General features: G+C 36.9%; 49 protein-coding genes and 2 pseudogenes (1 of these 51 running past the window's edge). 47 read left to right on the top strand and 4 right to left on the bottom strand.

The features are described from left to right. Window positions 1-165, top strand: partial view of an efflux RND transporter permease subunit gene (locus CWS31_RS10885; RefSeq protein WP_101345363.1) — the 3' portion only. The gene continues 3,012 nt to the left of window position 1, outside the view; the window shows 165 of its 3,177 coding nt (coding positions 3,013-3,177); its start codon lies off the left edge, out of view; it ends in the stop codon at window positions 163-165. 148 nt (window positions 166-313) lie between these two features. Here CWS31_RS10885 and CWS31_RS10880 read toward each other — a convergent pair whose 3' ends face one another. Beyond that, on the bottom strand, window positions 314-1,228 hold the full coding sequence (locus CWS31_RS10880; RefSeq protein WP_101345364.1) for a glucosaminidase domain-containing protein: 915 nt from the start codon (window positions 1,226-1,228) through the stop codon (window positions 314-316). Between the two features lie 369 nt (window positions 1,229-1,597). On the opposite strand from CWS31_RS10880, the gene CWS31_RS10875 reads away from it, so the two are divergent. The 3 genes from CWS31_RS10875 (at window position 1,598) to CWS31_RS10865 (ending at window position 6,692) form a co-directional block, all read left to right on the top strand. Next, window positions 1,598-4,468 carry an ATP-binding protein gene (locus CWS31_RS10875; RefSeq protein WP_246143483.1) on the top strand — a complete coding sequence of 957 codons (2,871 nt, stop codon included), beginning with the start codon at window positions 1,598-1,600 and terminating at the stop codon, window positions 4,466-4,468. A gap of 31 nt (window positions 4,469-4,499) precedes the next feature. Then, a complete protein-coding gene (locus CWS31_RS10870; RefSeq protein ID WP_101345366.1) occupies window positions 4,500-5,420 on the top strand; it encodes a hypothetical protein in 921 nt (306 codons plus the stop codon). 333 nt (window positions 5,421-5,753) lie between these two features. Beyond that, a complete protein-coding gene (locus tag CWS31_RS10865; RefSeq protein ID WP_101345367.1) occupies window positions 5,754-6,692 on the top strand; it encodes a Dyp-type peroxidase in 939 nt (312 codons plus the stop codon). Window position 6,693: 1 nt separating this feature from the next. On the opposite strand, the gene CWS31_RS10860 is transcribed toward CWS31_RS10865, so the two are convergent. Continuing rightward, a complete protein-coding gene (locus CWS31_RS10860; RefSeq protein ID WP_246143481.1) occupies window positions 6,694-7,731 on the bottom strand; it encodes a hypothetical protein in 1,038 nt (345 codons plus the stop codon). 227 nt (window positions 7,732-7,958) lie between these two features. On the opposite strand from CWS31_RS10860, the gene CWS31_RS10855 reads away from it, so the two are divergent. The 17 genes from CWS31_RS10855 (at window position 7,959) to lpxC (ending at window position 29,952) form a co-directional block, all read left to right on the top strand. Beyond that, window positions 7,959-9,824: an acyl-CoA dehydrogenase C-terminal domain-containing protein gene (locus CWS31_RS10855; protein ID WP_101345368.1), complete on the top strand. Its 1,866-nt coding sequence runs from the start codon at window positions 7,959-7,961 to the stop codon at window positions 9,822-9,824. Window positions 9,825-10,467: 643 nt separating this feature from the next. Beyond that, window positions 10,468-10,926 carry a division/cell wall cluster transcriptional repressor MraZ gene (gene mraZ, locus CWS31_RS10850; RefSeq protein WP_101345369.1) on the top strand — a complete coding sequence of 153 codons (459 nt, stop codon included), beginning with the start codon at window positions 10,468-10,470 and terminating at the stop codon, window positions 10,924-10,926. Window positions 10,927-10,994: 68 nt separating this feature from the next. Then, a complete protein-coding gene (gene rsmH / locus CWS31_RS10845) occupies window positions 10,995-11,942 on the top strand; it encodes a 16S rRNA (cytosine(1402)-N(4))-methyltransferase RsmH (RefSeq protein WP_101345370.1) in 948 nt (315 codons plus the stop codon). 2 nt (window positions 11,943-11,944) lie between these two features. Beyond that, on the top strand, window positions 11,945-12,253 hold the full coding sequence (ftsL, locus tag CWS31_RS10840) for a cell division protein FtsL (protein WP_101345371.1): 309 nt from the start codon (window positions 11,945-11,947) through the stop codon (window positions 12,251-12,253). 28 nt (window positions 12,254-12,281) lie between these two features. Continuing rightward, on the top strand, window positions 12,282-14,051 hold the full coding sequence (locus tag CWS31_RS10835) for a peptidoglycan D,D-transpeptidase FtsI family protein (RefSeq protein ID WP_101345372.1): 1,770 nt from the start codon (window positions 12,282-12,284) through the stop codon (window positions 14,049-14,051). After that, on the top strand, window positions 14,044-15,753 hold the full coding sequence (locus tag CWS31_RS10830) for a UDP-N-acetylmuramoyl-L-alanyl-D-glutamate--2,6-diaminopimelate ligase (RefSeq protein WP_101345373.1): 1,710 nt from the start codon (window positions 14,044-14,046) through the stop codon (window positions 15,751-15,753). Before CWS31_RS10835 ends, CWS31_RS10830 begins: the two co-directional genes overlap by 8 nt. Then, a complete protein-coding gene (locus CWS31_RS10825; RefSeq protein WP_101345374.1) occupies window positions 15,750-17,363 on the top strand; it encodes a UDP-N-acetylmuramoyl-tripeptide--D-alanyl-D-alanine ligase in 1,614 nt (537 codons plus the stop codon). Before CWS31_RS10830 ends, CWS31_RS10825 begins: the two co-directional genes overlap by 4 nt. Continuing rightward, complete coding sequence (gene mraY / locus CWS31_RS10820; protein ID WP_101345375.1) at window positions 17,363-18,445, top strand: phospho-N-acetylmuramoyl-pentapeptide-transferase; 1,083 nt, start codon at window positions 17,363-17,365, stop codon at window positions 18,443-18,445. The genes CWS31_RS10825 and mraY overlap by 1 nt, the downstream gene beginning before the upstream one ends. 64 nt (window positions 18,446-18,509) lie before the next feature. After that, complete coding sequence (murD, locus tag CWS31_RS10815; RefSeq protein ID WP_101345376.1) at window positions 18,510-20,021, top strand: UDP-N-acetylmuramoyl-L-alanine--D-glutamate ligase; 1,512 nt, start codon at window positions 18,510-18,512, stop codon at window positions 20,019-20,021. Between the two features lie 128 nt (window positions 20,022-20,149). Next, entirely contained in the window at window positions 20,150-21,340 is a 1,191-nt protein-coding gene (gene ftsW / locus CWS31_RS10810; RefSeq protein WP_425457526.1) for a cell division protein FtsW, read from the top strand. After that, complete coding sequence (murG, locus tag CWS31_RS10805) at window positions 21,340-22,488, top strand: undecaprenyldiphospho-muramoylpentapeptide beta-N-acetylglucosaminyltransferase (RefSeq protein WP_101345378.1); 1,149 nt, start codon at window positions 21,340-21,342, stop codon at window positions 22,486-22,488. Before ftsW ends, murG begins: the two co-directional genes overlap by 1 nt. A gap of 109 nt (window positions 22,489-22,597) precedes the next feature. Beyond that, window positions 22,598-24,085, top strand: a complete 1,488-nt coding sequence (murC, locus tag CWS31_RS10800; protein ID WP_101345379.1) for a UDP-N-acetylmuramate--L-alanine ligase — start codon at window positions 22,598-22,600, stop codon at window positions 24,083-24,085. Further along, on the top strand, window positions 24,085-25,038 hold the full coding sequence (locus CWS31_RS10795; protein ID WP_101345380.1) for a D-alanine--D-alanine ligase: 954 nt from the start codon (window positions 24,085-24,087) through the stop codon (window positions 25,036-25,038). Before murC ends, CWS31_RS10795 begins: the two co-directional genes overlap by 1 nt. Before the next feature lie 6 nt (window positions 25,039-25,044). Continuing rightward, window positions 25,045-26,064: a cell division protein FtsQ/DivIB gene (locus tag CWS31_RS10790; RefSeq protein ID WP_246143479.1), complete on the top strand. Its 1,020-nt coding sequence runs from the start codon at window positions 25,045-25,047 to the stop codon at window positions 26,062-26,064. Further along, window positions 26,065-27,300 carry a cell division protein FtsA gene (gene ftsA, locus CWS31_RS10785; RefSeq protein ID WP_101345381.1) on the top strand — a complete coding sequence of 412 codons (1,236 nt, stop codon included), beginning with the start codon at window positions 26,065-26,067 and terminating at the stop codon, window positions 27,298-27,300. Between the two features lie 219 nt (window positions 27,301-27,519). After that, entirely contained in the window at window positions 27,520-28,680 is a 1,161-nt protein-coding gene (gene ftsZ / locus CWS31_RS10780; protein ID WP_101345382.1) for a cell division protein FtsZ, read from the top strand. A 351-nt stretch (window positions 28,681-29,031) separates the two neighbouring features. Next, the gene (gene lpxC, locus CWS31_RS10775; RefSeq protein WP_101345383.1) at window positions 29,032-29,952 is read left to right on the top strand and encodes a UDP-3-O-acyl-N-acetylglucosamine deacetylase; all 921 of its coding nucleotides are present in this window, start codon (window positions 29,032-29,034) and stop codon (window positions 29,950-29,952) included. A gap of 214 nt (window positions 29,953-30,166) precedes the next feature. Here the strand turns inward: lpxC and CWS31_RS10770 are convergent, their stop codons facing one another. Further along, a complete protein-coding gene (locus tag CWS31_RS10770; protein ID WP_101345384.1) occupies window positions 30,167-30,718 on the bottom strand; it encodes a DUF721 domain-containing protein in 552 nt (183 codons plus the stop codon). Window positions 30,719-30,917: 199 nt separating this feature from the next. Between CWS31_RS10770 and CWS31_RS10765 the strand changes: the two genes are divergently transcribed. The 25 genes from CWS31_RS10765 (at window position 30,918) to CWS31_RS10645 (ending at window position 56,053) form a co-directional block, all read left to right on the top strand. Beyond that, entirely contained in the window at window positions 30,918-31,769 is an 852-nt protein-coding gene (locus CWS31_RS10765) for a M23 family metallopeptidase (protein WP_342780236.1), read from the top strand. 119 nt (window positions 31,770-31,888) lie between these two features. Continuing rightward, window positions 31,889-34,573 (top strand): preprotein translocase subunit SecA, encoded by a 2,685-nt coding sequence (gene secA / locus CWS31_RS10760; RefSeq protein WP_101345386.1) that lies wholly within the window; start codon window positions 31,889-31,891, stop codon window positions 34,571-34,573. 86 nt (window positions 34,574-34,659) lie between these two features. Further along, the gene (gene mutT, locus CWS31_RS10755) at window positions 34,660-35,094 is read left to right on the top strand and encodes an 8-oxo-dGTP diphosphatase MutT (RefSeq protein ID WP_101345387.1); all 435 of its coding nucleotides are present in this window, start codon (window positions 34,660-34,662) and stop codon (window positions 35,092-35,094) included. Between the two features lie 335 nt (window positions 35,095-35,429). Beyond that, the gene (locus CWS31_RS10750; protein WP_101345388.1) at window positions 35,430-36,557 is read left to right on the top strand and encodes a polysaccharide export protein; all 1,128 of its coding nucleotides are present in this window, start codon (window positions 35,430-35,432) and stop codon (window positions 36,555-36,557) included. Between the two features lie 5 nt (window positions 36,558-36,562). Further along, complete coding sequence (locus CWS31_RS10745) at window positions 36,563-37,009, top strand: low molecular weight protein-tyrosine-phosphatase (RefSeq protein WP_170252857.1); 447 nt, start codon at window positions 36,563-36,565, stop codon at window positions 37,007-37,009. A gap of 116 nt (window positions 37,010-37,125) precedes the next feature. After that, window positions 37,126-39,432 (top strand): polysaccharide biosynthesis tyrosine autokinase, encoded by a 2,307-nt coding sequence (locus CWS31_RS10740; protein WP_101345390.1) that lies wholly within the window; start codon window positions 37,126-37,128, stop codon window positions 39,430-39,432. 434 nt (window positions 39,433-39,866) lie between these two features. Next, window positions 39,867-40,259, top strand: coding sequence for a type VII toxin-antitoxin system MntA family adenylyltransferase antitoxin (mntA, locus tag CWS31_RS10735; RefSeq protein WP_101345391.1), 393 nt, complete (start codon window positions 39,867-39,869; stop codon window positions 40,257-40,259). Window positions 40,260-40,271: 12 nt separating this feature from the next. Then, entirely contained in the window at window positions 40,272-40,691 is a 420-nt protein-coding gene (gene hepT / locus CWS31_RS10730; RefSeq protein ID WP_101345392.1) for a type VII toxin-antitoxin system HepT family RNase toxin, read from the top strand. A 234-nt stretch (window positions 40,692-40,925) separates the two neighbouring features. Then, a complete protein-coding gene (tviB, locus tag CWS31_RS10725; protein ID WP_101345393.1) occupies window positions 40,926-42,206 on the top strand; it encodes a Vi polysaccharide biosynthesis UDP-N-acetylglucosamine C-6 dehydrogenase TviB in 1,281 nt (426 codons plus the stop codon). 154 nt (window positions 42,207-42,360) lie between these two features. Further along, window positions 42,361-42,747: a four helix bundle protein gene (locus CWS31_RS17750; RefSeq protein WP_101345394.1), complete on the top strand. Its 387-nt coding sequence runs from the start codon at window positions 42,361-42,363 to the stop codon at window positions 42,745-42,747. A 65-nt stretch (window positions 42,748-42,812) separates the two neighbouring features. Further along, on the top strand, window positions 42,813-43,862 hold the full coding sequence (locus CWS31_RS10715; protein ID WP_101345395.1) for an NAD-dependent epimerase/dehydratase family protein: 1,050 nt from the start codon (window positions 42,813-42,815) through the stop codon (window positions 43,860-43,862). A 19-nt stretch (window positions 43,863-43,881) separates the two neighbouring features. Further along, window positions 43,882-44,262 carry an HAD hydrolase family protein gene (locus tag CWS31_RS10710; RefSeq protein WP_101345396.1) on the top strand — a complete coding sequence of 127 codons (381 nt, stop codon included), beginning with the start codon at window positions 43,882-43,884 and terminating at the stop codon, window positions 44,260-44,262. Further along, window positions 44,253-45,833, top strand: coding sequence for a capsular biosynthesis protein (locus CWS31_RS10705; RefSeq protein WP_101345397.1), 1,581 nt, complete (start codon window positions 44,253-44,255; stop codon window positions 45,831-45,833). Before CWS31_RS10710 ends, CWS31_RS10705 begins: the two co-directional genes overlap by 10 nt. Then, window positions 45,830-46,555, top strand: coding sequence for a glycosyltransferase family 2 protein (locus CWS31_RS10700; protein ID WP_101345398.1), 726 nt, complete (start codon window positions 45,830-45,832; stop codon window positions 46,553-46,555). The genes CWS31_RS10705 and CWS31_RS10700 overlap by 4 nt, the downstream gene beginning before the upstream one ends. Window positions 46,556-46,621: 66 nt before the next feature. Beyond that, a complete protein-coding gene (locus CWS31_RS10695; RefSeq protein WP_101345399.1) occupies window positions 46,622-47,605 on the top strand; it encodes a hypothetical protein in 984 nt (327 codons plus the stop codon). Between the two features lie 141 nt (window positions 47,606-47,746). Next, entirely contained in the window at window positions 47,747-48,490 is a 744-nt protein-coding gene (locus CWS31_RS10690; RefSeq protein ID WP_101345400.1) for a glycosyltransferase family 2 protein, read from the top strand. After that, the gene (locus CWS31_RS10685; RefSeq protein WP_101345401.1) at window positions 48,462-49,550 is read left to right on the top strand and encodes a glycosyltransferase family protein; all 1,089 of its coding nucleotides are present in this window, start codon (window positions 48,462-48,464) and stop codon (window positions 49,548-49,550) included. Before CWS31_RS10690 ends, CWS31_RS10685 begins: the two co-directional genes overlap by 29 nt. A gap of 68 nt (window positions 49,551-49,618) precedes the next feature. Further along, window positions 49,619-50,860, top strand: coding sequence for an MATE family efflux transporter (locus tag CWS31_RS10680; RefSeq protein WP_101345402.1), 1,242 nt, complete (start codon window positions 49,619-49,621; stop codon window positions 50,858-50,860). Then, complete coding sequence (locus tag CWS31_RS10675; protein WP_101345403.1) at window positions 50,854-51,552, top strand: sulfotransferase family 2 domain-containing protein; 699 nt, start codon at window positions 50,854-50,856, stop codon at window positions 51,550-51,552. Before CWS31_RS10680 ends, CWS31_RS10675 begins: the two co-directional genes overlap by 7 nt. 107 nt (window positions 51,553-51,659) lie before the next feature. Next, on the top strand, window positions 51,660-52,772 hold the full coding sequence (locus CWS31_RS10670) for a glycosyltransferase family 4 protein (protein ID WP_101345404.1): 1,113 nt from the start codon (window positions 51,660-51,662) through the stop codon (window positions 52,770-52,772). After that, entirely contained in the window at window positions 52,772-53,368 is a 597-nt protein-coding gene (locus CWS31_RS10665; protein WP_101345405.1) for a sugar transferase, read from the top strand. Before CWS31_RS10670 ends, CWS31_RS10665 begins: the two co-directional genes overlap by 1 nt. Continuing rightward, the gene (locus tag CWS31_RS10660; RefSeq protein ID WP_101345406.1) at window positions 53,361-53,987 is read left to right on the top strand and encodes an acetyltransferase; all 627 of its coding nucleotides are present in this window, start codon (window positions 53,361-53,363) and stop codon (window positions 53,985-53,987) included. Before CWS31_RS10665 ends, CWS31_RS10660 begins: the two co-directional genes overlap by 8 nt. A 173-nt stretch (window positions 53,988-54,160) precedes the next feature. After that, window positions 54,161-54,388 (top strand): FitA-like ribbon-helix-helix domain-containing protein, encoded by a 228-nt coding sequence (locus CWS31_RS10655; RefSeq protein WP_101345407.1) that lies wholly within the window; start codon window positions 54,161-54,163, stop codon window positions 54,386-54,388. Window positions 54,389-54,401: 13 nt separating this feature from the next. After that, complete coding sequence (locus tag CWS31_RS10650) at window positions 54,402-54,830, top strand: type II toxin-antitoxin system VapC family toxin (protein ID WP_101345408.1); 429 nt, start codon at window positions 54,402-54,404, stop codon at window positions 54,828-54,830. Window positions 54,831-54,877: 47 nt separating this feature from the next. Then, a complete protein-coding gene (locus tag CWS31_RS10645) occupies window positions 54,878-56,053 on the top strand; it encodes a DegT/DnrJ/EryC1/StrS family aminotransferase (protein WP_101345409.1) in 1,176 nt (391 codons plus the stop codon). 581 nt (window positions 56,054-56,634) lie between these two features. On the opposite strand, the pseudogene CWS31_RS17995 reads toward CWS31_RS10645, so the two are convergent. Next, a pseudogene (locus CWS31_RS17995) lies at window positions 56,635-56,850 on the bottom strand (Fic family protein); the annotation flags it as partial. Window positions 56,851-56,996: 146 nt separating this feature from the next. Between CWS31_RS17995 and CWS31_RS10640 the strand changes: the two are divergent. Next, window positions 56,997-57,332, top strand: a pseudogene (locus CWS31_RS10640) (aminotransferase); the annotation flags it as partial. Between the last annotated feature and the right edge of the window lie 339 nt (window positions 57,333-57,671).

The raw sequence follows: 57,671 nt of genomic DNA, 5'->3' as shown, positions 1-57,671 counted from the left end.
CAGGCGCTAATTGTTATTCCTATGGCAGTATCATTGTCTTTTGGGGTTTTATTTGCAACTGTGGTTACCTTAGTTTTAATTCCAAGCCTGTATATTATTATAGAAGATATTAAAGGTGTTTTTTCAACAAATAAAACTAAAAAATACCAAGCGAAAGTATCGTAACTCCGCCGTAAAAATAAAAAGGCAATGCTATTTAACATTGCCTTTTTAGACCATTTGAAGATGATTTATTATTTCAACTGGTATTATTTCAACTGGTATTATTTGTATTTTGATTGTCGTAACCAGTACTATATAACCTGAATTCAGGCTACATAGCATTACTTTCTTTGGGAATAATTAAATTAATTAACACGGTATCAGACAAATAAGCATCATTGAACGTAGCTAGTTTATTGTAGGTTATCATTGAGCGTATATCATCAACATAAGCTTGTCCTCGTTCAGAATATTTAGTCAAGGTGCCTGCTAACACTAAACCGGTAATAGGTTTGTTTTGTTGACGTAAATTTTCTCTTAACACGCGAAAGCCATGGTATGCGCCAGTAGTATTAATGTTAAACATATAACCCTCAACTGCGTCTAACGGATTATCAAATCGTGCTAAACCATAATTACCTAAACTTTTACGCTGGTGCTTTGGTTTCATCCCTTTACCTGAAAAATCCCATTGCCCAAAAAATGAATTACCTTCTTCTGTAAAGCGTGATGTTGCCCATGCGCTTTCATTGGCAGCTTGCGCCATAGCAAGTGAAGGCGGAATAATATCAACTTGTTGTAATAACTGCTGGCGTTGTTGGCTAGTTAAACTTGTTAGTTGTTCAGTTTCGTCAATCACACCATATTTTATCGCCAATGTTAATAACTCAGAAGAGGACAACTCAGCCGATTTTATAGTGCTACGTTCAGCAAGAATATTCTCATTTGCCAATAGCACTAATGGCGCCATTAAGCGGAAAAACACCTGCTTTTTCTCTTGTACAGGAATATGATCAGCGTTTTTATGCCATTTATCACCAACCCCATCAAAAGTAATACGAGGCACTTCTCTTACTCCTTCTTGCCAATCTGTAATGGTGTAATGGTGTTTTTTGAATAAAGCGATTAGCTGATCTAAAGAGGTAATTTTAATGTCAACCGACTGTTTATTGGTGTTATCTGCGAAGGTGGGAATACTGCTTATACTTGTTATGAGCAGTAATAAAATTGTGGTGGCTTTAATCATCGGGCTACCCTTAAAATGCAGTGAAATAAAAGAGGGAGTAGAATTGATTTTTTGCAGTATAAATTTCAAACAAATGCTGCCTTTAAATTGAATAAATTTTAACCCTGAAAGATCAACAGGCCCTAATCAATGTAAGTCGAATTGTAGGGAATGACTTCGCGGATGTAAATGTTTATTGTCGAATGCAAATGGTAAATAAATAAGCGATTAAGTGCTTGTGTTTATATACATATTTTATATTTTTTAAAGGAAATTAGTGGTATAAATAATAGCTGTTATTACTGTGAATTATCGCAGCTCCCCTAGAGGTCTTATAAATGGCCATAAAAGCAGTGAAGCAAACGCTAAAATAGAGCCATAAATAACGACATGATGGAACGTTTTACTTTAATAATATCGCTATTATTTTTATTAACTCTTGGTGGGCTAGGAGCGAGCAATAATGCGTGGGCTGAAGAAAGTGATTTACAGCAACAACTTAACAAAATTCAGCAACAAGAAGATAAAGCACAAGTACTTACCGATTTAACCAAACTTCTTCAATCGAATCTATTTCAAGGCAGTGATAAAGCAAAAATATTACTGCAAAAAAGTAAAGTACTGTTTTCAAACTATCAATATATGCAATCTCTCGATCTTGCTTTTCAAGCACGAGATTTAGCTGAAAAAAATAACAACACTTTTCTTGCCGCTAAATGTAGCCACATGATCGGGGTTTTATTCTATTACCAAGGTGAGCTAAAAAAATCGTTAAAAGCATATCAAACAGCACTGGCCTACTACGTTACTAATCAATCCAAAAACATTAATAATTTTGCTGTTGAACGCGCCAACTTGTTAAATAATATCGCGCTGGTTTATACCTCGTTAGGGCAGTCTAGTTTAGCGTTGGTTAATTATGAACAGGCAGAGCCGCTATATGCTCAATATGGTAGTGAAATCGACCAAATAGATGTGCGCTATAATATTGCCGCTTTGCATATTAGTTTACGTCGCTTTGATAGTGCTATCGATATCCTTAAAGTGGTGATCAACAAACGCCAACTCAACAACAATGCCCATGGTGTAGCCACGGCAAGAGCTGATTTAGGTATTGCTTATAAGCATTCAGGTCAATTTGAGTTGGCAGAAGAAAACATTTTAGCGGCGCTCGCCTACTTTAAAGAGCACGGTTATAAGCATGATATCGCTTCACAATTACATAATATGTCTGAATTATCTAACGATCAGTTTGATGTTGAGCAAGCGGCACTTTATGGTAATCAAGCCTTAATTATGAGTAAGGAAGTAGGCCACCAAAAAGCGCATGCCGGTAGCTTACAAAGTTTAGCCAAAGCCGCTTTTTATTCAGGTGACTTAGCGCAAGCTGAGCAATATATTCAAGACTCAATGGCAATAGGGAAAAAGATAGATTACCAAACATTGTTAACAGAAAATTTAGCTATTTCTGCCTTGATCAGCGCAGGAAATCACCAATTCGTTAGAGCTTTAACTGAGCAACAACAATATGAAAAGCATCATTTACTTACTACTAATAGTACGTTAAATGACAAATTAGCTGAATTTGAATCAGAGCAGCTCAACCAAAAAATAGTTGATTTAGAGCAACGTAGAGAATTAGAAAAATTACAAACCGTTAAAGTTGAACAACAACGAAATGTTATCATTTTAACCTTAGTGCTTATTCTCGGTATTGTATTTTATATCTATCGCAGGCATCTTGAAAAACGTTTAACACAAGAATTAGAGCTAAGAGTAAAACAACGCACCCAAGAGCTTGAAAATTTAGCTAAAGAATTAGAAAAAGCCGATCAAGTTAAAAACCAATTTTTGGCGAATATGAGCCATGAAATTCGTACCCCACTTACTGCTATTGTTGGTCATGCAGAAGCCTTGATTCATGATGATATAGATAAAAATAAAGTAAAAGAAGATGTGCAAGTAATACATGGTAATAGCTTGCATTTACTGGAACTTATTAATGATATTTTAGATTTAAGTCGTATTGAAGCGAATAAATTTGAATTAGAAATACAAGCATTAGATCTAGGCGAATTGATTCAAGACTTATCATCTACCTTCAAAGCGCAAGCACAGCAAAAGCAACTCAGCTTTACAGTCGAACACCAATTAAACCTACCTTTTATCATTAAAATGGACTTTTTGCGTTTAAAGCAAATATTACTCAACCTGTGTAGTAATGCGATAAAATTTACTGAGAAAGGCGAAGTTACTTTAGCGATTGCTTGGCAAAATGAACAATTAATTTTCACCGTCACCGATACTGGTATTGGTTTGAGCCAGTCACAATTAGCTCAAGTATTTGAAATATTTACTCAGGCAGATAATAGTATTAGTCGTCGCTTTGGAGGCTCAGGGCTTGGGCTATCCTTATCAAAGCAGTTAGCTAAGTTAATGTTGGGTAATATTGTTGTCACTAGTAAATTAGGTGAAGGTAGTATCTTCACTTTAACTTTGCCTTGTAAGCGCTGTATTACTGATCAAGCTCTAGCAAAGGCAGGGCCAATAAAACAATTAACTAACGATAAATTATTCACGGGTAAAGTACTGTTAGCAGAAGATCATGATGATAACCGACGTTTAATTGCCCGTTTGTTAGTTAACTTAGGATTAGAGGTTATTGTTGCTAAAAATGGTAAAGAAGCCGTGCAACTTTGTGTTGAACAGCAACCAAACCTTGTACTGTTAGATATTCAAATGCCAGAAATGGATGGTGTAGAGGCATTTAAAGCGTTACGTGAATTAGGTTGTGATAAGCCTATTTATGCCTTAACAGCGAATGCTATGTCCCATGAAGTGAGTAAGTATTTAGATTTAGGATTTACAGGGCACTTAAAAAAGCCGATTGAGCGAAAGAAATTTATTGCTGCAATTGCTAAGTGTTTCAGTGTTAATGGCAATCAAGAACACAAAGCAGAGCAAAGTCTAGCAAGTGTCGATTTAAGTGATTTAATTACTGAATTTAAAAGTAATATTAGTCATGATAAACAACAAATTTCTCGCTGCAGCATCGAAGGTGATATAAAATCATTGGCTCATTATGCTCATCAATTAGCGGGGGCAGCACAAATGTTTGGTTTTTCTGAGCTTAATCAGGCAGCAAAAGAGCTAGAGCAATTAATTAAAAAAGAATTATCAGTAACTTCTCCAAATTATCTATTAATTAACGAGCTTACTCATTGTTTAATAGATGAGATTAGCTTAGTTGAGCAACAGTAATACCGCGTAGACAAACCTTGGATAAATAAACATGGACAAAAAATTATCTTTTTCACAAACATTATTAGCCTTAGCTATCGCTTTTTTAGCTTTTTCATTATTTAAATTCACCTTACAAGTGCCACCTTTTATCGAAGCAATGAATAAAACTACAGACTTTGTAGATTCTGTTAGCCCGCAAATAGATAAAATTGTTGATGAAGTTGCACTTGTCAGAGTTGAAGTAGGTAAAGTGAGAGAATTAATAGCTAAGCAAACCCCTGATATTTTAACCCAAGTACAAGCCACAATGCCTGTAGTACAAGAAGTTATAACGGAAAGTAAAGTTTACTCAAAACAAATACCACAATTATTAGCACAACTGACTAAAATAGAACAACAGATCGATGTTATGCAATCGAGCTTACCATCAGTTTTGCAACGAGTTGATGCGGTGGTTAAAACGACTAATAACACCACAGCAGAAATTGCCCTGTGGCGCCCGCAGTCAATTGAGTATTTGAAAGAAATAAAACTCTCGAGAATCTATATTCCAGAATACCTTACCCGTGTACAAAACACAGTGAATGACGCAAAAACTATTGGCTCAGAAGCCAGTAGTGGCATAGTCTCAGGTTTTTTTAAAGGTGTTATTAAGCTTCCTATGGATGTAGTTTCGGGTGTAAAAGGTATTGTTAAGCCAAACTCTAAATCGGCTAAAAACTTAACTGCTAACGATGTAGTTTTAATGCAGGCAAAAATTGCTGATTTACTCAGTAATGATGATGAAACAGAGTCAGTTTGGCAAAATTCAGATAGCGGCAACAGTGGCACTATCGTTAAAGGTAAAACATCTATTCATGATAAAAAACAGTGTATAGAACTTACTTTAAATAACTATTTCCAAAGCAGCGAAGAAACATTACATCAGCTAATGTGTTTAAATGAAAAAGGAATATGGCAAGTTAATTAGGGCTTGTTGAACTTTCAGTAATGAAGTTTAAATGAAGCAAAAGTAGTACTTGTTTGAAATGTGGAAACGTTATCGCATCTATGCTTTTCATTTGACACAATGAAATTCAAACAAGTTGCTGTATAAATAATTTTGAAAAGATCAACAAACCCATAATAAATGTAATTTAGTAGTGCAATTTAATAATATAACATTAGTAATGTAACTCAGGTTACTTAGAAGTTATGCGTTAGAGCATGGTTTTTAACGCTCACATCATGGTAAGACCGCGTTTATTGTGTACAATACAAACAATATAAATTGTAACAATAAATATGTTAACAGGAACGTAAAATGGCTAGAGAACAATTTGGTATCTGTGCAGAACCGAATTTACATGGTAATTATTTATTATTCAACGTGTTAGATGATAAGAATGCTTTTATTCGTGCGGCTATTTCTCGCTTACCTCAGTTGTTTGAAAATTATTCAGAGCAATTTTCTGAAGCTAATTTAATTGGTGTTGTTGCTATTGGTGAAGCCTACTGGGATGAATTTTATCCTATTGCTCGCCCTGCATTATTATCGCCTTTTCCAGCGATGAATCGCGATGATCGTGTTGCCCCAACTAATAATTACGATATTTATATTGAAATTCGTAGTGATCGTGCTGATGTGAATCATATTGTTAGCTCTAAAGTGTGTCAGTTATTAGGCGATAGCGTAGAGTTAATTGAGCAAGTACAGGCATTTAGGTTTTTAGATGGCCGAGATTTAACAGGCTTTGTTGATGGTACTGAAAATCCACAAGGTCGTCATCGTCGTGAAGTCGCATTAGTTAAAGAGCAAGATGATAGTTTTTTTGCTGCAGGTAGTTATTTACATACGCAACGGTACCAACATAATTTAACCTTATGGAATTCACTTGCTGAGCATGAACAGGAAGATGTTTATGGTCGTACGAAATTAGATAATATTGAATTTCCTAGTGATGAAAAAGCGTTAACAGCTCATACTAAACGTACTAGTTTAAAAGATGAACAAGGTAATAGCCTTGAAATCGTCAGACAAAGTATGCCGTACGGCGATATGAAACGTAAAGGTTTGTTTTTTGTTTCTTATTGCGCTTCACCAAAGCCATTTGAAACTATTTTAAAAAGTATGGTACATGGCGATGCACATGGTAATTCAGATCATTTACTTAAATATACGCAAGCAGAAACGGGCAGTGCTTTCTTTGCACCAAGCTTAAACTTTTTATCTAAAGTAGCCGATATCGATAATCCAGAGTAACTTACTGCTCAACAATAATTTCATGGTACGTTTGTACCGTATAATGCCCTTGGTTTATAGCTAACTCCGATGTTGGAGCTAGCACCCCTAAGGGCAATGTAGCAGGTCCAGTTGGTTCACCTAATACATAATTAATACCATCATGGTTAATGGTGAGTTCACCTGCTTTGGCGGGAATATTAATGCCAATAAAAGCATGATCATCAACAAATATTAACGCCATTTTAATTCGTGGCATTAAAGCTCTAAGTAAAGCGGCGGTTAAAGTCATTTTGCTATCACAATCTCCTTGGTTCTCCCACAATAATTGCAATGGTGTATTAAACCCAGCACCAGAAGAGGTGAGTCGAGATTCTAATTTGCTATACGGAATACTCTGTACAAATCCCAAAACATAATTAGTGACTTTTCTAATATTTCTAATTGATACGCGATCCAAAATGAGTGGTTTCAATGGTTTTAAATCGGCTACCGAATTATTAGCAATATTGCCATGATTTACTTTCATACCGCTATTTTGTAAATGATCGGTAAATGCTTGATAGTACGACTCACTCAAGTATTGTTCGGTAACTTCTTGTTCTATTTCAGCTATGGTTTGATAAGCCTTAGCGACTTTATTTTTATCAATACCTCTTGCTTCAATATAAAAATGATCATTATCCTTTTTATACAGTATTTGCACACCAGGAATAGGCTTACGTCGGAGCTTTTTTTTAATCGCTCTAAAAATAGATTTTTGTGCATAATTTTTTTGATAACTTTTAAAGTCACGAAAGCGTTCAAACAAGCCTTCGTTACTTAAAGTAAAATTCATTGATTGTATTTCTGAATTAAAATCAAGCCACTGGTAATGAAAGCTATAACCTTGTTCTATTTTCTTTTTACTAAAGCTTAACTGTTCGGCTTGACTGTTACTTATAAATAATAAAAGTAACAGTACTTTAGCAATAACTATAGTTATAGATGTGCTAATCAATCTTACTTGATTTTTGTCTCTGCTATAAAAGGAAGCTGAAGTCACGTAATCAATGCTCATCTACTTTTAGTGAACCAGATGTTTAGCGAGTTTTCTCATCTATCACATCAGGTTAATTTATACTCTAGGTAAGTGACAAGCATAGCATATAGAGAAAATATGCTAATAGGCCTTTACATTATTGCAATTTATATTATATTCAAACGGGTGTTTTAATTTGTGTGTGCTACTTGAGTTCAGATATTCAGTGAGCCATCAGTGATTTAATATTAATTAAGGAGATCCTCATGGCTGACTATAAAGCGCCATTAACCGATATGAATTTTTTGCTCTATCAAGTATTCAATGCCGATACAATGTGGCAACAATTACCGCAACTAAATGAGCAAGTTGATCAAGAAACTGCGGTGGCAATATTACAAGAATGCGCCAAAATTGCTGAGCAAGAAATAGCTCCCATTGCACGTCAAGGTGATGAAATAGGCGTGAGTTTTACCCTCAATGAAACAGGAATTGGCGGACAAGTAACAACGGCACCCGGCTATAAAGAGGCATTTAATACTTTTGCACAAGGAGGATGGTGTGCTCTGGGTGGTGATACTAATTATGGCGGCATGGGCATGCCCAAAATAGTCAGTGCTTTTGTTGAAGAAATGCTATGTAGTGCTGATATATCTTTTGCTTTGTACCCTATACTCACCGCAGGCGCAGCTTTATCGTTAGCAAAACACGGTAGTGAAGAGTTAAAACAACGTTATTTAACTAAACTATATAGTGGCGAATGGGCTGCATCAATGTGTTTAACTGAAGCGCATGCGGGTTCAGATCTTGGCATTATAAAAACCAAAGCTCTACCGCAAACGGACGGCAGTTATCAAATCACGGGTAGCAAAATATTTATTACAGGCGGTGAGCATGACCTTACCGATAATATTATTCATCTTGTATTAGCCAAATTACCTGATGCGCCTGACGGCCCCAAAGGCATATCACTATTTTTAGTACCTAAATTCTCGGTTAAAAACAATGACGAGTTAGGTGCAAACAACAATGTTAGTTGCGGCGCTATTGAGCATAAAATGGGTATTCATGCCTCAGCCACATGTGTAATCAATTTTGACGGCGCACAAGGCTTTCTTATCGGTGAATTAAACAAAGGTTTAGCCTGTATGTTCACCATGATGAATTTTGAACGAATTGGTGTTGGTATTCAAGGTATGTCAGCAGGAGAGCGCTCTTATCAAAATGCATTGGAGTACGCCAAAGAAAGGCGACAAGGTAAGTCGTTAAATCCAACAGCGGTTAAAAATAGTGATGGCGGGAAAAAGCAACCAGATTCAATAATGGTGCATGGCGATGTGCGTCGCATGTTATTGTCAATGAAAGCCTTTAACGAAGGCTCGCGCGCATTAAGTTGTTATATTGCCCAACAGTTAGATTATGCAACCTTTGCTACTGATGAATTACAACAAAAAGGCGAGACTTTATCTGCGTTAATGACGCCACTAGCAAAAGCTTTTTTCACTGACTTAGGCTTTGAAAGTACCGTAGCAGGCCAGCAAGTATTAGGCGGGCATGGTTATATTCGCGAATGGGGACAAGAGCAGCTTGTTCGAGATGCACGTATTGCTCAAATATATGAGGGCACTAATGGTATTCAAGCCATGGATTTGTTATTGCGTAAAGTGATTGGCTCAAAAGGTAAAATGATAAACGTTTTTATCACAGAAGTTAGCGACTATATAAAAACACAACAAGATAGCGCGTTAGCTATGAATGAATTTATTGAGCCATTACAAAGTGCACTAACTGATTTAGATGACATTTCACAATTACTATTAGCTAAATCGAGTGATGATCTCAATGAAATTGGCGCCGCAGCTAATGACTATCTGCATGTATTTGGTTATACCGCCATGGCTTTTGTATGGGCGAAAATGGCGCAAGTATCACTAGAAAAACTTAACTCTAGTGATAGCAGCGTTGAGAATAATGATACAGAGCAAGGGGAATATGGTAATGACTTTTACAATAGTAAATTACAGACTGCTCAATATTATTACGCCCGATTATTACCACGACGTTTATCATTGTTAGCAACCATTAAAGCAGGTTGCCAGACCTTGTTTGCAATTGATGATGAGCTATTTTAGTTGTTTACTTGCTTTAGTTACCTAGTTACCTAGTTACCTAATTAACTATTTATCTAATTTCATATACCAATAGTGAGCTACAAACTAGCTTATTTCAGGTGTTGTTTTTTCTTTCTGGGGGAAACAACACCTCATACCTCACTTTGATCACAACCTCTATTTAATATTACATCAAACAGCACTTAAAAATATTATTTTTATAGTCATTTTAGGGATTGTCTCCCACAAAACTCCACAATTTCATCCACTTCCTTACACCCCTTATTTTTACTGGTTTTATAGCCAGTATTTAGTGCCGCTATTTTCAATTTAGTTACTTGACAGCCTATTGCTTTTTTCTCTAAACTGTATCAATGTGGAAAAAAGTGGGGAATTGTGGATCTTAGTGTCACATTCGTAAATTTCTACTTAACCTGAGTTCGGGATAATGAAAGTGAGTAGAATAATAATATCAATCACTTAGAATTTTACCTTTACAATAGTTTTAATTATTCGTAGTACAAGGCAGGAAAGCGAAGCCAATAACGGGTTATTGGGAGCTTTCATAACGAAGTAATACGGGTAATTAAGGCTGTTGTAGCATTTTGCTTATCCCGAACTCAGGTTACTTAACTAATCAATAAAGAGTGACGAAAAAACAAACATGTTCAGAGGCACCAGCGCAATTACGCTCGACAATAAAAATAGGATCACGATACCAACTAAGTATCGCGAAGAACTATTGCGTGATTGCGAAGGTAAAATGGTCTGTACAGTTGATATTCAACAAGCTTGTTTATTGCTTTATCCCTTACCTGAATGGGAAGAAATAGAATTATCATTAGCACGTTTGTCGAGCACAAACCCACAAGAGCGTTTGTTTAAACAAATAATTTTGGGTAATGCGAGCGACTGTGAAATGGATAAAAATGGCCGTTTATTAATTAATGGACCATTAAGAGAACATGCCAACCTTGAAAAAAATATCATGTTGGTTGGTCAATTAAATAAATTTGAAATTTGGCATGACACTGCATGGCAAGAGCAAATGCAGCAAGGTATTAGCCAAATACAATCGGGTGAAATTGAACTAACAGAACGCTTACTCGACTTATCACTGTAGTTTATAAAAAGTCACTTTTAAATTAAAGCACTGTCAAAGGTGCAAACTAGGTAATAAAAATTAATACCATGGAACTAGATACCACACATATTTCAGTGTTGCTCAATGAAGCCGTGGATGGCTTAGCTATCACTGATAATGGTTGCTATATCGATTGTACTTTTGGTCGAGGCGGACACTCGTTCTTAATACTTTCTAAGTTATCCGCTAATGGTCGCTTGATTGCTATTGATCGTGATCCTAGTGCCATTATTGCCGCAGAAAAGTTTAAAGATGATGCTCGTTTTAATATTGAACATGAAGGCTTTGCCGCATTAGCTGATATAGCTGAAAAACATGATTTAATGGGTAAAGTTGACGGTATTTTACTTGACCTTGGCGTATCGTCACCACAACTTGATGAAGCTGAGCGTGGCTTTAGTTTTATGAAAGACGGCCCTCTTGATATGCGCATGGATACGAGTAAAGGGCAAACTGCGGCACAATGGCTAGCGGTTGCTGATGTTGAAGATATTACTTGGGTATTGCGCACCTTTGGTGAAGAGAAACATGCATGGCGCATTGCTAATGCGATAGTTGATAGCCGTGACGAGTCACCATTAACTAGAACCAGTGAACTAGCAAAGTTAATTAAAACCACTGCACCACAACGTGAAATTAAAAAACACCCAGCTACACGAAGCTTTCAAGCGATTCGTATGTATATCAACAGCGAGTTAGATCAAATCGAAAAAGCGCTAGCAGCATCACTTGATGTGTTAGCAGTTGGTGGACGTTTAGTGGTGATTAGTTTTCATTCGTTGGAAGACCGATTAGTAAAACAGTTTATGAAAAAGCATTCGCAAGGTCGAGTAGTACCACGTGGAATGCCGATCAGCGAAGCTGAATTAAACAAAGGTAAAAAGTTTGCATTAATTGGTCGACAAAAACCAAGTAAAACGGAAGTAGAAGAAAATGTACGTTCTCGCAGCTCGGTATTACGTATTGCTGAGCGTTTAGAAAGAAATACCGACTAGTTATGGCTGCGCGCCCGTTAGTTTTCGATATTTGGCAAGATCTTGTCCGTTATGTCGTAACTTACTTGTTGTTACTGTTTGTGGTGTTATCAGCGTTTGCAGTGGTTTATTACAGTCATGTTAATCGGCAAACTACTAGTGAACTTGAAATACTACGGGCACAAAAAGACGAATTAAATATTGAATGGCGCAATTTGTTGTTAGAGCAAAATAGTTTAGCAGAGCATAGCGCCATTGAAAGTAAAGCAAAGCATTTGTTAGACATGAAGCGGCCGAATAGTAATTCAGAAGTGATTGTGACCCTGGATTAAAAATTACCTTAGATTAAAAGAGAACGGTGTGAATAAAAAAGTAACCCCAAAAAATAACCCACTAAATACCGCCCCTTGGCGATATTATTTAGTGTTGGCTATTATTGGGCTTATTTATCTGTGTTTAATGGCGCGCACTGCTTATATTCAAGTTGTTGAACCTGAAATGCTACAAAAGCAAGGCGATTTACGTTCATTACGTGTTGCCGCAAATACCGTACAGCGCGGCAATATTGTTGATCGTAATGGTGCTGAGCTTGCCATTAGTGTACCAGTACAAACGGTTTGGGCAGATCCTAAAATCATCATGGATAATAATGCGCTTGCCATGACCAAACATTGGCAAGCATTAGCCGACGTGCTTGATCAAGATATTAATCAACTCACTACCCGAGTAGTGAGAAACCCTAGCAAGCGTTTCATTTATCTTGAGCGTAAAATATCGCCAGCCATGGCAAATTACATCAAAGAATTGAAAATACCGGGTATCCATTTACGTAAAGAATCAAAACGTTTTTACCCTACTGGCGAAATTAGTGCCCATCTGCTTGGTTTTACAAATGTTGATGATAAAGGCATTGAAGGTATCGAACGAATGTACGACGAGTTACTTACCGGTACGGGTGGTGCAAAACGTTTTAGAAAAGATGCTAAAGGTCGAAAAATAGAAATTATTTCGGTCAAAGAAGCAGAGCAAGCGCAAGACATTACCTTAAGTATTGATCAACGAATTCAAGCTATTGCTTATAAAGAATTAAAAGGTGCGGTTCAAGCATTTAAAGCAACCTCAGGCTCAGTTGTTGTTGCTAATATTCATACTGGTGAGATATTAGCCATGACTAATAGCCCATCGTATAACCCAAATAATCGTCGTAATACTGCTATTCATCGTTTTCGAAATAGAGCGATCACCGATATTTACGAGCCAGGCTCAACTATGAAGCCGTTAACGGCATTAACAGCATTAGAATTTGGCTCGGCAAAAGCCAATACAGTAATTAACACTAGCCCTGGTTGGATGCGTTTAGGTGGTAGACGTGTTAGCGATCCTATCAATCGCGGTAAGTTATCTATTGAAGATATATTAGTCACCTCATCAAATATGGGCACCACTAAATTAGCCTTGTCTGTACCGAAAGATTATTTATTAACTAAGTTTTTTGACGCAGGTTTTGCTGATGATACTGGCACTAACCTAGTGGGTGAAAGCTCGGGCATGATGCATGACAGAAGTCGTTGGTCTGAGTTTGAATTAGCTACATTATCTTGGGGCGCAGGGCTAGCAATTACACCAGTCCAGTTAGCTCGACTTTATGTGGCGTTAGCTAACGGTGGTATAAAGCGCAGGTTAACTATTGTTAAATCCAATGGTGAGCCAATTGATCCTGCTGATGAAGTGAGAATATTTTCTGAAAAAAACAGCCTAGCGGTTACTCATATGCTTGAAGCGGTAGTTGATCAGCATGTACCGAAAGCTAAAGTTGATGGTTATCGTGTTGGCGGTAAAACAGGTACTTCAATAAAAGCTGTTGCTGGTGGTTATGGCAATGATTATGTAGGTTTATTTGCAGGCATTGCGCCAATTTCAAATCCTGCGATTGTGGTTGTGGTTGTTATTAACGAGCCAAGTGGTGATCTTTATCATGGCGGTGAAGTAGCGGCGCCGGTATTTTCTCGGGTAATGAAAGGGGCATTACGAGTGCTTAATATTGCCCCTGATGCACAAGAATCTCGAACAGCCAGTAAGCAAATAGAAGCAACGGAAAAAACTATTGTTGCAGGAGAGCATCATGCTTAAACCTGCCACACAACAAATAATCAATTGCTTAAAGCTTTTCAATATTGATCTTGATGAACAACCTAATCTTACCGATTTATATGGCGATCTTCATAACGACAGCCGTCTTGTAAGTGAAAATGATATTTTTTGCGCCGTGATTGGTCATGCTCAAGATGGACGTAAATACATTGATAAAGCTATAAAACAAGGCGCTAAGTTAGTTATTGCAGAGTGTGAAAGCAGTGCTGAACATGGTGAACTTGAGCTTGAAAATGGCGTATATATCGTTAAGTTTTATCAACTTAATCAGCATTTATTTCTCCTAGCAAAAGCTTATTACCAAGCACCACAAAATAATATGACTATGGTTGGTATTACTGGTACTAACGGTAAAACAACAACGAGTCAGTTACTTGCGCAAATGTTAAATGCTTGCAATAAGCCGTGTGCGGTTATTGGTACTAATGGCGCTGGCGCATTAAATGACTTACAGCCGATAGAAAATACCACACCAGGTGCCTGTGAATTACATCAATTATTATATCGTTTTAACACTAAGCCAGTAAGTGAATCAACTAGTTCAACACAATTGAATGAAACACCATTTAGCTATGTTGCTATGGAAGTTTCATCACACGCATTAGCGCAAAATCGCGTGCAAGCCGATTTATTTGATATCGCGATATTTACTAATTTAACCAGAGATCACCTTGATTATCACGGCTCAATGGCAAGTTATGGTGAAGCAAAAAAACAAATTTTCACCGGTGATAATAGTCAAGTGGCGGTTATTAATATTGATGACCAGCAAGGCAAACAATGGTTAGAAAATTGGACTGATTTTTGTAGCAAAAAAGTCACGGTAAAAGAGTCAATAAATCAAACTGCTTGGGTTTACAGCCGTCGAATAACAGCAGAAGCATTAGTTAACTATCCATATTTTGTTATTGCTAAAAATATTAATCACCACGGCCAGGGTGTTTCATTCGTTTTAGTAACTCATTTGGGCGAGGTGAAAATCACCAGTCCATTATTGGGCGATTTTAATATCGATAACTTATTAGCGGCAATTAGCGTATTACTCATTCAAGGTTTCCCTTTAGATAATATTCCTAATTTAGTAGCTAAGGTAACTGCTATTGCCGGTCGAATGGAAGCAACAAGTGCGACAGGTTTTGCCACTGCAGTGGTTGATTATGCTCATACACCTGATGCTTTAGAAAAAGCATTACAAGCTTGTCGTCAACATTGTCAAGGTCAGCTTTACGTAGTGTTTGGTTGTGGCGGTGATCGAGATAAAGGTAAACGTCCATTAATGGCAAAAGCTGCAGAGCAATATGCAGACGTAATTGTGGTCACTAATGACAACCCTCGAACTGAAAATGAACAGTCAATTGCTGATGATATTGTTGCTGGTTTTGTTACAGGTTTTGTTGCTGGCTTTGTTGAACCTAAAGCTAAAAAAATCAGCATTGTTTTAGATAGAAAGCAAGCCGTATTACAAACATTAAACATAGCAAAAGCGGGTGATATTGTCTTGTTAGCTGGTAAGGGGCATGAAGATTACGTGGTAATGCCTAAGTATAATGCTAAAGGTGAAGTGGTAGGCACAGAAAAATTATCTTATAACGAACGATTAGTGGTACGCGATTTTTATCAGCAACAAGCAAGTGCAGCTACACCATTTAATTCAGAAACAATACATGAGGCTAAAGTATGATCTCCTTAACTCTCTCTACTTTAGCGAAAATTACTGGCGGTGAATTGATCGCCTGTGCGGATAATTCACATACCATTGACGAACTTGTTATTGATAGTCGCGCTATCGACGAAAAATCTAATAAGAGTACTGCATTTCTTGCTCTTAAAGGCCCTAATTTTGATGGTCATCGTTTTGCTGAGCAAGTGGTTGAACAGGGCTGTAAATTATTAATAGTTACACACTCTTTAGCAATAACAAATAGCTTAGCAAATACGCCACAATTAATAGTTAACGATACGCGTATTGCATTAGGGCAAATTGCCGCGTTTGTTAAACAGCAAGTAGCACCAAAAACTGTTGGTATAACTGGTAGTAGCGGTAAAACTACCGTTAAAGAAATGGTTGCCGCAATTTTATCTCGTTTAGGTAACGTATTAGCAACCAACGGAAATTTCAATAATGATATTGGCGTACCGCTAACCTTACTGCGTTTAAAGCCTGTACATGATTTTGCTGTAATTGAAATGGGTGCAAATCACATGGGTGAAATTGCTTATACCACGGCATTGGCTAAACCCGATGTTGCCGTTATTAATAATATTGCCGCAGCACATTTAGAAGGCTTTGGTGATTTATGTGGTGTAGCACGCGCTAAAGGTGAAATATTTTCAGGACTTGGCGAAAACGGTGTAGCGCTTTATAACCAAGACACTAAATACACCAGTCAATGGCAGTGGCGCTTAACGGATAAAATCGTGCGCACTTTTTCATGTGCCAGTCCTTGTGATGGCTCTGTTGATATTAAACCTGATTCAAGTAGCAAGAAAGCGGATTGTTACAGTGAAAATGTTGTTTTAGATGTTAATGGTTGTGCAAGTTTTACTTTACATAGTGAACGTGGCAATTGTGAAGTTAACCTTACAGTACCCGGAAAACACAATGTTTGTAACGCAGTTGCTGCGGCCAGTATTGCTTTAGAGTTTGGTGCTAGCCTTGACGATATTCGTTTAGGACTTGCGCAAATGCAACCGGTAAAAGGCCGACTTAATTTACATCAATTACGTGATGATGAAAGTGGTTGCTCTATTAAACTTATTGATGACACTTATAACGCCAACCTTGAGTCGGCTAAAGCTGCTGCGTCATTATTAGCTTCCTATCCGGGTAAAAACATTCTTATCTTAGGTGATATGGGTGAATTAGGTAGTGAGGCAAGAAGTTATCATCAAGAGTTGGGTGAGTTTGCTAAACAGCTTGAGATAAGTACTTTATTGTCAAAAGGTGTGTTAAGCCAAAGTACTAGCGACGCTTTTGCCAAAGACAATGAAAAAAATGAACAAAGCCAACATTTTAATCAAAGAGTTGAGTTGTTTAATCATCTCGTTAATTTACTCAATAAACAATTATTAGCAGGACAAAAAGATATCGCCATTTTAGTCAAAGGCTCTCGTAGTGCTCATATGGAACATGTAGTCGCCGACATAGTTAACTGGTTAGCAGATAAAAACCAGTGCTTTACGCAATTAGTGAAGCAAACACTTAAGCAAGAAGCAAAACAAAATAATACTCAACAAAGTGCTGGTGAAAACAAAACCAGTAACACTAAAAATAAAGAAGGTATGGCGTAATGTTACTTTGGTTAGGTGAGTATTTAACTCAATTTTATTCGGGCTTTAATGTTTTTTCATATTTAACATTTCGCGCCATTATTAGCACTTTAACAGCGCTATTTCTCGCTCTATATTTTGGTCCTAAATTAATCCGTTATTTGCAAAAAATGCAAATTGGTCAAACAGTACGAGACGACGGCCCAGAAAGTCATTTATCAAAATCAGGTACGCCGACAATGGGCGGCATACTGATACTGGGCTCAATTGTGATGAGTGTTTTACTCTGGGCTGATTTAAATAATATCTATGTTTGGGTAGTGCTGTTTGTCGTAGTTAGCTTTGGCATTATTGGTTTTGTTGATGATTATCGCAAAGTTATTCGTAAAGACTCTAACGGTCTAATTGCCCGTTGGAAATACTTTTGGCAAACCATTATTGGATTCAGTACCGCATTGTTTTTGTTTTATATCTCAAAAGATCCAAATGAAACTGCGTTATTAATTCCGTTTGTTAAAGAAGTCTTGCCGCAATTAGGCATTTTTTATGTGGTGATGACTTACTTCGTTATTGTGGGTACTTCTAATGCGGTTAACCTAACTGATGGTCTTGATGGTTTAGCTATTGTGCCAACCATTATGGTTGCAGGGGCTTTTGCATTATTTGCTTACGTTACAGGGCACGTTAACTTTTCAGCTTATTTACATATTCCGCATATTGCTTTGGCCAGTGAATTAGTGATTGTTTGTACTGCTATTGTGGGTGCTGGTTTAGGCTTTTTATGGTTTAACACTTACCCAGCACAAGTATTTATGGGCGATGTAGGTTCGTTAGCGTTAGGGGCTGCACTTGGCGTTATTGCGGTATTGGTTCGTCAAGAGTTGGTATTATTTATTATGGGCGGTGTTTTTGTAATAGAAACTCTGTCAGTTATTTTACAAGTAGGCTCATATAAAATGCGTGGTCAGCGTATTTTCCGTATGGCACCTATTCATCATCATTATGAATTGAAAGGTTGGCCAGAGCCGCGAGTCATTGTACGTTTTTGGATTATTTCATTGATGCTTGTCCTGGTTGGTTTAGCAACATTAAAACTTCGCTAAAGTTACGTTAAAGCCGTATTAAAGTTAAAAGAAAAGTTAAAAGAAAAGGGAACGAATATAACAGATGTCTTGGTTAACAGCGTTTACAGATAAAAAAATTGTCGTGCTAGGAGTAGGGGTGACGGGTTTGTCATGCCTACGTTTTTTGCATGCGCAAAATTTATCATTTGCTGTTAACGACTCTCGCGCTATGCCATTCGCTTCTGAGTCTGAACTCGTTCAATATCAAATCGACTTTCCCAACGCCACTTTCGTTTTCGGGCAATGGCAGCAAGCGCTTATCGCAAATGCCGATATTATTATTGCTAGCCCAGGCATTGATTTAGTCAAAGAAGGTATTAGTACCTTGGTCGGCGAAAATTGCCGAGTTATTGGCGACATTGAATTATTTTGCCTTGTGAATAATACCTTGGCTAACCCTATGAAAATGTTGGCCGTAACAGGCTCAAACGGTAAGTCTACCGTAGTATCATTACTTGCTTATTTAGCCAACAGCCTTGGTTTTAATGTTGCGTTAGCGGGCAATATTGGTGAGCCTATTCTTGATTTGCTATTGGATAATGATAGTAGTGGCACTCAAAATGAACAAGTAGACATCGTGGTTGTTGAATTATCTAGTTTTCAATTAGAAACCTTAACAAGCATGCGCGCTATTGCCGCAAGTGTACTCAATTTAAGTGATGATCATTTAGATCGCCATAAAACCATGGCGGTTTATCAAGGGTTAAAACAAGCTATTTACTCACAAGCAAATATTGCTGTAGTTAATAGAGAAGACAGTGCTACAAAAACCTTAGTAAAAGATCAAACGGTTATCTCTTTCGGTTTAAATAAACCAGATACCGATCAATTTGGCTTAAGCATAGTTGATGCTAAACCAACCTTAGTATTTGGTGAACAAGTACTTATCGCATTAGATGAATTACCATTAGCGGGTATGCATAATGCCTTAAATTATATGGCCGCTTTAGCTTTGGGTTATGCCGCGGGTTGGTCGTTAGAAGCTATGACCAATAACCTTCCAGGATTCATTGGTTTAGCACATCGTTGCCAACGTGTAGCAAGTAATGATGGTATTCAATGGATAAACGATTCAAAAGCCACCAATGTCGGAGCAACACTCGCGGCTATCAGTGGTTTATCGCCAACAATTCATCTTAATAATAAATTAATTTTGATTGCTGGTGGTGATGGTAAAGGTGCTGATTTCTCGCCATTAACAACAATGTTAAATGCTGAAGTAAACCAGTTAATTACCTTAGGTAAAGACGGCGGCGAAATAGCTTCTTTAGTTAATGCTTCAAGTAATTCGCCTATTCAAGTAAATACCCTCGCTGAAGCTGTTGAACAAGCCAATGCATTAGCTTGCCACGGTGATATGGTTCTACTTTCACCTGCTTGTGCCAGTATCGACATGTTTAAAAATTACATGGTTAGAGGCGAGCAATTTATGACGAGTGTTACCCAGTTACAAACTGCGGCTAATGTTCATAAAGATGCTAATGCTCAGACAGACTCTAGTGCTCATAAAGGTTTTAGTGCTAAGAAAGATACTAAGGAGGCTTCATGTCGTTAGATAAAACCATGACCTTCGCCAAGAGTTTAACTTTGGCAAAAACAGTGTCGTTAGAAACAACACAAGCGATCAGTAAAACTATTGCTCAAGTACCGGTACCGCCATTACCAGAATGGATAAACCGTATTATGACAAGCTCAAATCAATATGGCACAACCGCCTTTGATCGTAGCTTCGTTGTCTTAGGGCTGACCATGTATATGCTCGGGTTAGTTATGGTTGCATCTTCTTCTATTCCTGTCGCTGAACGATTATTTAATAATCCTTTTCATTTTGTTATTCGCCACGGTATTTATATTGGTTTAAGCCTTGCTATCGCGGGAGTTGCTTTGCAAGTCCCTATGTCGTGGTGGCATAAAAATAGTAGTTACTTGTTAGGTTTCGCGTTAGTGCTCTTGATCACTGTGCTGCTCATTGGGCGCTCGGTAAATGGCTCTACTCGTTGGATTGTATTAGGACCGATAACTTTGCAAGCCGCCGAGCCCGCAAAATTATTTTTCTTTTGTTACTTATCCGCTTACCTCGTTCGTAGACGCGAGCAAGTGATGGAAAATCTAAAAGGCTTTATTAAACCGCTGATTGTGTTCGGTGTTATGGCTTTGTTATTACTGCTACAGCCTGATTTAGGTACTGTTATTGTTATGTTTGTTACTACTTTTGGCTTGTTATTTTTAGCGGGCGCTAAGTTATGGCAATTCATAGCTATATCGTTAGTTGGCGGAGCATCTTTAGCAGCACTTGCCTACTTTGAACCATATCGCTGGCGTCGGGTAACAAGCTTTTTAGATCCGTGGCAAGACCCTTTTGGCAGTGGTTATCAATTAACGCAATCATTAATGGCTTACGGTCGTGGTGAAGTATTAGGGCAAGGCTTAGGTAATAGCATACAAAAACTTGAATATTTACCTGAAGCGCATACCGATTTTGTAATGGCAGTATTAGCCGAAGAGTTTGGCTTTGTTGGCATTAGTGTAGTGTTGTTACTGAGTATGACTTTAGTTTATAAAGCACTGATTTTGGGGCGTTATGCACTAGCAAAAGAAAAATACTTTGAAGGTTTCTTAGCTTACGCTATTGGTATTTGGATGTGTTTCCAGGCTGCTGTAAATATTGGCGCTAGCGCGGGCATGGTACCAACTAAAGGGTTAACAATGCCATTGATCAGTTATGGCGGTAGTTCAATGATAGTGATGACTTTGGCTTTGGTTATTTTAATACGTATAGACCATGAAATTCGTTTACAAAGTATTCAAGCAACTAGCTCGAAAAGAACAGATAAAAGTTCCAGCAAAAAAGCTAGCAAAAGTGAGGCTAAATAATGACCATCACTTCTAACACTACTTCAAGCATTAATAACACTGCCACTAAGTCACCTACTTTACTGGTTATGGCCGGTGGTACTGGAGGTCATATATTTCCAGGTATTGCGGTAGCAGATGAGTTAAAAGCACAAGGTTGGAAAATACACTGGCTTGGCACTGCAGATCGAATGGAAGCTAAAATTGTCCCTGCTCATGGTTATGATATTTCATTTCTTAATATCAGTGGCTTACGCGGAAAAAAATTGCTCACCATGTTAACTACGCCATTTAAATTGTTACGTTCAGTGTTACAAGCAAGGCGCGTAATTAAAACCGTAAAACCAGATGTGGTGTTAGGTATGGGAGGTTATGCAAGTGCTCCCGGTGGTTTAGCTGCATGGTTAGCGGGCGTGCCGTTAATAGTACATGAGCAAAATGCCGCCGCAGGACTAAGTAATCGTTTATTGGCGCGAATAGCCAATAAAGTGTGCTGTGCTTTTCCAAACGCTTTTACAGCTAATGTTGATGCGCAAGTGGTTGGTAATCCTTTACGTGCCAGTATTGGTAAAAAGCTTAAGGTTGAACAAAGTGTGGAATCCTTAAACTTACCAACTACTAAAAACATACTTGTTGTGGGCGGTAGTTTAGGCGCACAAGTTTTAAATACAATTATACCGCAAAGTTTTAATGCTTTGCAGGTTCAGAATAAAAGTTACTGCATTTGGCATCAAACAGGCGCTGGTAACCAAGAAGAAGTAATCGCCTCATATCAAGAAGTGGATATAACTCAAGGTAAAGTTAAGGTGAGTGAGTTTATAGCAGATATGGCAGCGGCTTATGAATGGGCAGACATTGTAATTTGTCGTGCTGGCGCGTTAACCGTTTCTGAATTAGCTATGGCTGGCACACCCGCTATTTTTGTGCCTTTGCCACATGCGGTTGATGATCACCAAACAAAAAATGCTTTATACCTGGTTGAAAGAGGTGCTGCAAAATTATTGCCACAAACCGAATTCAATAAAGAAAGTATTACCACGTTGATTACTGAATTATTTGGCCAGCCTGAAACGTTAGCAAAAATGGCTAAAGCTTCATTGGGGGCTGCAAATAGTCAGGCAAGTAAGCAGGTAGCCATATTATGCCAACAGCTAGTTGGTAGTAATTAATAAAATTAGTGGTAAGTAATAAATACAGCTCAGTAACACTGAGGAAGTTAGCGCCTAGTAATGGTGTTAAGTAATCGCGTTAAGTAATTAGCAATAATGAAGAGAAAATATGATTAAGCACAGTAACTTAGATAATAATTCAAATTCTGTACGTATGCCTGAAATGCGTCGAGTAAAGCGTATCCATTTTGTTGGTATTGGTGGTGCGGGTATGGGTGGTATTGCCGAAGTATTGCTTAATGAAGGTTATCAAATTTCAGGCTCAGATATTGGTGAAAACCAAGTAGTTAAACGTTTAACTGCACTTGGCGCTGAAATTGTTATTGGTCACAGCGCCGATAATGTTGCACAAGCGAGTGTTATTGTTGTTTCAACGGCGATTAACCGCGACAACCCAGAGCTAGTTGCGGCCAAAAATTTACGTATTCCAGTGGTGCGCCGCGCAGAAATGTTAGCCGAGCTAATGCGCTTTAGACATGGTATTGCTATTGCGGGCACACACGGTAAAACCACAACAACGAGTTTAATTGCCAGTATTTTTGCGCAAGGTCAATTAGATCCAACATTTGTGATTGGCGGTTTACTTAACAGCGCTGGCACTAATGCTAGATTAGGGCATAGCCGTTATTTAGTAGCAGAAGCTGATGAAAGTGATGCATCATTTTTACACTTACAGCCAATGGTTGCGGTAGTTACCAATATTGATGAAGATCACATGGAAACTTACCAAGGTGATTTTGAAAAACTAAAAGACACCTACATAGATTTTTTACATAACTTACCATTTTATGGTTTAGCTGTGGTTTGTATCGACAACCCAGTGGTAAGAGAATTATTACCACGTATTAGTCGTCAGGTAATTACCTATGGCTTCTCTGCAGATGCTGATGTTAGAGCCATTAACTTTAAGCAAAACGGTAGCGTAAGTCACTTCACCGTTGTGGTTGAAGGGCAAGAGCCAGTAAACATGAATGTTAATTTACCTGGCGAGCATAACGTATTAAATGCCTTGGCAGGTGTTGCTGTTGCTAAAGACGAAGGCGTAAGTGATCAAGATATTTGCCAAGCTTTACAAGAGTTTGAAGGTATAGGTAGACGTTTTGAGCAATTAGATAATTTTACTACTGACGCAGGCAGTATGGTACTTGTTGATGATTATGGTCATCATCCAAGTGAAGTGAAAGCGACTATTTTAGCAATGCGCGCAGGCTGGCCAGATAAACGATTAGTAATGGTGTTTCAACCGCACCGTTTTTCACGCACACGTGATTTATATGAAGATTTTGTTGAAGTACTGTCGGAAGTTGATTGTTTGTTTTTATTAGATGTTTACGGGGCAGGCGAAGCACCTATTCCTTCAGCAGACAGTAAAAGCTTAGCTCGTTCAATTCGTCAACGCGGTCAAATTGAGCCTATTTATGTTGGTGATGTAGACAAATTAGCCGAGCTGCTAGCTACTCAATTACAAGACAATGACATGGTTATCACCCAAGGCGCGGGTAGCATTGGCGTTATTGCCCGAAGTTTAGTGGACGATAACTTGTTACACCTTGATAAAATGGCTGATGCACACGCTGTTTCAAGTGGAGACAAATAATGACTCAAGCTGAAAATCAATTATTAGCACAGCTAAAAAAAGAAAAAATAGCGGTACTTTTTGGTGGTAACTCAGCCGAACGTGACGTTTCTCTTAAATCAGGTCAAGCGGTAGCGAAGGGGTTAACCCAAGCTGGGTTTACGGTTGAATTAATTGACACCAAAACCACACCATTAAGTGATTTAGTTAGCAAAAAAATAGACCGTGTATTTATTGCGCTTCACGGCCGAGGTGGTGAAGACGGTTGTTTGCAAGGGGCGCTTGAATATTTGAATATTCCGTACACAGGATCAAATGTTTTAGGCTCTTCATTGTCTATGGACAAGGTGCGTAGTAAACAAATTTTTAAAGCGTGTGATTTACCAACAGCACCATTTTCAGTGGTTGATAAAGTCGATTTTGAACAATTAGATCTAGCAAGCTTGCTTAGCGAGTTAGGCGGCAGAGTTATGGTCAAGCCAGCTAATGAAGGCTCAAGTATTGGCATGGCGCAAGCTAAAACGGTTGATGAATTAAATAATGCTTTAATCGAAGCCTTTGGTTTTGATAACCAAGTATTGCTTGAAGCTTGGATTGATGGCCCTGAATACACAGTTGCTATCTTAGGTGATGAAGCCTTACCAGCAATTCACATGGAAACACCGCGTGAATTTTATGATTATGAAGCTAAATATCAATCAACCAGTACGCAATATCACTGTCCGTGTGGTTTAAATGCAGAAGATGAAAATGATATTAGAGCGTTATCACTCAAAGCATTTAAAGCAACAGGCGCAAAAGGTTGGGGGCGTGTTGATGTAATGCGCAACAGTGCTGGCGATTGGCAAGTATTAGAAGTAAATACAGTGCCAGGTATGACAGAAACATCATTAGTACCTAAAGCGGCAAATGTGTACGGTTTAAGTTTTAATGAACTTGTGACTAAAGTTTTATTACTCAGCGTGAAAGCATAATTAGTTATGGCTAAAAAACAGCTAATGGCTACACAAAATATAGCGAAAAAAGTCGCTAACCGTGTAGTTAACAAAACCAAACAAAGTATTGAGGAGCAACCGCACGTTACTACCTTATCTTTTAGTTTAGGTTTAGTGTTTTTTATTGCTGTGATAGTGAGTTTAATCTCGATCAGTTGGTGGTTAACACAACACTTCACAGGTCAAGAGAATGCGCCAGTAACATCAATTATTGTTACCGGTGAAATGCCTTATAGCCAACGTAATGACATTATTGAGGCCATTGATCAAATTGATATGGGTAACTTCTTTCAAGTAGATGTAAATGAAGTACAAAATAGAGTAATGACATTGCCATGGGTTTACTCGGTAGCGGTTAGAAAACAATGGCCTAATGAGTTGAAAATATATGTGGTTGATCAAACCCCTGTAGCCATTTGGAATGGTGATTTTATTATTAATCAACTTGGGCATGTATTTCAGGCGAACATAGCGCGAATTAAACACTATTTGCCGCACTTTTTTGGACCTGAAGGTAGCGAGCTGTTAGCGCTTGAAAATTATATTAATCTGAATGAGTTACTTGAGTATAAGGCATTGAAAATTGATGAGTTAGTGTTAAGTGAACGCTTCTCTTGGTTGTTAACATTGAACGACGGTGTAACGTTAAATTTAGGCCGCGAAGAGCGTGTTGAACGTATTCAGCGCTTTATGGATATCTATCCAATAATTAAAGAGCAGCTGAAAGTGAAAATAATTACCGAAAAACAGCAAAATCAGGCGGTTGATTACATAGATTTGCGGTATGATACAGGATTGGCTGTAGGTTGGAAAACTGTCGATAATATTACCCGTAAAAAAGACCATAAAATACTAACAAATAGCACAACTAATTCAACAGAAATTAAAGTAAACACAGTAAAAAATGAAACACGGCATAGCGTAAAAAATACATTACTAAACAGTCGTCATAGTCGCAATAGTAATCATCTAAAATCAGCATCATTAGTAAAGAGTTTAAGTTAAATGTCAAAAGCAGCAGAAAGAAAATTAGTGGTTGGTCTTGATATAGGTACCTCCAAAATATCTGTCGCCGTAGGAGAGATAACACCAGACAACCAATTAAGTATAATTGGTGTTGGTAATCAACCTTCACGCGGCATGGATAAAGGCGGAGTGAACGACTTGAATTTAGTTATTCAAGCTATTCAACGCGCTATCAATGAAGCTGAATTGATGGCTGATTGCCAAATAAGCTCAATTTATTTAGGTATTTCTGGTAAACATATTAGTTGTCAAAATGAAAATGGCATGGTGCCAATTAACGACAAAGAAGTGATTCAAGAAGACGTAGACAATGTTATTCATACCGCGCGCTCTGTGCCAATTGCCGCTGAACGTCGTATGTTACATGTACTACCACAAGAGTTTAGTATTGATTGTCAAGATGGCATTAAAAGTCCAATAGGCATGTCTGGCGTACGTATGGAAGCAAAAGTCCATATCATTACCTGTGCTAATGACATGGCTAAAAACTTAGTGAAGTGTGTTGAGCGTTGTGACTTAACCGCCGACCAATTAATTTTTTCGGCCTTAGCTTCAAGTTACGCGGTATTAACCGATGACGAAAAAGAATTAGGTGTATGCGTGGTTGATATGGGCGCAGGCACTATGGATATTTCAGTGTTTACTGGTGGCACATTACGCCATACCGCAGTGATCCCTGTTGCCGGTAATCAAGTAACAAGCGACATTTCTAAAATATTTAGAACGCCATTAAGTCATGCCGAAGATATTAAAGTGCAATACGCTTGTGCCTTAAAACAATTAGTAAGTATGGAAGAAAGTATTGATGTACCAAGTGTAGGCGGACGTCCGGCTCGTTCAATGTCTCGTCACACTTTGTCTGAAGTGGTTGAGCCCAGATATCAAGAATTATTTGAACTGATTCAAGATGAGATCAGAGAATCAGGTTTGGAAGATCAAATTGCCGCAGGCTATGTATTAACAGGCGGTACGGCAAAAATGGAAGGCGTACTTGAATTTGCCGAAGAGATTTTTCAAATGCCAGTGCGCATTGCTAATCCTTTGTCAGTACAAGGCTTGAAAGAATATGTTAATGACCCAATTTATGCGACTGTAGTTGGTCTATTACATTATGGTATGCAAGCAAATAGTGGCGCTGAAAATGCCATAAACAAACGTGAAAGTGTTGGCGATTTTTGGTCAAAAATTCACGCTTGGTTTAAAGGTGAGTTTTAAAAACGAGGCGGTAATAAAATTGGTTTAAAAATAGATTAACAAACCAATTAACAAAGCAATATAACCGGTTTGTAAAGATTTGAAAAATGAAGTTTTGGCTGTTGAACGGAATAACAGTTATTTCGAGTTGTTGGGCGTAGATAATTAAAGTAAATATCATCTATTAACAGCAGTTTATTAAGTATTTTAAGTGATTGTAAGTAAAACGGAGAGAGAAAAATGTTTGAATTAATGGAAGACCATAACGAAGAAGCGATAATTAAAGTTATCGGTGTTGGCGGCGGTGGTGGTAATGCTGTCGAACACATGGTTTCACAAACAATTGAGGGTGTTGAGTTTATTACCGCAAACACAGACTCTCAAGCGTTACGTAATTCATCTGCAGATGTTACTTTACAACTTGGTGCTGATGTAACCAAGGGGTTAGGTGCTGGCGCAAACCCTGAAATAGGGCGTTGTGCTGCAGAAGAAGATCGTGAAACCATTAAACAAGCCTTGCAAGGTGCCGATATGATTTTCATCGCAGCTGGCATGGGGGGTGGTACAGGTACTGGTGCAGCGCCAGTAGTAGCTGAGATCGCCAAAGAAATGGGTATATTAACGGTTGCCGTTGTAACTAAACCGTTTCCATTTGAAGGTAAAAAGCGAATGAACTATGCCGATCAAGGCATTGAGTTTTTATCTAAAAACGTTGATTCATTAATTACTATTCCAAATGAAAAACTACTTAAAGTACTTGGCCCAGGCACCAGCTTATTAGATGCTTTTAAAGCAGCAAATAACGTATTACTTGGCGCGGTACAAGGTATTGCCGAGTTAATTACTCGCCCTGGTTTAATCAATGTCGATTTCGCCGATGTTCGCACCGTAATGTCTGAAATGGGTACTGCCATGATGGGCTCAGGTACAGCTTCAGGTGATGATAGAGCGCAAGAAGCAGCAGATGCCGCTATTTCAAGCCCACTATTAGAAGACGTAGATTTAGCAGGTGCACGTGGTATTCTTGTTAATATTACTGCCGGTATGGATATTAGTATCGATGAATTTGAAACTGTTGGTAACGCTGTTAAAGCCTTTGCTTCTGAAAATGCTACGGTTGTTGTTGGTGCAGTAATTGATATGGACATGAAAGACGAGCTTCGCGTTACTGTTGTTGCAACAGGTATTGGCGCAGAAAGTAAGCCTGACATAACATTAGTTAATCCTATGCCAGTACCAGAGCAAAAAGTAGTGGGTAGCGATTATACATCAGCAGCACCACAAGCGAGTGTAGCTGCCGAACCAGTATCAATGACTGACAGTAATGCGCAAAAAGTAACAGCTGCGGATTTAGATAATTATCTTGATATCCCGGCATTTTTACGTAAACAAGCTGACTAATAAGTACTTTTTCGGGTATCAAATATATTGCTAATCGGGTATCAAGCATACCGAATTAGCTTGGTAGCGCGTCCGTCTGGTCGCTTGATGATAGCTTGACTATCATTAGGTGTTAGCGAGTGAAAGTATGCTGAATGCTAAGCATTTTTGATTTTAGCTGCTTTATTTGATATATTACGCGCCCGTTAAAACAACTGGTTCGACTTGTTAGCTATACTAATACTATATTCCCATTCAAGTGTGTAATTTGAATGAATAAGTGGAATATACTTTAGATGGTAGGCTAGTGGGCGATAGTTAGTTGCTTATAAACGAAATAATAACCTAGAAGAGAAAAGAAACGAGGCTGATATGATTAAGCAACGTACATTAAAAACAGAAGTTTCAACAGTAGGTGTTGGTTTACATAAAGGTGAAAAAGTGCAGGTTACTCTCCGTCCTGCGCCAATAAACACCGGTATTGTATTTCGTCGTATAGATCTCAACCCAATAGTTGAAATTAAAGCGGCACCTGAAGCTGTGGGTGAAACAACGTTATGTACTTGTTTAGTTGACGCTCAGCAAGTTAAAGTTTCAACGGTTGAACATTTACTTTCAGCTGTTGCAGGTTTAGGCATCGACAATCTTATTGTCGATGTTGACGCACCTGAAATTCCTATTATGGATGGCAGTGCTTTGCCTTTCGTTTACTTGATCCAATCAGTTGGTATTGAAACGCAAAATGCACCTAAACGCTTTTTGCGCATCAAAAAACCAATTCGTGTTGAAGAAGGTGACAAATGGGCAGAATTACTTCCTTATGAAGGGTTTAGAGTAAATTTTGCGATTGAATTTGAACACCCTGTTATCGAAAAAACCTGTCAAACCATGAGCATGGATTTTTCTAGCTGTTCTTTTATTAAAGAGATCAGCCGTGCCAGAACTTTTGGTTTCATGCGAGATATAGATTTTTTACGTTCACATAATTTAGCATTAGGTGGCAGTTTAGAAAATGCTATCGTACTTGATAATTTCCGTATGTTGAACAAAAACGAATTACGTTATGATGATGAATTCGTTAAACATAAAATACTTGATGCTATTGGCGATCTTTATATGGGCAGTGCTAGTATTTTAGGTGAGTTTAATGCTTTTAAATCAGGGCATGGTTTAAACAACATGTTACTTAGAGAAGTGTTTAAACGTACTGATTCTTGGGAATGGGTAACTTATGAAGATGACAAAGCATCTTCACCAATTGAATACCAAGAGATCAACGCTACAGCGTTTTAAGAATTAGAATTTAGGTTTTAGAAATTAGGTTCTAGGAGCTAGGCATTAAGTTCTAGGGACTAGTTTTTAGCACCAATACCTACCGCCTAGTATTTAATACCCAGTACCTACCGCATAGCACTTAATACTTAGTCCCTAACACATAGTACCTTCTCTCCCTCAAAGTGCGTTACCTGTATTTTCGTAGTCGGGAATTTGTTTGCGCATGCCAATATTATTGTCTTTTCCCGGCAACCAATGCCAGCTTTTCTAATTTTTCTTTCAAACCTTTTGGTGCGTTTTTAGCTATTTCTAAAAACTGTTTAGAGGTTTTTTCATTTACAACACCAACGCCGTTTATACCTGCATTTATTCCAGCATTGTAACGATTTGCTATTTCAGCGCTATTAATGGCATGAGACTGCAATAATTCAGCGCGTGTTTTTTCGGTAATATCATGGCGTTCTTTTCGAAACCCTTGTGGGTTTACTTTAATCTCAATACGGTTAAAATTTCCCTCGGTATTATTCATTAACGCATTACAAATATTGTTACGTTCAAACTGTAGGCGTTGACCCCAAACAGGAGATTTCACCTCAATAATTAAGGAATCTTCGCGACAATTGGCAATATTGAAAGCATCTGCTGGTAAATCAGGACATATTTGCCGTACAATGTCAGCTAGGGCTGTCAAAGAGTTGGTTTTTGACTGAATATGTGACAAAGTGCCCGTTGTTTTTTGTAATAGGGCAGCCATATTAATAGGGACTTTCGATTTTCTAGCCATTACTTACCATTACTTAAACCACCAAAAGTTACCAAAGTTATTAAAATTAACAAAACTCAGTTATTATGTTCAACTTACGCTCAGCACATGTTAAGTCAAAGAGTGTTAAGAGATAGCACAGAGCAAACTGAATAATGAAACCGAAAATATACTTATGAGTTTAACACTACTATACCGCGGAAAGAACGTCCGATTTTCAATGCAACTCACTAAATTGCATTGGCTATCAGCGTTATGTGCTTTTGCGCTTGTTTCTGGCTTAGTTGTGCACCTATTACTGAGTAATAAATTTCAACCCAACAGCGACCTGTATCAAATTTCATCACAGGTAAGTTTAGCCCCTGAGCAAATGAAAGAACAAACTATTACTGCGCTAACCGTCAAACTTGCTGAATTACAAAGCCAAGTTTTACGATTAAATGCTTTGGGTGATCGCTTAGCTGATGACGCCAACATCCCAGAAAAAGAATTTAATTTTAGCCACCTACCAGCCAGTGGCGGCCCAGCCTCAGATACCTTTCCTTTAACTAATAAAACCTTTGAAGAATTGTTTTTAGAAATTGAAGAATTTGAAAATACAATAAATCATGAAGAAAAACAGTTAGAAATGCTTGAATCTGTAACTTTTGGTCACCATATACAAAATGATGGTTATTTATCAGGCAGACCCATAACCAAAGGTTGGCTTTCGTCTTATTACGGCGTTCGTAAAGATCCGTTTAACGGCCGCGCAACTATGCATAAAGGTGTAGATTTTGCCGGTAAAGAAAATACCCCTGTGATTACAACTGCTTCGGGCATTGTAACATGGTCGGGTAAGCGTTACGGGTACGGAAACTTAATTGAAATTAATCATGGCAATGGTTTATCTACACGCTATGGTCATAACAAAGATTTACTGGTAAAAGTCGGTGATGTTGTTAATAAAGGGCAACATATTGCACTTATGGGGAGCACAGGGCGCTCGACAGGCCCACATGTTCACTATGAAATTTTAAAAAATAATAAACAAATCAATCCAATTAAGTTTGTTTATCGAAAAGGGAAGTAATCACTTAACGCGTAGGTTTCACGTTACATATACGCGTTAGGCGGTTATCATAATAATCCACAAATAAGGTGACGCTAATAGTTAGTCGCTGATAATTCTCAATAGATGGTTTAAATAAGATGTTTGGAAGTTTGTTAACAAAAGTATTCGGTAGTCGCAATGATAGATTATTGAAAAAAATGGGCAAAGAAGTTACTAAAATCAATGCACTTGAGCCCGTTTTCGAAGCATTAACTGATGCAGAATTAAAAGCTAAAACCGCTGAGTTTAAAGAGCGTTATACGCAAGGCGAAACGGTTGAACAATTATTAGTAGAAGCCTTTGCTGTAGTAAGAGAAGCCGGTAAACGCGTATTTGGTATGCGTCATTTTGACGTACAAATGATTGGCGGCATGGTTCTTAATGACGGCAAAATTGCTGAAATGAGAACAGGTGAAGGTAAAACGCTTACTGCAACCTTACCGTCATACTTAAACGCTCTAACGGGTAAAGGCGTGCATGTTATTACCGTTAACGATTATCTTGCATCACGTGATGCTGATTGGAGTCGCCCGTTATTTGAATTTCTTGGTTTAACGGTTGGCTGTAATATTGCGGGCATGGCACCACAAGCAAAACAAGCCGCATACCAAGCAGATATTACTTACGGTACTAATAACGAATTTGGTTTCGATTACCTACGTGACAATATGGTCTTTTCAGCCAAAGAACGTGCGCAAAAACCACTGCACTTCGCTATTATCGATGAAGTTGACTCAATTCTTATTGATGAAGCCAGAACACCGCTAATTATTTCAGGCCAAGCTGAAGACAGCTCAGCTTTGTACAAAATTATCAACACTCTAGTACCAACGCTTGAACAACAAGATGAAGAAGACAAAGAAGGCGAAGAAAGTACCGGCGATTTCACTATTGATGAAAAAGCCAAACAAATTTATTTAACCGAACGTGGTCAAATTCGTATCGAAGAGATCATGGTTGAAAAAGAATTATTAACCGAGGGCGATACTTTATTTTCTGCCGCTAACATCACCTTATTACACCATGTTATGGCAGCATTACGTGCACATAAACTGTTTCAAAAGAACGTTGATTACATCGTAAAAGACGGCGAAATAGTGATTGTTGATGAACATACTGGTCGTACAATGGACGGCCGTCGTTGGTCAGAAGGTTTACATCAAGCAGTTGAAGCTAAAGAAGGGGTTAACATTCAAAATGAAAACCAAACCCTAGCTTCTATTACGTTCCAAAATTACTTCAGAATCTATGAAAAACTATCAGGTATGACAGGTACTGCTGATACTGAAGCATTTGAATTTAGTCATATTTACGGCTTAGAAACCGTTATTATCCCAACTAACCAGCCTATGGTGCGTAAAGATTTATCTGATTTGATTTTCTTAACGGCTGAAGAAAAGTTTGAAGCGATTTTAGAAGATATTCAAGACTGTGTTAAACGTGGTCAACCGGTACTTGTTGGTACAATTGCTATTGAAACATCAGAATTTTTATCTAACTTCTTAAAGAAAGCAAAAATTAAGCACAAAGTACTTAACGCTAAATTCCATGAACAAGAAGCTGAAATTGTAGCCGACGCGGGTAAAGAAGGCGCAGTAACTATTGCAACTAACATGGCCGGTCGTGGTACCGATATTGTTTTAGGTGGTAATTTAGACGCTATTATTGCTAAGTTAAAAAATCCAACAGAAGACGATATTGCCAAAGCTAAAGCGCAATGGAAAATAGATCATGACCGTGTACTTGAATTAGGTGGTTTACACATTGTAGCTACTGAACGTCATGAATCTCGTCGAATAGACAACCAACTTCGTGGCCGCTCTGGTCGCCAAGGTGATGAAGGTTCAACCCGTTTTTACTTATCAATGGAAGATTCATTGATGCGTATTTTTGCCTCTGAACGTATTTCAAACATGATGCGTAAACTAGGCATGGAGCACGGCGAAGCAATTGAACATCCGTGGGTTACACGTAGTATTGAAAACGCGCAACGTAAAGTTGAAGGTCGTAACTTTGATATGCGTAAACAGTTATTAGAATATGATGATGTTGCCAACGATCAACGTGGTGTTATTTACGAACAACGTAATGAACTACTTGATAATGAAGAAATTGGTGATGTGGTGAGCGCTATTCGTAATGATGTAATTAATGGCATCATTGACATGCACATTCCTCGTCAATCTATGGATGAAATGTGGGATATTCAAGGTCTTGAAGAGCAGCTAAAAGGTGAATATGCAACAGAATTACCTATTGCTCAATGGCTTGCCGATGACAGTAAATTGCACGAAGAAAGCTTACGTGAAAAAATTATTGTAGAGTTTAACCAAGCTTATAAAAATAAAGAAGAAGCGGTTGGCGCAGACGTTTTACGTCATTTTGAAAAAGCAGTTATGTTACAAAGCTTAGATTCACATTGGAAAGAACATTTATCAGCGATGGATCATCTTCGTCAAGGTATTGGCTTACGCGCTCATGCACAGAAAAATCCTAAGCAAGAGTTTAAACGTGAATCTTTCCAACTGTTTACTGAAATGCTGGAAAACCTAAAATATGATGTTGTAGGTATTTTATCTAAAGTGCAAATTCGTGCAGAATCTGATGTTGAAGCGGTTGAAGAGCAGCGAAGAAAAGCAGAAGCCGTTCCAAAAGACTTTCAACATCAATCGGCTTCAAACCCGACTGTAGAGCAACAACAAGGTCCACGCGTTGGTCGTAATGATCCGTGTCCTTGTGGCTCAGGTAAAAAATTCAAACAATGTCATGGCAAGTTAGCATAACTGCTAGTTTACAGAAGTTATGATGCATAAATGCCAGTCAACCGACTGGCATTTTTATTTTTGTTTTAAATTTAGTCGAGAAAATAATGAATAAAGTTGTTCACGTAGCAGTAGGCGTAATTAAAAGCGAAAACGCAGAAGGTTTCCCGCATTACTTTTTAACCAAACGATTAGAAAATGCTCATCAAGGTGGTAAGTGGGAATTTCCAGGCGGTAAAGTAGAGGCAGATGAAACCGTAGCACAAGCGCTGGCTCGCGAGTTAAAAGAAGAAGTTGGCATTGACATATTATCTTGTCAGGCATTAATAAAAATTGAGCATACTTACTTAGCGAAAGATAAAAGCAAGCAAGATAAGCACGTATGTTTAGATGTTTACCTTGTTGATAACTTTCTTGGTGAACCAAGTGCACAAGAAGGCCAGGGCGAAGGCTGGTTTACATTAAAGCAGTTTGACTCGTTAGAGTTTCCAGAAGCGAATAAAGAGATTATAGCTGAGTTAAAACGGTCATCAACAGGCTAAGAAAACGAGCTAAAATAAATATTGTAAGATGCACAAGCTAACATAAAAAGAATATCGACTAGCTCCTTTAATAGCTAGACAATTTTGGGCAAGTTACGTATCATCTAGCCCAAATATATTTCGAAATAATATGTTGTTAAAAGTTAGTACTTTTTAATGCGAACCTTGTGAAAAATATAATGTATCTTTCCTTGAAAATAGCTCAGTACAAAAACTTACTATTAAAACAATTATAAAAGTAATGCTAAAAGTTAATTGAAGTGTTGTTCAGGTTTTATTAATAGTAAGCAAAAGCACACAAAATTAACTTAGCGAAGGATTGGATAAGTTACAGAATGTTAAAATACTCTAAAAATTTAGTTATCTCATTTTCATTATTAATCTTAAGTGGTTGTACTGTTATTCCTGGTAGTCATATGGATGGCGTTGATGCTGACCATAATAACTCCACCCTCGAACAAGACTTATCCAACGTTAATATTGAAGTTATTGACTCTAGACTTATATCGCAATTAAACCAACCCCAACAAGCACATACCCAACCTAAAACTCGTAACCCTATGATCAGTGATGGTTATGATTATATTCTTGGCGTGGGTGACGTATTATCAATTGGTGTTTGGGACCATCCTGAACTAACTATTCCAGCAGCAGTACAAAGAACCGCTGAATTTGATGGTTTTAGAATTCAAGCAGACGGTACAATAACATATGCTTATGCCCCTAATTTACCTGCTGCAGGTAAAACAATTCGACAACTACATGATTTACTGGTTGAAAAACTCAGTAAAGTGATTGAAAAACCACAAGTGGATCTTAAAGTTGTTGCCTTTAAAAGCCAAAGATCTTATGTAACAGGCGAAGTTAAAAGCCCTGGTGTGTTACCTATTACGGAATTACCATTAACTATTATTGATGCACTCAACCTTGCCGGCGGCTTAACTGAAATGGCAGATTGGCGAGTAGTTACTTTCACCAGCAAAGGCAAAACAGAAAATATTCGTTTAGATGATTTTTATACTAAAGGTGATATTTCACAAAACCGTTTAATGCGTGACGGTGATATCATTCATGTTAGTCGTAGCGACAACCAAAAAGTATTTGTATTAGGCGATGTAACTAAAGCAGGAAGCATGAACATAAGTCGTTACGGTTTAAGTTTAGCCGAAGCCTTAAGTGATGTAGGTGGTATAAACGAAGCGACCGCCGATGCTAGTGGTATTTTTGTTATGCGTAAACGTGATGCAAATGAAGAAGGTATTATTGCTGACGTTTATCAATTACATGCACAAAATGCCGTTGCTTTAGTTTTAGCCGATCAATTTAAATTACAACCTCGTGATATTGTGTATGTAACCACTGCCCCTGTAGCTCGTTGGAATCGTTTAATTAGTCAGCTAATACCTACAGTACAGGCCGTATATAGTGTTTCACAAATCAAATCGCAAGGAGTTATATTTTAATGGGTATGTTTAACTCTATTTTAGTTGTTTGTGCGGGTAATATTTGTCGCAGCCCTACGGCTGAATATTTACTTAAAGATAAGCTAGATAAAAAGTCTGCTAATAACAACATCAAAGTTTCATCAGCAGGATTAACCGCTTTAGTAGATAAAGGTGCAGAATCAACCGCTAGTAGCATTGCTTTAACCTATGACATTAATATGGACGCGCACAAAGCGCGTCAATTAAGCTCAGCATTAGTTGCTGAAAATGATTTGATTTTAGTGATGGAAGATAGACATCTCAGTGACTTATTAGGTCAATATCCACAAGCCCGCGGAAAAACCTTTTTGTTAGGTAAATGGCTTGATGATATAGAAGTACCTGATCCATATAGGCAAAGCCATGAAGCGTTTGAACATGTTTATCAGTTAATCGACAAAGCATGTACTGCTTGGACAAAATATATTTAAAGCGATAGCCAAATACAAGTTTTAAAACTTTAAGCTGTAGTTAATAATTAAAATATTATAAACAACATAAATATCGCAGTTTAAATTAGGCACACTTATTAGAAGTTACACCAATTATGTCAACTAATGTAAATTCAACTCAACCTGTAAGTAATAACCAATCAACAGGTCGTAACCAACAAAACAATGCACCTGCTAACGAAATAGATTTAATGGCCCTGTTTGGCGCCTTACTCGATCGTAAGTATTTTATTATCATTTTAACAACTGTTTTTATGGTAGTTGGTGTTGCTGTAGCTATATTTTCAACACCTATCTACCAAGCTACGGCCATGATTCAAGTTGAAGAAAGCGGTGGTTCAGTACCTGGCTTAGATGACATGGCTGGCATGTTTGAAAGCAGCTCTAAATCAATTACCGAAATTGAATTATTAAAATCTCGCTCTGTTATTGGTGAAGCGGTAGATAATTTACATTTAGATATAGTAGCGCAACCTAAGTTATATCCCATTATTGGTGGCCGTAGTTTTAGAAAATTTACGCCAGTAAAACCAGGTGATGTTGCACAACCTAGTTTTGGCGCTGAAACTTATGCTTGGGGTGGTGAGAGTATTAATGTGTTCAGATTTGATGTACCTAAATATGCAATAGATAAAAATTACATAGTACAAGCGAACGAAAATAACAATTTTACTTTATTAACTGAAGATGGTGATAAAGTTCTTTCAGGAAAAGTAGGTGAAGAAGTTAGTAATGGTAGTTTCATGCTGATTATCAAATCACTTGTCGCCAGGCCAAACACAGAGTTTACTTTAACGAGAAAAGATCGCTTAAATACTATTTTAGATTTACAAGCTGCCATTGGCGCCAGTGAAAAAGGTAAAGACTCGGGAATAGTAAACTTAAATTTTGAAAATGCGAATCCAGAATACAGTGAAAAAGTGCTTAATGAAATTTCACAAATATATGTACGCCGAAATGTTGATAGAAATTCAGCAGAAGCAAAAAAATCACTCGACTTTTTAGAAGTTCAATTACCCGAAATTAAAAAAGAGTTAGAACAATCTGAAAGCTTATTTAACGATTATCAAAAAAATCAACAATCTGTAAATATTACTCTCGAAACGCAAGGCGTATTAGAGCAAATTGTTGACCTTGATACTAAATTACAAGAGCTAGATCTTGAACGCTTAGCCATGTCGCGAAAATTCAAACGTAATCATCCTAATTACCAAGGTATTGTTGAGCAAATTTCTGCTGTGCAAGATCAACGTGATGCTTTAGCACAAAAGATTTCTGATTTACCAGAAATGCAACAAAAATTACTTGGTTTAACACGAGATGTTGAAGTGGGTAACGAAATTTACATGATGTTATTAGGTAAAGTGCAAGAGTTAGATATTGTACGTGCAGGCACGGTTGGTAATGTACGTATTATTGATGTAGCTGAAGTTAATACTACTAAACCTGTTAAACCTAAAAAAGCATTAATTGTAGTAATGGCAACCATGCTAGGTGGCATGTTAGCTATCGCTATTGTATTAGTGCAAAAAGCATTACATAAAGGTGTTGAAGATCCGAGTGAAATAGAAGCAATTGGTTTACCAGTATATGCTAGCGTGCCATTTTCAGTACACCAAGACAAATTAACCACTTTTGCTAAAGGGCTAAGTAAAGGACTTGGTAAAGGCATTAGTAAAAGTTTATCTCGAAGTAGTAAACGTAAAGGTTTATTACATAAAAACTTATTAGCAGTAGAAAACCCGGCTGACTTATCAATAGAAGCATTACGAAGCTTACGAACTAGTTTGCACTTTGCCATGATGGAAGCTAAGAACAATGTTATAGCAATATCAGGCCCATCTCCGAGTGTAGGTAAATCATTTATTTCAGCCAACTTAGGTGCAGTACTCGCGCAAAGTGGCCAAAAAGTATTAGTAGTAGATGCTGATATGCGTAAAGGTTATTTACAAAAGCACTTTGGTTTTGACGCTGAAAATGGCTTATCTGACTACTTGTCAGGCCAACAAAACCTTGAACAAGTAACTAAATCAACAAATGTAAACGGATTAGACGTTATTACCCGCGGCCAAGTGCCACCAAATCCGTCAGAATTATTGATGCACAGTAACTTCAGTAAATTAATTGAAGAAGTAAAAAGCAAATACGATATTGTTATTATTGATACACCGCCTATTTTAGCGGTAACCGATCCTGCCATTGTAGGTGGCCATGCAGGCAGTATGTTAATGGTAACGCGATTTGGACAAAATGCTTTGAAAGAAATCGACTATGCCCGTCAACGTTTTGAACAAAATGGCATAGATGTAAAAGGTGTAGTATTTAACGGCGTACTGAAAAAAGCCAGCAACGCCTACGGCTATTACGGCTACTACAACTACGAATATAAATCAGACAAATAATATAAATGTGTAGAGGCGAATTCATCCACCTCTAATCACAATGATCGTAGGAGGCTGCCCTGCAGGCGAGATACCGAGTTTGTAACAGGCTGCCCTGCAGGCGATATACCATGGTTTTGTAGGAGGCTGCCTTGCAGGCGAAATAACGGTTTTGTAGAAGACTGCCCTGCAGGCGATATACCAGGTTTTGTAGGAGACTGCCCTGCAAGCGAGATACCGAATTTTGTATGATGATGCCCTGCAGGCGATATACCATGGTTTTGTAGGAGGTTGCCTTGCAGGCGAAATAACGGTTTTGTAGAAGACTGCCCTGCAGGCGATATACCGAGTTTTGTAGGAGACTGCCCTGCAGGCGAAATATGTGCAACAAATATTTGTAGACGGCTTTGCTAATAAAGAGTCTTCGCCAATGGTTATTCAAAGGTGGGCAATCAATGCAAAACATTAATGATATACTCGACAGCATTGTTAAACATGCCAAAAGCAATAAAGACATAGAAGTAATATGGCTATACGGTTCACAAGCTAAAGGTACAGCACACGAACATAGTGATATCGACATTGGTATAGCATTTAATAATTTTAAATTAAGCGATTTAGATCGAAAATTAAGACCACATGAATTGTCGCTAATATGGTCTGAACAATTGAACTTACCTGAGGGTAAATTATCAATTGTTGATATTAATACAATACCAGTTTACTTAGCGTTTAATGTAGTCGAATACGGAAGCGTTATATACTCAAAAAATAAAAGTAGAGAATTTAAAGAAATACAACGTATTTATAGCCAATTTGAATTTGAAACGATTGAGCAACAAGAGTAGCAGGTAACGATAATGGTAGATCAAGGACTAAAACTTTATTTAAAAGAAGTGCGTATTCACATAAACGAATATGAACTTGAACTAAAAGAGTTAAGTGAATTAAATGTTTTAAATAGTAGAGATTATCGAGCGTCTGAGCGTTTATTACAATTATTAACAGAAGTATCAATAGGCTTAGCCAAACACTGGTTAAAGTCCATTAAGAAAGAGTCGGGTACTAGTGCTTACCAAACTTTTGCAGCGCTAGAGAACCTAAATGTTATCTGTGATAAAGAGCTAACAGAGTGGCGAAAAATTATAGGTTTACGTAATTCTTTAGTACATGACTACCTCAATGTAGATAAATCTATTATTAAGTTAATTATAAAAGAAGAAAAGTATCAATCAATATTGTTGTTTTGTCACTTAGCCATAAAGGCATTAGAACAGTAAAATATACTGTAGGCGGCTTTACCATGGCTTTGTGCAGGCGATATATCGGGTTTTTGTAGGAGGCTGCCCTGCAGGCGAAATAACGGTTTTGTAGAGGCTGCCTTGCAGGCGATATACCAGGTTTTGTAGGAGGCTGCCCTGCAGGCGAGATATATGTGTAACAAATATTTGTAAGCGGGAATTCCCTAACAAACAGTTTTCATAAATTATTAAATATTAAGAAGTGAACAAATAATGGATTTATCATTAAAAGGTTTAAAAATAGGTGTTATCGGTTTAGGTTACGTAGGCCTACCGCTAGCAGTTGAATTTGGCAAAAAATATCCAACCCTAGGGTTTGATATTAATCAAAGCCGCGTAAATGATCTATTAGCTGGTCACGACTCTACGCTTGAAGTTAGCGATGAAGAGTTAAAAGACTCGCCTCACATGTCATATTCATACACAGTAGATGATTTAAAAGACTGTAACGTATATATAGTTACTGTGCCGACACCTATTGATGCACATAAACAACCTGATTTAACTCCACTAGTTAAAGCAAGCCAAATGTTAGGTAAAGTGGTTAATAAAGATGACATAATTATTTATGAATCTACCGTTTACCCAGGTGCTACTGAAGAAACATGTATACCAGAAGTAGAGCGTGTTTCAGGTTTAGTCTTTAACCAAGATTTCTTCGCAGGTTATTCTCCTGAACGTATTAACCCAGGTGATAAAGAACACCGCGTAACTAATATCTTAAAAGTAACTTCTGGTTCAACTCCTGAAATTGCTGAAATTGTCGATCAAATTTATAAATCAGTAATTACTGCAGGTACACATAAAGCATCTAGCATTAAAGTAGCAGAAGCGGCAAAAGTCATTGAAAATACCCAACGTGATGTCAACATTGCTTTAATTAATGAGTTATCTATTATCTTCAATAAACTTGATATAGATACCTTAGAAGTTCTAGAGGCTGCTGGCACCAAATGGAATTTCTTACCATTCCGTCCTGGCCTGGTTGGTGGTCACTGTATTGGTGTTGATCCATATTACTTAACCCACAAAGCACAAAGTGTTGGTTACCACCCTGAAATGATTTTAGCGGGTCGCCGTTTAAACGATGGCATGGGCAAACACGTAGTTGCTGAGTTAGTTAAAAATATGCTTAAAAAACGCATTCAAGTAGACGGCGCTAAAGTATTAGTCATGGGATTAACTTTTAAAGAAAATTGCCCTGATTTACGTAACACCAAAGTGGTAGATATTGTTAGTGAATTAAAAGACTACAACATTAATGTAGATATTGTTGACCCTTGGTGTTCAAACGAAGAGGCAGAGCACGAATACGGCTTGTCAGTAATCAAAGAAGTAGAGCTTAATACTTACGATGCCATTGTTTTAGCTGTTGGTCATAATGAGTTTAAAGCACTTGGTGCAGAAAAAATTCGTGCATACGGTAAAGAAAAACATGTGTTATATGATCTAAAATACATTCTTGATAAATCATCAGTAGATATGAGGTTATAAAGACAAAAGGTGCTAGGAAGAAAAAGGTTCTAGGAACCAGGAAGTTAAAGGTACTGGGAAGGTAAAGGTTCTAGGCTCCTAGGAAGATAAGGCCCTAGTCCTTAAAACCTATCGCCTAGTTCCTAGAACCCTATAACTTAAAAAAAGAATTTTAATGCAATTTGAAAAATTAGACGTATGGAAACGTTCAGCACGGTTAGCAAGCAATATATACAAGCTAATGGCTACCTGCAAAGATTATGGATTTAAAGATCAAATTACTCGCTCTGCTTTATCAATACCTTCAAATATAGCCGAAGGTATGGAGCGAGAAACAAGCAAAGAAGAAGCTCGTTTTTTGTATTATGCAAAAGGCTCATCAGGAGAATTACTAACCCAAACTTACATTGGGGTAGATATTGGCTATATAGATAAAAGTGAAGGAACAAAAATCATAACTGAATGTAAGGAAATATCAGCCATGATTGCTGCATTAATAAAAATTAGAAAAGGTTTTGTTAGAGAAGAAAGTGAACAATACACTGTAGAACCTAGAACCTAGAACCTAGAACTTAGAACTTAGAACCTAGAACCTAGAACCTAAACCCTATTATTTAAAGGAAAACCATGACTCGTTACGAAAAGATCAAATATGAATTACTTTCATCTCCTAAAACCTGGTTAATCACAGGTGTTGCAGGCTTTATCGGTTCAAATCTTTTAGAACACTTATTAAAACTTAACCAAAAAGTAGTAGGTTTAGATAACTTTGCCACTGGTCATCAGCGTAATTTAGATGAAGTGCAAACCTTAGTAACAGAAGAGCAGTGGCAGAAATTTACCTTTATAGAAGGTGATATTCGTAACGCTGAAGATTGCCAAAAGGCATTAACCCCTGAAAACACCACTGTTGATTATGTTTTACATCAAGCTGCTTTAGGTTCAGTACCACGTTCAATAGCAGACCCATTAACAACAAATGCAGCTAACATAACTGGCTTTCTAACCATGTTGGAATCAGCTAAACAAGCTGAAGTTAAAAGTTTTACTTATGCTGCAAGTAGCTCTACTTATGGTGATCACCCTGCATTGCCAAAGGTAGAAGAAAACATTGGTAATCCACTTTCACCATATGCAGTAACTAAATACGTTAATGAATTATACGCCAGTGTTTATGCCCGTACTTATGGTTTTAAAACAATTGGTTTACGTTACTTTAATGTATTTGGACAGCGACAAGATCCCGATGGTGCATATGCCGCAGTAATCCCTAGGTGGACTGCTTCTATGATCAAAGATGAAGAAGTATTTATTAATGGTGATGGCGAAACTAGCCGAGATTTTTGTTTTATTGAAAATACCGTACAAATGAATATTTTAGCGGCTACTGCACCCGATGAAGCAAAAGATGAAGTCTATAACGTAGCAGTAGGTGATAGAACAACATTAAACGAGTTATATCAATCAATTCAACTAGCACTACAAGAAAATGGTATTGAAGCTAACCAGCAACCAATATATCGTGACTTTAGAGCGGGCGATGTCCGGCATTCTCAAGCGGACATTAATAAAGCTACGACTAATCTAGGCTATGCCCCAGAATATAAAATATTAGATGGTATTAGTAAAGCTATGCCCTGGTATAAGAGTTATATAAGTAGTTATAAAACAAATTAGAACAGAGATAGGTTTAATAATGAAGAAATTAATTGTTGATTTAGATGGTACTATTACTTTAGGTAATACATCCGATTATATAAATGTATTGCCTAATATTGCTCTTATTGAGCAGTTAAGAAATTACAAAAATGACGGTTTTTCTATCGTTATAGCCACAGCTCGTAACATGAGAACCTACCAAGGTAATGTTGGAAAAATAAATATACATACACTACCTGTTATAACAGCTTGGTTAGATAAGCATAATGTCCCGTATGATGAAATTATCGTAGGTAAACCATGGTGTGGCCATGATGGGTTTTATATAGATGACCGAGCTATTAGGCCATCTGAATTTAATTCACTTACCTTTGATGAAATTACACAGCTAATTAATAAAGAAAAAATATGTTTTTAATCATGTCTGGTTCATATGTGCAATCTGAGCTTAATGCTGAGTTTGGATTAATACCACCAAGTTTTCTCCCTTTAGGTAATCGCCGTCTTTTTCAACATCAGGTAGAACTAGCACCGAAAGGTTCTAGTATTTATTTATCTGTACCTGAAGATTATGAGTTAAATGACATTGATCTTAGTTGGTTGAGTTCTCAGGATATTTCAATACTTAAAACGCCAAGTAATTTAAACTTGGGGCAAGCGTTAGTAGCTTGCTTAAATTTACTCGAAGTACCACCATCTTCATCTTTGCATTTATTATTTGGAGACACCCTATTCAGTAAGTTACCTGAAGGGGAAGATATTCTCGCTGTATCCGAAGTAAAAAGTAATTATCGTTGGTCGAGTGTAAATAATAATGCGATTGACTGGATGGCAAGAACGGACGAATCTACTAATGTGGTTTGTGGTTATTTTAAATTTAGTCAGCCACGTAATCTTATTCGAAATATTACCCAAGAAAGTTGGGATTTCATTAAAGGCATAAATAGGTATAAAAAAGAGATTGGTTTATCTCAGATTGTAGCTAATGATTGGTATGATTTTGGACATGTAAATACTTACTACCATTCTAAAGCCGCTTTTACTACACAAAGAGCATTTAATGAATTGACTATTAATACTAGATTTATTGAAAAATCTAGTATTAAAAATAAAAAAATCAAGGCTGAAGCTAATTGGTTTGACTGTCTTCCGCCTATGTTAAGAAGCTATATACCTCAATATTTAGGTAGTCAGGAGCTTAAAAATAAAAGATTCAGTTATCGATTAGAATACCTCCATAATACTGCTCTGAATGAACTCTTTGTATTTTCAGAGATGCCGAATGTAATTTGGAAGAACATTCTGGAACATTGTTTAAACTTTATCGATGACTGTAAAAAAGAACTCGCTCCTGAAAATGCAGTTTATCAAAATATAAATGATTTATTTGGCTCTAAAACATCTGAACGTCTCCTTGACTTTTGTAATGAGCGGGGAATTAATGAATCAGATGAATGGAATTTTAATAAAGAATTTTCAGTTTCAATAGCAAGTATGCTCAAGGAAAGTCATAAGTATTTACCCATCCTTAAACAATGTCCAAGTTTAATGCATGGAGATTTTTGTTTTAGTAATATTCTTTATGATTTTAGATCTAATAGAATAAAGACAATTGACCCACGAGGAATTACAACCTCAGGGGAAATGACAATTTATGGTAATACTAATTATGATTTAGCCAAGTTGAGCCACTCAATATTGGGTATGTACGATTGGATTTTAGCTGGCTATCATCACACTAATATTAATTGGAAAGATAAAGAAATATCGTTTTCAATATCGGGTGAAGTTAAACATAAAGATACACAAACCATGTTTATTAAAATGGTAAGTAGTAGATATGGTTTAAGCGCCATTAATTTACATGCAATGCAGTTACAACTATTCCTATCAATGCTACCTCTACATGCGGATGATAGACATCGTCAAGATGCATTATTTGCTAATGCATTTAGAATATATCAAATATTAAAAAGGTACGAAAAATGATCGTTATACCAATGGCAGGTTTAAGCTCTAGATTTACAAAAGCTGGTTATAAAGTGCCTAAATATATGCTTGAAGCCCACGGTGAAACATTATTTGATCATGCCGTAAAAAGTTTTAAAGGTTACTTTAAAGATACTCCATTTCTTTTTATTGCAAGAGATGTTTGTTGTACAGCTAAATTCATTACTGCAAGAGCAAAAGCACTTGGAATAGTTAAATTTCACATCACTATTATCGATGAAGAAACAAGAGGGCAGGCAGAGACAGTCGCACTTGGATTAAATGATTGTCCATATGAAGGTCCTATTACTATTTTTAATATCGATACGTTCAGACCTAACTTTAAATTCCCTAAATTTATTGATCATGTAGATGGGTACTTAGAAGTCTTTCAGGGGGAGGGTGATAATTGGTCTTTTGCACAACCTTTTAATGATAAAGATACTAAAGTTATTAAAACAGCAGAGAAAGAGGCTATATCCGATCTATGTTGTACAGGGTTATATTACTTTTCGAACAGCAAGGATTTTTTAATAGCTTTCAATGAATATACTAAACTTCCTAAAAGTAAATGGGCAAAAGGTGAATTATATATCGCCCCTTTATATAATTTATTGATAGAAAAAGGCAGTAACATTCATTACAGTAAAATCTCAAGGGACGAGGTTATATTTTGTGGTATACCAACCGAATATTTAGACTTTATAGCTAAAGAATCATAAGTGATTAAATTAGGTCAACCACCTTTGATATCATTAATGTTAAAACAATATTTAAAGAATTATTAAATGAAACTGTACCTGCCAAGGTTAACTTTAAAAAAACAACCTGTATATATTTCAGTCCTTGCAGTTATAGTATTTATGTCAACTTCTACAGGATTTGATTTTTATTCGCATGCAGTCGCATACTATTTTTATGATATGTTGCTATACAATGCGGATTTACTTTTGGGTGAAATTGTATTACCAAGATATTGGTTACTTAGTTATTTATATGAAATAACTTCTCGAATAGGTATTCCTATAGGCTTTGTGTCATTATTCTTAATTGTGTTTCCTGTCTATTCTATTGTTTCTAGTTATGAGAATACGGAAAATGATAATGGGCTTGAAAGTTACTCATTAGTAGAGTTATTTAGCTTTTTATTATTAATTATTATTTCGTTCTTCTACTCAGGTGCTTCATTAGCTTCATTATGGTTTTTAGCACTTTTGAAAACTAAAAAAACTGTTTTTTTAGTTGGAGGCTTACTGCATCCGATAGGAATTATTTTGTTTGGTATTGGCTCACTCATATTAAACTATAAAATTTTTATTCGGTTTGTTATTTTATTATTCTTAGTCATGAGTTTTTTTTATGTATGTACGTATTTTTCACTTTTTACTAGTTCTATAGTTCAAAGTCCTCGTTTTGAAATTAGTTTAGATAACGTTGTAGCATTGTTCGATTTTGCAATCAATAAAAAGGGTAAGGAAATCATAGGGGTAGGTGTTGTTACACTTTTGTTTGTGTTGTCTAAAGGTGTTTTAATTCAAAAAATAAATATTCTCCAACAAATAAGAATATCTAAGACGTACTCCAATCTCATGCTCTTCCTCTTTGTATCAGCTATTGTTTTGTTCATGGCTAATAAAAACTCATTAATTAAATCAATTCGCACTATTAGCCATCATGATGTTATTTATATTGCATGGTTTGATTGGGGAGATAAAGATTTAAAACGTAAAGAAACACCATGGACCCTAACTTCAAAAAGGTATATTTACTAGTAAGTATGTATTGTTATATTTTATGAGTTTTGTTGTTAACTTGTTTTTGTATGTGTGTTACAAACATGATTCTAAAATAGATAACAATATATAGTTTAAGTTTTAATTTTTATTTTAAAAACATCCAATTTTGAGAAAAAAATGTTCAGCATTGTAATACCTACGTATAAAAATTATCCAGATTTATTGATGGCAGTGGAAAGTTGTTCACACCCATTAATTAAAGAAATTATCATTGTTGACGACACTCCTTCAGAAGAGCAGGGAGAGATAAAACTTCCTGATAGTGATGCCGCGATTACTATCGTTCGCAATACTCGAAATAGAGGGGTAACCTTTTCGCGTAATAGAGGGTATTTTATGAGTAGTCAACCCTATATTATATTTTTAGATAGTGATGATACACTTATAAAGAGTAACTTGCTTTTGGCTGTAGATTATTTAGAAAAAAACAATATCGATTGTGCTTTTTTTAATACATGCACTAATGGTAGAGAAAATTCAACTATAGAACATTCTGTCGAAGGTAATTGGGCGCAGTTATTTAAAATGGCTAATTCAGGAGAAAGATTACTTGTTATTAGAAAAATAATCGGTAAACCTTTTATTGGAAAGCTGAGAGGGCATGAACTCGCGGGGCTATTTTTCTTTACATTAAAAAATAATTCAAAATTAGGTTGGTCTCCTATTTTATTGAGAGAGTATAATCAATCTAATGAATTTTCACTTAGCCAAATGCGGCTATCTAAAGAAAGAAGTCATCTTATTTCTCTTGGACATTTTAAAGTAGCCAAACGACTTTTTTCTCTTTGTAAAATCAAATTATCATCAATTTACTTTCTTAAGGCTTGTTATTATGCAATCTCCTCGCGTATTTCTCGTTGATCCTCATATGACAGATGAGGTGTTCACACCTTTACGTTTTTTCATTAGAAAAAGAAGAGGACTTAAAAAATACTCATACTTTAAGGAGATTTGTAGTGGTGAAACCAAAGTTAATATAGCTCAAAGTTGTGCGTTATCAGGCGTTATACCGGCTAATCTATTTAGTAATTTACCTAAAGTAGTTAGAAGCTTCGTTAATTGTTTAGAAACCTTATTTTGGAAATTTTTTAATGAAGTTAAAATTAATAGAATAATGCCCGAACAAAATGATATCGCGGTTGTTTACCTTAGAAATCATACCGATAAAGTTGATGTTTATATATCTATGCTAAGAAATCGAGGGGTTAAAATTGTTTGGTTAACCAGTCACTTTCATTTGAGCTATAACAATAAAGATTATATTAACAACCAAGACACAGTTTGTCTTGATAATAAGCTCTCCGAGAATATTGAACTCCGAGGAAATACAATAATATCACCTCCCGTGGTTAGCTCTAGATTCAAAGTGTTTGATAGAGAATTTAATAAAAGGCAACAGCGTGTTCTTTGTATGGGAACAGTACATATGTATAAGAATAAATTTTTAGGTTCTGTTGCATACAATGACTTTTATACAATGCACCCTAGTCGGTGTAGCTTACTAGAATCAGACGATCTTAGGATTGAAAAAAACTTTTCTGTAATTACCGACAATATTAATTTATACCAGTCTCAACGTGCTTATATGGGAGGCGATTTACCAAGCCTATATAATTCTTACCGGTTTGCATTTATTGGCTCTGAGCATCTTGGTATTGCTGCTCTTGGTGTTTATGAAGCTATGTCGTGCGGTTGTGAGATATTTATTGAAGAAAGTGTAGGGAAGTCTTTGAATATGGAAGAAGGCGTTAATGCTTGGTTTTTTAATAACACTGCTGAATCACTATTAGCTAAACTTACTTTTATCATCGAAAATAAACTTTATTTAAATCAATGTGCTATAAAGGACTTCTCTGATAAGTATCGTTCTGATTTTCTTTATAAAACTACAAAAAATATTATTGTAAATTTACAGAACTAAAATTTTTTTCTATTTATAATGCCAGCTGTAAATAACTATAGATCCCACTATTAGGTTTAGTAAATTTTATGTTTCATGTAATTATCACATTTGCAGCAAGGACATTATCAGTCCTTATCGCATTCTTTTTCAATGCTTATATAGCTAAAGTACTTACAGCCGATGAGAGTGGATTCTTTTTTAGTTTATTAGCTATTACATTTTTTCTAACTCAATTTAGTCATTTAGGTTTGGGAAATCTATGCCTTAAAAAAATGAGTATTAATTTTTCAGAGAAAAAATATTCTGATTTAGGACTTAATTTAAGTAGCTTATTGTTAGTAACTATCGCTTTTTCGTTATTAGTAGTAATTATATCTTCCTTATTATATTTAGTTGGATTTACTTCTTTTGATAAACTGATTTTTATATCTGTAAGTGTAATACCATTATTTTTAATTAATAGCCTTGTCTTCTTTTTTCAGTCTGTAAGGCTATTCTCAATAGGGTTAGTTTATCAAGGGGTATTGCAACCAGTAGTATTTCTTTTATTTTGTATTTTAATTCCTTTAGAAGTCGAATATTTCATTAATTCATACTTAATTAGCTGCGTTTTAACATCTGTTATGATGATTCTTCATGTTAAAATATTAAATATAACTAACTTCTCGTTTAATGCTAATAAAATAATTAAACATATTAAGTTTGAGTATTTCAATGAGTGGTGGTCATATTTTATAGCATGTATTTTACCCGCAGCTAGAAACTATATGCCTATAGCAGCGGCTACATATTGGCTAGGTAATGCCGCTGTATCTGTATTATACATAGCAATAAAAATATCTAGTAGCGTTTCCTTTTTTTTAGGGGTTTCTAACTTAGTTTCTACCCCCAAAATAGCTTCGTTATATTCTGAAGGTAAATTTGATGCCTTAGTTCAATTCGTTAGAAAAATAACACTTTTGAATTTACTATTTTCAACCCCTGTTATCGGTATTATATCAATTGGAGCTGGGATAATATTAAAATACTTTGGAGAGGCCTACATAGGGTTTGAGTCTATATTATATATATTACTACTTACTCAGCTAGTAAGCGTGTTGTGTGGTCCAGTCGGAAATGTTCTTCTGATGTCTAATTCTAGTAAGCTATATAATAAATCACTAACTATTTCAATTTTTATCCTAGTTATAGGTTTACTCATCTTCAAAGAAAGCTTAGATATCTTTATTTTAACCTTAATTATGGGGCTTTCTATTATGGTTCAAAATATTATTAATTATTATTTTTTCATTCAAAAGTTTAAAAACCGCGAGAGGTATTCATGTTAAATGAATTCATAGATCCATCAACAAAAGTCTTTCATGTCCACATTCCAAAAACGGGAGGGACTAGCTTAAATTCTGCCTTTAAAATGTGTGATTGGTATATTAATGGCGAGCATAGTTTTTATGAAGTAAATTTTCCTTTTCGTGGAAAGCGAACCGCTGATGGAAAACAATGGAAAAATTTTGCAGAAAAAGGCTTTACTAATGATATGCAACTTATTGCTGTAATTAGAAACCCATTTGATTGGTTAAAATCATATTATTTACATGAAGGAAGCAGTTTTAAAGGGTTAATAAAGCATTCGGGTTGGCATGGGTGTAATGATTTTCATAAATTCAGCAGTTTTTCAGAGTTTATTGATGCTTATATTGAACGTGATTTCGCTTGGCACGTACCCCCACTCCATAAAAGTCAGATAGGGCAACTTAACGGGGTAATAGATGAGAGTATTTTATTGGTATATAATGAATTTTTAGATGATTTTATTGATGAATTATCCTCAATAAAAAACATAAAATTACGCGATAGGCGTAGAAGTAATGTTTCTAAGAAATCTGAAGTATTGTCGTATAGTACAGATCAAATAAAGAAGTTGAAAAGTAAAATGGAACTATTTTTAGAGCTCACAGGATATGATGAAACAGGTTTTTCAAAAACTCCATCACAAACATTTATTAGCTACGAGAGTTGTTGATAAGTGAAATACTTTTAATATTAGCTGTGATCTAATATTCAAATGAAAACGAATACAGGAACTATGTTATTTACAAAGTAGTATATAATCCTGAAAAGAAGTGATTTATGAAAATTTTCGTTATAGGTACCCTTCCTTCGTCTTTATATAACTTTAGAGGGCAGTTACTCCAATGTCTTAATAGATTGGGCATTCAAGTTAAAGGCTTGGCTTCTGGAGCTTCAACTTCAGATGTTAATGCTGTTGAGAAACTAGGCGCAGATTATATTGATTACCCAGTTAGCAGAAGTGGCTTAGACCCTAAAGAAGACTTCAAAACCTTTAAATCTTTACGTGATATTTTTAAAGAGCAGCAGCCTAATGTTATTTTAGCATATACCATTAAACCAATTATTTGGGGTGCCTTTGCAGCACGTTGTTTACCTAATTGTCGGTTTTATGCGTTAGTTACTGGTTTGGGGTTTGCTTTTCAAAAAGGGAATTGGAAAAAAAACCTTTTAATGAAGTTGGTTATATTTTTGTATAAAACAGCATTAAAAAGAGCAGATAAAGTTATTTTCCAAAACCCAGATAACAGACAAGTGTTTATTGATTTAGGTATAGTTCACGAATATAAAACTGCTGTTGTTAATGGTTCTGGTGTTGATATAACGCATTTTGAAGTTAAACCTTTACCATCTACTCCTACATTTTTACTTATTGCTCGGTTATTAGGTGATAAAGGAATTAGAGAATATGTAAAAGCGGCTAATATTGTTAAACAAAAATATCCTGAAGCAATATTTCAATTAGTTGGCCCAGAAGATCCTTCACCAGATGGTATCTCGCTAGAAGAGTTAACAATCTTGAATAAAAATAACTCAGTTGATTATTTAGGTGGTACGGATGACGTACGTCCTTATATTGAAGGGTGTAGTATTTTTGTTCTACCTTCTTACCACGAGGGGTTGCCAAGAACCGTGTTAGAAGCTATGGCAACAGGGCGACCAATATTAACAACAGATGTACCAGGCTGTAGAGAAACGGTTATTAACGGTGAAAATGGTTGGTTAGTTGAAAAGTCAAATGTTGAACAACTTGCAGAGAAAATGACTTGGTTTATTGAAAACCAAGCTGACTGGCAACGAATGGCCAAAGAAAGTAGGGAAATGGTTGAAGATAAGTTTGATGTACATAAAGTTAATAAAACTTTAGTAAAAATAATGGAACTAGATAAATAATGAAACGTGTTTTTGACCTTATCGTCAGCCTATTGGCGTTAATAATATTATTACCTGTAATTATTATTACTGCGATATTAGTTCGTGTAAAATTAGGATCACCTATTTTATTTACCCAAGACCGCCCAGGTTTACACGGTAACGTATTCAAAATGATGAAATTTCGTACCATGCTTGATTCGGTTGATAAAAATGGCGTGCAATTACCGGATGAGCAACGAATGACTCCTTTTGGTGGTTTTTTACGCTCAGCAAGCTTAGATGAATTACCCGGGTTATTTAATGTTATTAAAGGCGATATGAGCTTAGTTGGACCTCGACCGTTATTAGTTCAGTACTTACCGCTTTACAATGAAGAACAATCTCGTCGCCACAATGTGCGCCCAGGTATTACGGGTTGGGCACAAGTTAATGGCCGTAATGCGATTAGTTGGGAAGATAAATTCTCATTTGATGTTTGGTATGTAGATAATCAAAGTTTTTGGTTAGATATTAAAATATTATTGCTTACGGTTAAAAAAGTGTTTGTACGCGAAGGTATAAGCGCTGATGGTCATGTAACTATTGAACCTTTTAAAGGTACGCCAAGTGAATAAAAAACTTGCGGTTATAGGTGCTAGTGGTCATGGTAAAGTTATTGCAGAACTTGCTGAAATACTGGGTTATCAAGTAACATTTTTCGATGATGCTTATCCAAATATTGTGCAAGTAGAGCATTGGCCAATTGCAGGTGATTTCAATGCGTTACTTACGCATAAAACCGATTTTTGTGGCGCTGTGGTTGCAATAGGTAATGCCAATATTCGGCAAACTATTACCGCTAAATTGCAACAAGCAGAGATATTAACTCCTACTTTAATCCATCCCACGGCAAGTGTTAGTAAATACGCCGAAATAAATAGTGGTTGTGTTGTTATGGCTGGAGCTGTGGTTAATGCTTTTTCTTCTATTGGTGAAAGCTGTATTATTAACTCTAATGCTGTGGTAGAACACGACTGTCAACTTGGTGATTTTGTTCATATTTGCCCTAATTCAGCGTTAGCTGGCGGTGTAAGTGTTGGCAGTAAAAGCTGGGTTGGTATTGGTAGCCAAGTAAAGCAATTAATTTCTATTGGTGAAAATTCTTTGATCGGTGCTGGTAGTACAGTAATTAAAAATATACCAGATAACGTTACTGCGTTTGGCTCTCCTGCTATGGTAATCAAAAATAATTAAAATCATTATCGAGCTTTTTTGAATGATTATTCAACATTCAACATTCAACATTCAACATTCAACATTAGGCATAATTAAGAAATTGAACTGGTGTGCTATCATTTTTTGTATGTTGCCATCATTGATTGCTCTTGGTATCATTAATTTGTGATTTATAAGAAAAGGTGTTTAATATGCCCAGTTTAAGCATACGAAAAATAGAAGTGGAAACGTTAAAACTATTAAGACAGCAAGCTGCGGAACATGGGGTTTCAATGGAAGAAGAAGTTAGGCAAATCATTAAACGTTCGGTTACAACACCTGAAAAACTTGGTGATTTAGCTATACGTTTATTTAGTCCTGCTTATGGTGATGAACTATCTATTGAGCCGAGACAGGTACACGAGCCTATTAAGTTTTAACTAAGCCTCAACTATGATAATACTTGACACTAATATCGTTTCTGAATTTATGACCTCTCCACCTGCAAGTGCCGTACTTAATTGGTTGAACGATCAAGATGCTTCATCTTTATATTTAACGAGCATCACCATTGCAGAAATTAATTACGGGTTAGGTATTATGCCTAATGGTAAGCGTAAAAAATTACTTGAAGAACGTTTTAAATTATTTGTAGACTCTGCATTTAAGCAACGTATTTTAAACTTTGATGAAAATGCAGCGGTAATATATGGCGATTTAATGGCTGAGAAACGTAACATAGGGCAGCCTATGAGTTGCTTTGATGGTCAAATTGCTGCTATAGCTCGCTTACATAGCTGCGCTATTGCGACACGTAATATTAAAGATTTTACTGATTGCCAACTCGATTTGATCAATCCTTTCGATTTTAATACACACTAACGCTGACACTTTTACAGTAATGTTGTCGGTGTTTTCAGGACTTACTCATGCTTAACACTCCATTTTCTCCATGGCCTAGCTTTACACAAGAAGAAGCTGATGCCGTACAAACCGTTTTATTGTCTAATAAAGTTAATTACTGGACAGGTCAAGAAGGGCGCGAATTTGAGAAAGAATTTGCTGCTTATACAGATTGTAAATACGCCGTTGCATTAGGTAACGGCACACTTGCCCTTGATATTGCTTTAAAAGCGATGAATATAGGCGCAGGTGATGAAGTTATTACCACACCTCGTACTTTTTTAGCTTCTGCTTCTAGTATTGTTACTGCAGGCGCAAAACCTGTATTCGCTGATGTTGATTTAAATAGTCAAAATATTACGGCAGATAGTATTGCAGCCGTATTAACAGAAAACACTAAAGCGGTAATTGTTGTTCATTTGGCAGGTATGCCTGCTGAAATGGATGCCATTATGGCGCTTAGTAAAAAACATGGCTTTTATGTTATTGAAGATTGCGCCCAAGCCCATGGCGCTAAATATAAAGGCAGAAGTGTTGGCTCTATTGGCCATGTTGGTGCTTGGAGTTTTTGCCAAGACAAAATTATGACCACTGGCGGTGAAGGCGGTATGGTTACCACTAATGATGAAACATTATGGAAAACCATGTGGAGTTATAAAGATCATGGTAAATCTTACGATGCTATTTATCATAAAGAGCACCCTCCAGGTTTTAGATGGTTACATGAATCGTTTGGTACTAATTGGCGCTTAACTGAAATGCAGTCAGCGATTGGTCGTATTCAAATTAAACGTATGCAAGAGTGGACTGCAAAACGTCAAGAATATGCACAACAATTTGATTTAGCCGCTAAGGCGTTTGATTTGATTCGTTTGGTTGAAGTACCAGAATACAGTGAACACGCAGAATATAAGCATTACATGTTTATCAAGCCAGAATTGTTAGCTGACGGTTGGGATCGTGATCGTATCGTTAATGAAATTGTTGCTGACGGTGTACCTTGTTTTCAAGGAAGTTGTTCAGAGGTGTATTTAGAAAAAGCGTTTGATAATACCGGTTTTAGACCAGAACAGCGTTTGCCAAATGCTGTCGAGTTAGGTGAAACCAGTTTAATGTTTTTAGTGCATCCTACGTTAACGCAAGTAGAAATAGATAAAACGGTTTATGTGATTAAGAAAGTGGTAGCAGAAGCGAGTAAGTAGTTAGTTTTCAGTTTCGTTTTATCGTTTAAGTAGAGTTAATAAAGGCATAATCATTAATAATGGTTATGCCTTTTTTGTTGTTGATGTAGGAGGTTGCCTTGCAAGCGAACAGGTTTTAGAAATATTGGGGTCGTCTGCAGGTAGGTTTCATTAGGTCGCCTGTAGGCTACCTTCATTAGGTCGCCTGCAGGGCAGCCTCCTACGGGTGAGGTTGGTGTGTTTTGTAGGTCGCCTGCAGGGCAGGATCCTACGGGTGGGATTGATGTGTTTTGTAGGAGGTTGCCTTGCAAGCGAACAGGTTTGAAAATATTGATTCGTCTGAGGCAGGTTTCATTAGGTTGCCTGCAGGGCAGCCTCCTACGGGTGGGTTTGATGTGTTTTTGGTTCGCCTGCAGGGCAGACTCCTACGGGTGGAGTTGGTGTGTTTTTGTGGGAGGTTGCCTTGCAAGCGAACAGTTTTGCGAAATATTGGGGGCGACTGAAGGCAGGTTTCATTAGGTCGCCTGCAGGGCAGGCTCCTACGGGTGGGGTTGATGTGTTTTTGGGTCGCCTGCAGGGCAGCCTCCTACCGTATGTTTGAACTATTTTGTATTTATAAGTTGTTCACCCTTTTTACTTATATAGTACTTTTGTTGCGGGCTTCTCGGTGAGTCCGGCTCTGTCATTACGATTAGATTTGCGTTTAATGCAGGCGTGATATAGTTCTTTTTGAATGTTGGACGATGCTTTAATGCCAAACCTGCCATGATGTTAGTAAGCTTTTGTGGGGCTTTATTATTAAGCCAGAACAATAATGTTTTTACTTGATCGCTTACTTGTACTGTTACTTAATCGCTTTGTGTTGTGATCGCTTCGTTAACTGCACAATGCAATGCTTTAAGCATGAATAGTATAAACGGTGTTGAATCACTAGCTTTATCTGCAGCGGATAAAGCTTGGTAATATTCATTTTGTTGAAGTACCAGAATACAGTGAACACGCAGAATATAAGCATTACATGTTTATCAAGCCAGAATTGTTAGCTGACGGTTGGGATCGTGATCGTATCGTTAATGAAATTGTTGCGGCAGGTGTTCCTTGTTTTCAAGGCAGTTGTTCGGAAGTATATTTAGAAAAAGCGTTTGATAATACCGGTTTTAGACCAGAACAGCGTTTGTCAAATGCTGTCGAGTTAGGTGAAACCAGTTTAATGTTTTTAGTGCATCCCACGTTAATGCAAGCAGAAATAGATAAAACGGTTGATGTGATTAAGAAAGTGGTAGCAGAAGCGAGTAAGTAGTTAGTTTTCAGTTTCGTTTTATCGTTTAAGTAGAGTTAATAAAGGCATAATCATTAATAATGGTTATGCCTTTTTTGTTGTTGATGTAGGAGGTTGCCTTGCAAGCGAACAGGTTTGCGAAATATTGGTTCGTCGGTAGGGTAGGTTTCATTAGGGCGCCTGCAGGGCAGCCTCCTACGGGTGAGGTGATGTGTTTTGTAGGTCACTTACAGGGCAGGCTCCTACGGGTGAGGTTGGTGTGTTTTTGGTTCGCCTGCAGGGCAGCCTCCTACGGGTGGGTTTGATGTGTTTTGTAGGAGGTTGCCTTGCAAGCGAACAGGTTTTAGAAATATTTGTTCG

The organism is Colwellia echini, assembly GCF_002843355.2.
GTDB classification, from domain to species: Bacteria; Pseudomonadota; Gammaproteobacteria; order Enterobacterales; family Alteromonadaceae; genus Colwellia; species Colwellia echini.
The sequence above is the reverse complement of the archived record's forward strand: the minus strand, read 5'-3'. Positions and strand labels throughout refer to the sequence as shown.

What these genes read in the sequence shown, in the direction of transcription:
- CWS31_RS10860 (WP_246143481.1), bottom strand. Translation starts at nt 7,731, where the DNA reads ATGAGCATTGATTACGTGACTTCAGCTTCCTTTTATAGCAGAGACAAA.
- secA (WP_101345386.1), top strand. Translation starts at nt 31,889, where the DNA reads ATGTTTGGAAGTTTGTTAACAAAAGTATTCGGTAGTCGCAATGATAGA.
- CWS31_RS10750 (WP_101345388.1), top strand. Translation starts at nt 35,430, where the DNA reads ATGTTAAAATACTCTAAAAATTTAGTTATCTCATTTTCATTATTAATC.
- CWS31_RS10675 (WP_101345403.1), top strand. Translation starts at nt 50,854, where the DNA reads ATGTTAAATGAATTCATAGATCCATCAACAAAAGTCTTTCATGTCCAC.
- CWS31_RS10830 (WP_101345373.1), top strand. Translation starts at nt 14,044, where the DNA reads ATGCTTAAACCTGCCACACAACAAATAATCAATTGCTTAAAGCTTTTC.
- CWS31_RS10870 (WP_101345366.1), top strand. Translation starts at nt 4,500, where the DNA reads ATGGACAAAAAATTATCTTTTTCACAAACATTATTAGCCTTAGCTATC.
- lpxC (WP_101345383.1), top strand. Translation starts at nt 29,032, where the DNA reads ATGATTAAGCAACGTACATTAAAAACAGAAGTTTCAACAGTAGGTGTT.
- CWS31_RS10685 (WP_101345401.1), top strand. Translation starts at nt 48,462, where the DNA reads ATGCAATCTCCTCGCGTATTTCTCGTTGATCCTCATATGACAGATGAG.
- CWS31_RS10825 (WP_101345374.1), top strand. Translation starts at nt 15,750, where the DNA reads ATGATCTCCTTAACTCTCTCTACTTTAGCGAAAATTACTGGCGGTGAA.
- mraY (WP_101345375.1), top strand. Translation starts at nt 17,363, where the DNA reads ATGTTACTTTGGTTAGGTGAGTATTTAACTCAATTTTATTCGGGCTTT.
- CWS31_RS10705 (WP_101345397.1), top strand. Translation starts at nt 44,253, where the DNA reads ATGTTTTTAATCATGTCTGGTTCATATGTGCAATCTGAGCTTAATGCT.
- hepT (WP_101345392.1), top strand. Translation starts at nt 40,272, where the DNA reads ATGGTAGATCAAGGACTAAAACTTTATTTAAAAGAAGTGCGTATTCAC.
- CWS31_RS10765 (WP_342780236.1), top strand. Translation starts at nt 30,918, where the DNA reads ATGCAACTCACTAAATTGCATTGGCTATCAGCGTTATGTGCTTTTGCG.
- CWS31_RS10855 (WP_101345368.1), top strand. Translation starts at nt 7,959, where the DNA reads ATGGCTGACTATAAAGCGCCATTAACCGATATGAATTTTTTGCTCTAT.
- CWS31_RS10790 (WP_246143479.1), top strand. Translation starts at nt 25,045, where the DNA reads ATGGCTAAAAAACAGCTAATGGCTACACAAAATATAGCGAAAAAAGTC.
- mutT (WP_101345387.1), top strand. Translation starts at nt 34,660, where the DNA reads ATGAATAAAGTTGTTCACGTAGCAGTAGGCGTAATTAAAAGCGAAAAC.
- ftsZ (WP_101345382.1), top strand. Translation starts at nt 27,520, where the DNA reads ATGTTTGAATTAATGGAAGACCATAACGAAGAAGCGATAATTAAAGTT.
- CWS31_RS10680 (WP_101345402.1), top strand. Translation starts at nt 49,619, where the DNA reads ATGTTTCATGTAATTATCACATTTGCAGCAAGGACATTATCAGTCCTT.
- CWS31_RS10875 (WP_246143483.1), top strand. Translation starts at nt 1,598, where the DNA reads ATGATGGAACGTTTTACTTTAATAATATCGCTATTATTTTTATTAACT.
- CWS31_RS17750 (WP_101345394.1), top strand. Translation starts at nt 42,361, where the DNA reads ATGCAATTTGAAAAATTAGACGTATGGAAACGTTCAGCACGGTTAGCA.
- rsmH (WP_101345370.1), top strand. Translation starts at nt 10,995, where the DNA reads ATGGAACTAGATACCACACATATTTCAGTGTTGCTCAATGAAGCCGTG.
- CWS31_RS10700 (WP_101345398.1), top strand. Translation starts at nt 45,830, where the DNA reads ATGATCGTTATACCAATGGCAGGTTTAAGCTCTAGATTTACAAAAGCT.
- ftsA (WP_101345381.1), top strand. Translation starts at nt 26,065, where the DNA reads ATGTCAAAAGCAGCAGAAAGAAAATTAGTGGTTGGTCTTGATATAGGT.
- murC (WP_101345379.1), top strand. Translation starts at nt 22,598, where the DNA reads ATGATTAAGCACAGTAACTTAGATAATAATTCAAATTCTGTACGTATG.
- murD (WP_101345376.1), top strand. Translation starts at nt 18,510, where the DNA reads ATGTCTTGGTTAACAGCGTTTACAGATAAAAAAATTGTCGTGCTAGGA.
- CWS31_RS10770 (WP_101345384.1), bottom strand. Translation starts at nt 30,718, where the DNA reads ATGGCTAGAAAATCGAAAGTCCCTATTAATATGGCTGCCCTATTACAA.
- CWS31_RS10745 (WP_170252857.1), top strand. Translation starts at nt 36,563, where the DNA reads ATGTTTAACTCTATTTTAGTTGTTTGTGCGGGTAATATTTGTCGCAGC.
- ftsW (WP_425457526.1), top strand. Translation starts at nt 20,150, where the DNA reads ATGACAAGCTCAAATCAATATGGCACAACCGCCTTTGATCGTAGCTTC.
- CWS31_RS10710 (WP_101345396.1), top strand. Translation starts at nt 43,882, where the DNA reads ATGAAGAAATTAATTGTTGATTTAGATGGTACTATTACTTTAGGTAAT.
- CWS31_RS10665 (WP_101345405.1), top strand. Translation starts at nt 52,772, where the DNA reads ATGAAACGTGTTTTTGACCTTATCGTCAGCCTATTGGCGTTAATAATA.
- CWS31_RS10690 (WP_101345400.1), top strand. Translation starts at nt 47,747, where the DNA reads ATGTTCAGCATTGTAATACCTACGTATAAAAATTATCCAGATTTATTG.
- ftsL (WP_101345371.1), top strand. Translation starts at nt 11,945, where the DNA reads ATGGCTGCGCGCCCGTTAGTTTTCGATATTTGGCAAGATCTTGTCCGT.
- CWS31_RS10645 (WP_101345409.1), top strand. Translation starts at nt 54,878, where the DNA reads ATGCTTAACACTCCATTTTCTCCATGGCCTAGCTTTACACAAGAAGAA.
- mntA (WP_101345391.1), top strand. Translation starts at nt 39,867, where the DNA reads ATGCAAAACATTAATGATATACTCGACAGCATTGTTAAACATGCCAAA.
- murG (WP_101345378.1), top strand. Translation starts at nt 21,340, where the DNA reads ATGACCATCACTTCTAACACTACTTCAAGCATTAATAACACTGCCACT.
- tviB (WP_101345393.1), top strand. Translation starts at nt 40,926, where the DNA reads ATGGATTTATCATTAAAAGGTTTAAAAATAGGTGTTATCGGTTTAGGT.
- CWS31_RS10740 (WP_101345390.1), top strand. Translation starts at nt 37,126, where the DNA reads ATGTCAACTAATGTAAATTCAACTCAACCTGTAAGTAATAACCAATCA.
- CWS31_RS10715 (WP_101345395.1), top strand. Translation starts at nt 42,813, where the DNA reads ATGACTCGTTACGAAAAGATCAAATATGAATTACTTTCATCTCCTAAA.
- CWS31_RS10795 (WP_101345380.1), top strand. Translation starts at nt 24,085, where the DNA reads ATGACTCAAGCTGAAAATCAATTATTAGCACAGCTAAAAAAAGAAAAA.
- CWS31_RS10670 (WP_101345404.1), top strand. Translation starts at nt 51,660, where the DNA reads ATGAAAATTTTCGTTATAGGTACCCTTCCTTCGTCTTTATATAACTTT.
- CWS31_RS10880 (WP_101345364.1), bottom strand. Translation starts at nt 1,228, where the DNA reads ATGATTAAAGCCACCACAATTTTATTACTGCTCATAACAAGTATAAGC.
- CWS31_RS10650 (WP_101345408.1), top strand. Translation starts at nt 54,402, where the DNA reads ATGATAATACTTGACACTAATATCGTTTCTGAATTTATGACCTCTCCA.
- CWS31_RS10655 (WP_101345407.1), top strand. Translation starts at nt 54,161, where the DNA reads ATGCCCAGTTTAAGCATACGAAAAATAGAAGTGGAAACGTTAAAACTA.
- mraZ (WP_101345369.1), top strand. Translation starts at nt 10,468, where the DNA reads ATGTTCAGAGGCACCAGCGCAATTACGCTCGACAATAAAAATAGGATC.
- CWS31_RS10695 (WP_101345399.1), top strand. Translation starts at nt 46,622, where the DNA reads ATGAAACTGTACCTGCCAAGGTTAACTTTAAAAAAACAACCTGTATAT.
- CWS31_RS10865 (WP_101345367.1), top strand. Translation starts at nt 5,754, where the DNA reads ATGGCTAGAGAACAATTTGGTATCTGTGCAGAACCGAATTTACATGGT.